Below are 45284 nucleotides of genomic sequence, written 5' to 3'. Positions count from 1 at the left end.
GCATCGAAGGTGTGGGACAGGGTCGCCACACCGGCGTTCACCGCAACCGGCCCACCGATGTTCGCGGCACCGTCCTTGAACTGCACCGTGCCACCCGCAGCAGCAGGAGCAACCGTCGCCTTCAACTCAACCGCCGCACCGACATTCGCCGTCGCCGGAACCGTCAGCGTCGTCGTGGTCGCCTCATCCGGAACCGAGACCGTCACCGTTGCCGCAGCAGAGGTCGAACCAGTGAAACCGGCACCACCCGAGTACACAGCGGTGATCGACTTCGCACCCGCCGCATCGAAGGTGTGGGACAGGGTCGCCACACCGGCGTTCACCGCAACCGGACCACCGATGTTCGCGGCGCCATCCTTGAACTGCACCGTGCCACCCGCAGCAGCAGGCGACACAGTCGCCTTCAACTCAACCGCGGCGCCGACATTCGCCGTCGCAGGCGCGGTGAGCGTCGTCGTCGTCGCGACGTCCGGCGGAGTCTGCACGTCGATCGTCACGCCGATCGGATTGAACGTCTGGGTCGAACCGAAGGTGTTCACGTCGAACGTCAGACCACTGTTGAACGTGCCTGCGGGCGCGTTGTCCGGAACCTTGTACGACAGCTCCAACGACACCTTGCGGTTGACGTTCTTCGACAGCATCCAGGCGCTCACCGAGTTCGATACCGACACCCGGTTGTTGGCCACATCCACGCTCGGCGTCGGCGAGGAGGTCGACGCCGCCGTCACCTTCGCGCTACCAGGCACATACTCGAACCCGGCCGGATGCACATCGGTGATCTTGTTCAGGTACCGATCGATGATGCTGTTCACCGAGAACTCGGTCCGGTACGTCACTACCTCACCCGGGAACACCGAACCATCACCCAGCAGCGTCTTCGTCGCCACGATGTTCGTGGTCGTCACCGTCGCCGACGTCTGCGCCGCCGACGCGACACCACCACCGACCCCGAGACCAAGGGCGACAACGGCGGCCGCGCTCACCGCCGCCACCGCGCGACGCATCACCGCATGAGACATTCTCGTTCCTCCATGCATCCAGGGACCGCGCGAATGCATAGCCAGAACCGGTTACAGATCGCACGAAATGCGGCAACCATAACCAACCGTCCAACACTAAGATGCCAAATTGAGATGATTGCCCATACGGACATTCGTCCAACAGGAAAGATGCAGTTCAGAGACTCATACCGCGAGACCGTTGGTGAGCAGCGTTGCGAGTTCGAGATACGCCTGGGCGTCCGGGAGTCCCGTTGACTCGGCGACCCGGCGCTGCTGGATGCGGACCATCATCGCCGCGGCCACGTCGGCGACGAAGGCGGCGTTGACGTCCCGGAACTCACCCTCCCGGACCCCGGCCGTGATCAGTTCCTGCACTCGGCGGGCGGCAAACCGCGTGTTGCGCTCATAGATCTCGCGGGCCGCCGCGTTGCTCGCGAGATCGTCCATGAAGCGGGTCGAGGCCGGCCGGAGTTGCTCGCCCACCGCCTCCAGATAGGTCCCGATTCGTTCGCGAGCGCCGACGACGCCGTCGAGCCTGGATTCGACGCGTTCGGTGGCGCCCCGAAAGAAGTGCACCGTCGCGGTGCGGACGAGCTGCTCCTTGCTGTCCGCGAGTGCGTACAGCGTCGACTTCGAACACCTCAACCTGCCCGCGATGTCGTCGAGCGTCAGATGGGCGAAGCCCTCCTGAAGGAGCAGGTCGACGAGCTGATCGAGCAGCTGTGCGCGCCGCGCGGCGCCACGCACAGCTGGGGCACTGGACCGGGTTGCCATACCTCTAACAGTACTGCAGTATCTTTTCTAGTACTACTCACGAAGGAGCCCGCCGTGCCCGTCGAACGCCTGCTGCCCAGCCAGGAAGCCCGCGACCTGATCGAACTGACCCGCGACGTCGCGGACAAGGTGCTGGCCCCCAAGGTGAACGAGCACGAGAAGACGGAGACCTTCCCCGAAGGCGTCTTCCCCGCCCTCGGCCAGGCCGGGCTGTTGAGCCTGCCGTATCCCGAGGAGTTCGGCGGCGGCAACCAGCCGTACGAGGTGTACCTGCAGGTGCTCGAGGAGCTCGCCGCGCGTTGGGCCGCCGTCGCCGTCGCGACCAGCGTGCACAGCCTCTCCTGCTTCGCGCTGGCCACCCATGGCACCGACGAACAGAAGTCCCGGTGGCTCCCGGACATGCTGGGCGGCAACACCATCGGCGCGTACAGCCTCTCCGAGCCGCAGGCCGGCTCCGACGCCGCCGCACTGAGCTGCAAGGCGACACCAGTGGACGGCGGCTTCCGGGTCAACGGAGCCAAGGCCTGGATCACCAACGGCGGCCGGGCCGACTTCTACACCCTGTTCGCGCGGACCAGCGACGACGGTCCGCGCGGCATCTCCTGCCTGCTGGTGGACAAGGACACAGCGGGTCTGACCTTCGGCAAGCCCGAGGAGAAGATGGGGCTGCGCGCCGTCCCCACCACGTCCGCCCACTACGACGACGCCTTCGTCCCGCAGGAACGGCTGATCGGAGCGCAGGGACAGGGCCTGCCCATCGCCTTCAGCGCGCTCGACTCGGGCCGCCTCGGCATCGCCGCGGTCGCGGTCGGGCTCGCCCAGGGCGCGCTCGACGACGCCGTCGCGTACGCCAAGGAGCGCAAGGCCTTCGGCAAGCGGATCATCGACCACCAGGGCCTCGGGTTCCTGCTCGCGGACATGGCCGCCGCGGTCGACTCGGCCCGCGCCACCTACCTGGACGCGGCACGCAGGCGCGACGCCGGTGTCCCCTACTCGCGCAACGCCAGCGTCGCGAAACTCGTCGCCACCGACGCCGCGATGAAGGTCACCACCGATGCCGTCCAGGTCTTCGGCGGGTACGGCTACACCCAGGATTTCCCGGTGGAGCGGTACATGCGCGAGGCCAAGATCACCCAGATCTTCGAGGGCACCAATCAAATTCAGCGCCTCGTGATCGCTCGATCCCTGGCGGGCTGACCGGACCAAAACCATTTCGGTGCTCTACACACAGAAAACCGATGTGTTGCCCATCACGTTGCACTTACACTTCCCCCGCTGTCACATTGGTTGAACGATCCACAACGTTGGATCGAGTGCTTGCGCAGACCAGTCGGGAGGTCGCGGGTGTCTTCGAGTTCCGTGAGTGCGATCAGTGGGGCCCACTATCGGGCACTCATCCACAACGTCAACATGCCGGTCATCGTGCACAAGAGCGACGATCACGTTGTCGACGTCAACCGGGCCTTCGCTGACCTCCTCGGGTACTCACTGCCCGAGGCGCGCGGCCTCGGTCCTCGCCAGTTCGTCCATCCGAGCCTCATCGAAGAACACGATCGCGGGCACACCCAGTTGATCAACGGCGAACAACTCGGCCTGTCCGCCGATGTCGACCTGGTGCGCAAGGACGGCGGCGTCATCCGGGTCAAGGTGAACAAATCGGTCGCCCGCCACAACGCCGAAACCGTCGTGATGACCGTGGTCGAGGGCGTCGCGCGGCAGGGCTGACCCGCAGCACCGCATGACTCAGCGCGCGGCGGCCTCCGCCCTGCGCGCCCGGTACGCCGCCACGTTCGCCCGGTTCCCACAGTTCCCCGTGTCGCAGTACCGGCGGGACCTGTTGCGGGACAAGTCGATCAGCACCGAATCGCAATCGGGTGCCACGCAGTGACGGAGCCGGTCCAGGTCGCCGACGCGGATCACGTCGACGATCGCCATCGCCGCCTCGGCTCCCATCCGGTGCACCAACGGATCGTCGTCCGCGGTCACGTGCAGATGCCAGCCCCAGTCGCCATGCTCGGTCAGCCGGGGCATGGCCTTCGCCTCACGGAGCAACGCGTTCACGATCTGCGCCGCGTCGCGGTCGCTGCCCGACTCCCACAACCGAGCGAGCCGTGGCCGCAGCGCCCGCACCGCGCGCAACTCAGACTCGGTGCCGTCCCGTCTGCCGCTCCAGTCGTGTTCGGTCAGGAACGCGTCGAGTGCGGCCACGTCGGGCAGCAGCTCACGGCCGCCGAGGCCGGTGTTGACCAATGCCGTCGCGCCGATCAGGGCCCTCTCGGTGTCATGGGCTATATACACTTTGACTCCTGACGACTCGCCTCATACCGTCATGAGTCTAATCAGATTTCACCCATGACAGGAGACGCCGACGTGCACAGCAGTGCGGCCGCTGCCATCCGGACCGGTACCGGCCTGAGCGTGCTCTCCGCCTTCACCTTCGGGCTGTCGGGTCCGTTCGCCAAGTCGCTGATGGGTGTCGGCTGGTCCCCCGGCGGCACGGTGCTGGCCCGGATCGCCGGTGCCGCCGTCGTGATGCTGCTCGTCGCCGCGATCGCCGATCCGGCCGGCCTGCGCACAGCACACCGGCACGCCAAGACGATCGTGCTGTACGGGCTGATGGCGGTGGCCGGCGTTCAGGCCAGCTTCTTCCTGGCGCTGCAGTACCTCTCGGTCGGCGTCGCCCTGATGATCCAGTTCCTCGCGCCGCTGCTGGTCATCGGCTGGGCATGGGCGACTCGCGGGGAACGTCCCGGCGCGGTGACCCTGCTCGGCACGGGACTGGCGCTGGCCGGCGCGGTTGGCGTGCTCGACATGTTCGGGTCAGTCGAGGTCAGCCTCGCCGGCGTCGCCTGGTCTGCGATCTCGATGGTCTGCCTGGCCTGCTTCTTCGTCATCTCGGACCGAACGTCCGAGACGTTCAGCCCGCTGGTACTGACTGCGACCGGGATGAGCGTCGGCGCCGTCGCGATCGGCTGCGTCGGACTGCTGGGGGTGCTGCCACTGAGCGTGTCGGCCGCGGAGACGACCCTCGGGTCGGTCGAGCTGGCGTGGTTCGTCCCGCTCGCCCTGCTGATCCTCGTGAGCACCGTCGTCGCCTACCTGTCGGGGAGCGCCGCGGTCGCCAGGATCGGGCCGACGTTGACCTCGTTGATCCTGCTGACCGAGGTGCTGTTCGCGGTCCTCGCCTCGTTGATCCTGCTCGGCGAATCGATGTCGCCCGTCCAGATCGTTGGTGGCGCCGGGGTGCTCGGCGGCATCGCGCTCGCCCGGCTCGGCGGCGCCGGCGGTCGACGCCCACCGCTGCCGGCGCCGCAGCCCGCCGAGTGTGCAGCTACCGACGCACCCTCACGGCCGACGCCCCGGTAACTGCACACTCGGCGACGGCAGTCAGTCGCCGCAGCAACCGCCGGGCACCGCCCGCACCTCACGGGTGACGGCGTTGCGCTCGGCGAGGTCCTCGTCGGCCGGGTAGTCGACCCGCACCAGGCTCAGCCCGTGCGCAGGCGCGACCAGCACCGAACTCGACCTCTCACGCTCCTCCAACAGCCCGACCGTCCACTCGACGCTGCGGCGGCCCTCGCCAACCGCCAGCATCGCGCCGACCAGGCTGCGAACCATCGACCAGCAGAAGGCATCCGCGCTGACGTGCGCGGTGACGATGTCATCGGACACGGTCCAGTCGAAGCGCTGCAACTCCCGAACCGTGGTGGCGCCGTCGCGCCGCCTGCAGAAGGCGGCGAAGTCGTGCAGGCCAAGCAGCCCGGCCGACGCCCTTCTCATCGCGTCCAGGTCGAGGTCCTTCGGCACCGACACCGTGTCGCGGGCCCGCAACGGCTCGACGCCGTACTTCGCCGTGCTGATGCGGTACTCGTAGTGCCTGCGGATCGCTGAGAAGCGGGCGTCGAACTCCGCGGGCACCGCGGTGATCGCCTTGATCCGGACGTCCGGCGGCAGGAACCGCGCGAATCGGCGAACCAGCCGGCTGGGATCGTCCAGCGGCGCCGTGAGGTCCATGTGCGCTACCTGTCCGGCCGCGTGCACGCCCGCGTCGGTGCGGCCGGCGACGGTCAGTTCGACAGGTTCGCGGAACACGGTCGACAGTGCCTGCTCGAGCACCCCGCACACGGTCCGGAGCCCGGGCTGGCGCGCCCAGCCGGAGAAGTCGGTGCCGTCGTAGGTCACATCGAGGCGATAGCGAACGAACCCGCCACCCCCGGAGGGGGCGACGGGTTCGTTGCGAGGTTCTGACGCGTTCAGCGTTAGTCCTTCTTGGCCTCGTCCGCGTCGGCGGCGGTGGCGGTCTCGTCCTCGACGGCCTCCACGACTGCGTCCGCGTTCTCGACCTCGGCCTCGGTCGCCTCGGCCTCGACGGCCTCCACGACGTTCTCGGCCGGGGCCTCCTGCGAAGCCTTCACGCGGCGCGCGCGGTTGGCCTCGGAGGTGACGGTCTGCTCCTTGACGAGCTCGATGATCGCCATCGGAGCGTTGTCACCCTTGCGGGGGACGGTCTTGATGATGCGGGTGTAGCCACCATCGCGCTCCGCGTAGAACGGACCGATCTCCGCGAACAGGGTGTGCACGACATCCTTGTTGCGGATGACCTTGAGCACCTCACGACGGTGGGCCAGCGTGCCGGCCTTCGCGTGCGTGACGAGCTTCTCGGCGTAGGGCCGCAGGGCCTTGGCCTTGGCCTCGGTGGTGGTGATGCGACCGTGCTCGAAGAGCGCGGTGGCCAGATTGGCGAAGATCGCCTTCTGGTGCGAAGCCGACCCGCCGAAGCGGGCACCCTTCTTGGGCTTGGGCATGATGAATCTCCTAGTAAGGAACCGGTGAGCTGACTACAGCTGTTCGGTCTCGGCGTAGTCCTGGTCGTTGCCGTCGGCATCGTTGAAGGCACCGGCGTCCGTGTCGCTCCAGGTTCCGGTGGCGGCGTCGTAGCCGGCAACGGTGGTCGGATCGAAGGAGGCCGGGCTGTCCTTGAGGGCAAGGCCGAGCGAATGCAGCTTGACCTTCACCTCGTCGATGGACTTCTGACCGAAGTTGCGGATGTCCAGCAGATCGGACTCGGTGCGACCAACCAGCTCGCCGACGGTGTGAACACCCTCGCGCTTGAGGCAGTTGTAGGAACGGACGGTGAGGTCCAGGTCCTCGATCGGCAGTCCGAAGGAAGCGATGTGATCGGCCTCGGCGGGCGAGGGTCCGATCTCGATGCCTTCTGCTTCGACGTTCAGCTCACGGGCCAGGCCGAAGAGCTCAACCAGGGTCTTGCCCGCCGAGGCGAGCGCATCCCGAGCAGTGATGGAGTTCTTGGTCTCCACGTCCAGCACGAGCCGATCGAAGTCGGTGCGCTGCTCGACGCGGGTGGCCTCCACCTTGTAGGTGACCTTGAGCACCGGCGAGTAGATCGAGTCGACCGGGATACGGCCGATCTCGGCGCCGGACGCCTTGTTCTGGACGGCGGGGACGTAGCCTCGACCGCGCTCGACGACGAGCTCGATCTCCAGCTTGCCCTTGTCGTTCAGGGTGGCGATGTGCAGATCCGGGTTGTTCACCGTGACGCCGGCCGGGGGCACGATGTCGCCTGCAGTCACGGCACCGGGGCCCTGCTTGCGGACGTACATGGTGACGGGCTCGTCCTCTTCGGAGCTCACGACCAGGCCCTTGAGGTTCAGGATGATGTCGGTGACATCTTCCTTCACGCCGGGAACGGTGGTGAACTCGTGCAGGACGCCGTCGATACGGATGCTGGTGACAGCAGCGCCGGGGATCGACGACAGCAGGGTGCGGCGAAGCGAGTTGCCGAGGGTGTACCCGAAGCCGGGCTCAAGGGGCTCGATGACGAACTTCGAGCGGTTGTCAGCGATGACCTCTTCGGTCAGCGTGGGTCGCTGAGAAATGAGCATGTGGTTTTCCTCCTGTACGGACGTCCGCTATTTGACGCCCACGATGGATGGCGCCTCCGGCCCCGTGCGCCCCCCGACAGCCGGAGCTGTCGGAGAGGCGCACGGGGCACAAGGCATTACTTCGAGTACAGCTCCACGATCAGCTGCTCCTGCAGCGGAACGTCGATCTGCGCGCGCTCGGGCACATTGTGGACCAGGACGCGGAGGCGACCCGGAACGACCTGCAGCCAGCCGGGAACCGGACGGTCGCCGACGGTCTCGCGGGCAACCTGGAACGGCAGCGTGCTCAGCGACTTCTCCTTGACATCGATGATGTCGTACTGAGAAACGCGGAAGCTCGGGATGTCGACCTTCTTGTTGTTCACGAGAAGGTGGCCGTGGCTGACGAGCTGACGGGCCTGACGACGGGTGCGGGCCAGTCCGGCGCGGTACACGACGTTGTCGAGACGGGTCTCGAGGATGCGCAGCAGGTTCTCGCCGGTCTTACCCGGGCGACGCACCGCTTCCTTGTAGTAGCGGACGAACTGCTTCTCCATGACGCCGTAGGTGAAGCGAGCCTTCTGCTTCTCCTGCAGCTGGAGCAGGTACTCGCTCTCCTTGATCCGCGCGCGGCCGTGCTGGCCGGGCGGGTAAGGGCGACGCTCGAACGCCTGGTCTCCTCCGACGAGGTCGACGCGCAGACGACGCGACTTGCGGGTGATGGGGCCGGTATAACGTGCCATTTTCTAAACCTTTCCTTCCCGCTAGACCCGACGCCGCTTGGGCGGACGGCAGCCGTTGTGCGGCTGAGGGGTGACATCGGAGATGGTGCCGACCTCGAGGCCAGCAGCCTGCAGCGAGCGGATCGCGGTCTCGCGTCCCGAGCCGGGGCCCTTGACGAAGACGTCGACCTTCTTCACGCCGTGCTCCTGCGCCTTGCGGGCAGCGCTCTCGGCGGCCAGCTGAGCGGCGAACGGGGTCGACTTACGCGAACCCTTGAAGCCCACGTGGCCCGAGGACGCCCAGGAGATGACGTTGCCGGACGGGTCCGTGATGGACACGATGGTGTTGTTGAAGGTGCTCTTGATGTGAGCTGCGCCGTGCGGGACGTTCTTCTTGTCCCTGCGACGTGCCTTCTGGGTCTTCTTCGGACCGGTGCGTGACTTAGGGGGCATTACTTCGCCTTCTTCTTGCCGGCAATGGTGCGCTTGGGGCCCTTACGGGTGCGCGCGTTGGTCTTGGTGCGCTGTCCACGCACGGGCAGACCACGACGGTGGCGCAGGCCCTGGTAGCAGCCGATCTCGATCTTGCGACGAATGTCCGCCTGAACCTCGCGGCGAAGGTCACCCTCGACCTTCAGCGACTCCTCGATGTACTCGCGGAGCTTGGTCAGATCCTCGTCACTGAGGTCCTTGCTGCGCAGATCCGGGTTGACACCCGTGGCCGCGAGGATCTCCTTGGAGCGGGTACGGCCGACGCCGTAGATGTAGGTCAGTGCGATCTCCATGCGCTTTTCGCGAGGAAGATCAACACCTGCGAGACGTGCCATGTTGGCATTTCCTATCGGTGTGCGGAGGTCTGCTCCCAGTCCGTCCCCTGTGTCCTCTGATCGCTCAGAGCGTCTTTCAACTAACTCAGTGGGGCCCCGGCCTCCGTGCCGGGGGTGCACCGGGATGTGCTGTTCGGGTCGAAACCCGTTGGCCGTCATCCCGGCTGGTGCTGAGAGGTCTTCTTTTCAGTTGCGTCGGACAAGCCGATCGCAAGTCGTGCAGGTGGTTATCCCTGACGCTGCTTGTGACGCAGGTTGTCGCAGATGACCATGACCCGGCCGTTACGACGGATCACCTTGCACTTCTCGCAGATCTTCTTGACGCTGGGCTGAACCTTCACGTCTGTCTAATCTCCTGTGTGTCGCCCACCGGTGGGTGGACATGGTTCCCCCAGGCCAGATGTGGCCCGGGAAGTGTGTGTTACTTGTACCGGTAGACGATGCGACCGCGAGAGAGGTCATAGGGCGACAGCTCTACGACGACACGGTCTTCCGGCAGGATGCGAATGTAGTGCTGACGCATCTTCCCGCTGATGTGCGCGAGGACCTTGTGGCCGTTCTCGAGCTCAATGCGGAACATTGCATTGGGCAGCGGTTCGACTACGCGTCCCTCGACCTCGATGGCCCCGTCTTTCTTAGCCATATCCTCCGCGATCCGTTGGTGGGCATCGTTCTCCGTTACGGTGATGCGCACGCGGTAGAGAACCGGCGAGCCGCACAGACGCACGAAACGACCGGCACGCAGGGCGCACCGTTGATCTAGCTTACCGGAGTTCGCTCACCAGGCCAAATGCGGGTTGTATCGCCCCGGACCCCCGAAGGGATGTGAAGAGTGCGCGCGGTGGTGCAACGGGTCACCGAGGCGGCCGTCGAGGTGGACGGTCACACCGTCGCCAGGATCGACCCGGCCGGCCAGGGGCTGCTGGTCCTGCTCGGCGTCGGCCACGGCGACGATCCCGCGGTCGCGGACGCCCTCGCCGCGAAGGTGTGGAAGCTCCGCATCCTGGACGACGAGCGCTCGGCCTCCGACATCGGCGCGCCGATCCTGGTGGTCAGCCAGTTCACGCTGCTCGCGGACACCCGCAAGAGCCGCCGCCCGTCCTGGTCCGCGGCCGCGCCGCGCGCCGTGGCCGAGCCACTGGTCGACGCGTTCGCCGACGCGCTGCGCGGGCTGGGCGCACGGGTCGAGACCGGCCACTTCGGCGCGCACATGCGCGTCAGTTCGGTCAACGACGGACCGGTCACCCTGCTGCTCGAGTCCTGAGCCTGCACGTCGCCACGATCCGCCAGATCCAGAAACCAAGAACGGGCACCCACGGTCGCAATCGACCGTGGGTGCCCGTTCTCCGATGGAGTGCGCCTACTCGGGGCGCAGGGTGAGGATCCGCGGGCCGTCCTCGGTGACCGCGACGGTGTGCTCCCAGTGCGCGGCCCGCGATCCGTCGGTGGTGACGACGGTCCACTCGTCGTCGAGCACCACGGTCTCGTGGGTTCCGAGCGTCAGCATCGGTTCGATGGCCAACACGGAGCCGATGACGAGCTCGGGCCCCTTGCCGGGCGCCCCCTCGTTCGGCAGGAACGGATCCATGTGCATCTCGCGGCCGATGGCGTGACCGCCGTACCCGTCGACGATGCCGTACTTGCGACCGTGCGCCTCCGCGGCGGCCAGGGTGCCCAGCTCGATCGCATGCGAGACGTCGGTGAGGCGATTGCCCGCGATCATGGCCGCGATGCCCGCCTCCATCGAGAGCCTGGTGGCCTCGCTGAGCAGCTCGTCGGCCTCGATGATCGTCCCGACACCGAAGGTCCAGGCGGAGTCGCCGTGCCAGCCGTCGAGGATCGCGCCGCAGTCGATGGACACCAGGTCACCCTCGACGAGAACGTCCTCGGCCGACGGGATCCCGTGCACCACACGGTCATTGACCGACGAGCAGATCGATCCGGTGAACCCGTGATAGCCGAGGAACGACGGCACGGCACCAGCGTCGCGGATGGTCTGCTCGGCCAGCTGATCGAGCTCGAGCGTGCTCACGCCGGGTTTCGCCGCATTGCGCACCGCGACGAGTGTCGCTCCGACGACGGCGCCTGCCGCCGCCATCGCGTCCAGCTCGCCCGCGGTGCGGAAGGGAACGACCTTCTTACGACGAAACCCCACGATGGCCTCTTACTTACCGAGCGCGGCGAGCGCGCGCGCGTTGACCTCGTCGACCTCGCCGACGGCGTCGACGGTGACGATCTGACCTGCGTAGTGGTCCAGCAGCGGAGCGGTCTCCTCGCGGTAGACACGCATCCGGTTGCGGATCACGTCTTCGGTGTCGTCCGCGCGACCGCGGGCGAGCATCCGCTCCACCACGACGTCGTCGTCGACCTCGAACGCGAGCACGCCGTCGAGCTTGGCGTTCAGCTCGCCGAGGATGCCCTCGAGCGCCTGTGCCTGATCGACCGTGCGGGGGAAACCGTCGAGCAGGAAACCGTTGACGGCATCCGGCTCGGAAACCCGGGCGCGAACCATGTTGTTGGTGATCTCGCTGGGCACCAGGTCGCCTGCGTCGAGGTACTTCTTCGCCTCGAGTCCGAGCGCCGTCTGCTGCCCGATGTTGGCGCGGAACAGGTCGCCCGTGGAGATGTGCGGAACGCCGAGCTTTTCCGACAGGATGGCGGCCTGAGTGCCCTTACCGGCACCGGGAGGACCAAGGAGGACAAGTCTCACTTGAGGAACCCTTCGTAGTTGCGCTGCATGAGTTGACTCTCGATCTGCTTGACGGTGTCGAGGCCGACGCTGACGAGAATCAGCACCGCCGCACCACCGAAGATGCTGGCCCCGGCGTTCCCCGAGAGGAAGAAGTTGGGCAGCGTCGCGATGAGACCGAGATAGATGGCGCCCGGCAGCGTGATGCGGCTGAGCACGTAGTTGAGGTAATCCGCCGTCGGGCGGCCCGGGCGGATGCCCGGGATGAAGCCACCGAACTTCTTCATCTCGTCCGCGCGCTCTTCGGGATTGAAGGTGATCGCGACATAGAAGTAGGTGAAGAAGACGATGAGCAGGAAGTAGATGAGGATGTAGACCGGGTTGCTGGGGTTCACCAGGTACTTCTGGATGATCTCCTGCCACCAGCTCGGATCGGTGGACGTGCTGGCACCGGTCAACTGCGCGATCAGGTTCGGCAGATACAGCAGCGAGGACGCGAAGATCACCGGGATGACGCCGGCCTGGTTGACCTTGAGCGGCAGGTACGTCGACGAACCGCCGTACATCTTCCGGCCGACCATCCGCTTGGCGTACTGCACCGGGATGCGCCGCTGGCCCTGCTCGACGAAGACGACGCCTGCGATGAGGGCAAGTGCCGCAAGGCAGACCATCGCGAAGACCAGACCGCCGCGGCTGTCGAGGACGGCCGAGCCCTGAGACGGCATGCGCGAGGCGATACCCGAGAAGATCAGCAGCGACATGCCGTTGCCGACACCGCGCTCGGTGATCAGCTCGCCGAACCACATCACCAGGGCCGCACCGGCCGTCATCACCAGGACGATGGTCACCAGGCCGAAGATGGACTGGTCGGCGATGATGTCTTCCTGGCAGCCCTGCAGCAGCTGGCCGCGCGCTGCGAGCGCGACGATGCCGGTGGACTGCAGGATGGCCAGCGCGATCGACAGGTACCGCGTGTACTGGGTCATCTTCGCCTGGCCCGACTGGCCCTCCTTGCGGAGTTCCTCGAACCTGGGGATGACCACCGTCAGCAGCTGCACGATGATGCTGGCCGTGATGTACGGCATGATGCCGATCGCGAACACCGACAGCTGCAGCAACGCGCCACCGGAGAACAGGTTGATCAGCGAGTAGATGCCCGCCGAGTCACCACCGGAGATCTGGTCGATACAGGTCTTGACGTTCGAGTAGTCGACACCGGGCGACGGCAGCGTCGCACCGAACCGGTACAACGCGATGATGCCGAGGGTGAAGAGGATCTTCCGCCTCAGGTCGGGAGTCCTGAGGGCCGAGACGAAGGCGGAAAGCAAAGATCCTCCTGGCACTGGCAGAAAGCGAGCGGGATCGCTCACGAGGCGAAATGAACTTTAGAACACTAGCAGTGGCACCCGTTCACCCAGCCCCGATAGGCCGTGTGAGTCAGGTTAGACGAATGGCCGCAGCACGCCCCTTCGGGATGCGCTGCGGCCATCGGTCTCGACCTACTGGTGGATCACAGCTCGGTGGTCGTCCCACCGGCAGCGGTGATCTTCTCCTTGGCGGCACCGGTGAACTTGTTCGCGGTGACCTGAACGGACACCGTGAGCTCTCCGTCGCCGAGGACCTTCACGAGCTGGTTCTTGCGAACCGCGCCGGCCTCGACGAGCTCGGCAACGCCGATGGTCCCACCATTGGGGAACAGCCGGGCGATATCGCCCACGTTGACGACCTGGTACTCGGTCCGGAACGGGTTCTTGAATCCCTTGAGCTTGGGCAGACGCATGTGCAGCGGCATCTGTCCACCCTCGAAGGCGGCGGGCACGTTCTTGCGGGCCTTGGTGCCCTTCGTGCCGCGACCTGCGGTCTTACCGCGCTTGCCGCCCTCGCCTCGACCGACGCGGATCTTGTCGGACTTGGCACCGGGAGCGGGGCGCAGGTGGTGCAACTTGATGGTCATGGTTAGACCTCCTCAACTGTGACGAGGTGGCGGACCACGTTGACCAGGCCACGGTTCTGCGCGTTGTCCTCACGGACGACGGTCTGACGGATGCCCTTCAGACCGAGGGTGCGCAGGCTGTCGCGCTGGTTCTTCTTGGTACCGATCGAGCTCTTTACCTGGGTGACCTTCAGTTCAGCCATCTCAGACTCCCTGTCCCGCACGTGCACGCAGCATGCCGGCCGGGGCCACGTCCTCGAGCGGCAGTCCGCGGCGAGCGGCCACCTCCTCGGGACGCTGGAGGCCCTTGAGGGCGGCAACGGTCGCGTGGACGACGTTGATTGCGTTGTCGCTACCGAGCGACTTCGACAGGATGTCGTGGATACCCGCGCACTCGAGCACGGCACGCACCGCGCCACCGGCGATGACACCGGTACCAGCGCTGGCCGGACGGAGCATGACCACACCGGCGGCCGCCTCACCCTGGACGGGGTGAGTGATGGTGCCGCCGATCATCGGAACGCGGAAGAAGCTCTTGCGAGCCTCCTCGACACCCTTCTGGATGGCCGCGGGAACTTCCTTGGCCTTGCCGTAGCCGACGCCAACGAGTCCGTTGCCGTCGCCCACGATCACGAGAGCGGTGAAGCTGAAGCGACGACCACCCTTGACGACCTTCGACACGCGGTTGATGGTGACAACGCGCTCGATGTGGTTCGACTTCTCGGCCGCCTGGCCGCCACGACGATCGTCACGACCGCCGCCACGACGATCGCCGCCGCCACGGTTGTCCCCGGTGTTGGGGCCACCCTGTCCGGCGGGTCCGCTGCCGCCGTCACGCCTCTGACGTCCCGGCATCAGACTGTCCTTCCATTCGTGAGCTTCATCATCAGAACTTCAACCCGCCTTCGCGAGCAGCGTCCGCCAGGGCCGCGATGCGACCGTGGTAGCCGTGGCCACCGTGGTCGAACACCACTGCCTCGACGCCTGCCGCCTTCGCGCGCTCGGCGATCAGCTGACCGACCTTCGCGCTGAGGGCCTTCTTGTCGCCCTCGGCAACACGCAGGTCCGCCTCGGTGGTCGACGCGGCGGCCAGGGTACGGCCGGCCAGGTCGTCCACGAGCTGGACGTGGATGTGGCGCGAGGACCGGTTCACGACCAGGCGCGGACGCTCGGGCGTGCCCGAGACCTTCTTGCGCAGACGGAAGTGACGACGCGTCTTCGAGAGACGACGCGTGGTGGACGCATCCTTGCCCAGCGGGATCCGCTTGGCTTTCTGGTTTGCAGTCTGGCTCATATCACTTACCCGTCTTTCCGACCTTGCGGCGGATCTGCTCACCCTCGTAACGCACGCCCTTGCCCTTGTACGGGTCCGGACGGCGAAGACGACGGATGTTGGCCGAGATCTGGCCGACCTTCTGCTTGTCGATACCCGAGACCGAGAACCGGGTGGGCGACTCGACGACGAAGGTGATGCCCTCGGGGGCCTCGATCGGCACCGGGTGGCTGTAACCCAGCGCGAACTCGAGGTCCTTGCCCTTGAGCGCGACGCGGTAACCCACGCCGTGGATCTCCATCTTCGTGGTGTAGCCCTCGGTGACACCGGTGATCAGGTTGGCGACCAGGGTGCGCGAGAGGCCGTGCAGCGCGCGGCTGCGACGCTCGTCGTCCGGACGGGTGACCAGAAGGGCACCGTCCTCGCTCTTGGCAACGCTGATCGGCTCGGAGATCGTCAGCGCCAGGGTGCCCTTCGGGCCCTTGACCGAGACGTTCTGTCCTTCGATGGTGACGTCAACGCCCGCGGGGACGGTGACCGGAATCTTTCCAATACGCGACATTGTGGTGGCCTCCCTTACCAGACGTAGGCGAGGACTTCGCCGCCGACGCCCTGCTTGGCCGCCTGACGATCCGTGAGCAGGCCGGAAGACGTGGAGATGATCGCCACGCCGAGGCCGCCCAGGACCTTGGGCAGGTTGGTGGACTTCGCGTAAACCCGGAGACCGGGCTTGGAAACGCGCCGGACACCCGCGAGGCTGCGCTCACGGCTGGGTCCGTACTTCAGGTCGACGACGAGGGTCTTGCCCACCTCGGCGTCCTCAGTACGGAAATCGGAGATGTAGCCTTCGCGCTTGAGGATCTCGGCGATGTTCGCCTTGATCTTCGAGTGGGGAAGCTTCACCTCGTCGTGGTACGCCGAGTTGGCGTTGCGCAGACGCGTCAAGAAGTCTGCGATCGGATCGGTCATGGTCATGGGGTTGACCTGTTCACCTTTCTCGCAGCGGTTCCCATGCAACACCGGGATCGGCACTCGAGGAGCACCGGCCGGCCGTGGGCCTACAGCGAAGGGGTTTTCCTTTGGACTGGCTCACGGATGCGAGCCAGAAGTATCTGACTACCAGGAGCTCTTGTGAACGCCGGGCAGCTCGCCCGCGTGCGCCATCTCGCGAACGCAGATTCGGCACAGGCCGAACTTGCGGAACACCGAGTGGGGACGGCCGCACCGCTGGCAGCGGGTGTAGGCGCGCACCGCGAACTTGGGCTTCTTGTTGGCCTTGTTGACCAGTGCCTTCTTCGCCATGGCTCAGTTCTCCTTGAACGGGAAGCCGAGGTGCTTGAGCAGGGCACGGCCTTCTTCGTTGTTGGTCGCGGTCGTCACGACGGTGATGTCCATACCGCGCGGGCGATCGATCTTGTCCACGTCGATCTCGTGGAACATCGACTGCTCGTTGAGACCGAAGGTGTAGTTGCCGTTGCCGTCGAACTGCTTGCCGGACAGGCCACGGAAGTCCCTGATACGGGGCAGCGCGATGCTGACCAGGCGATCGAGGAACTCCCACATGCGGTCGCCACGGAGGGTGACGCGCGCGCCGATGGGCATGCCCTCACGCAGCTTGAACTGCGCGATGGACTTGCGGGCCTTGCGGATCTCGGGCTTCTGGCCGGTGATCAGTTCGAGGTCGTGGACCGCTCCGTTGATCAGCTTCGCGTCGCGGGCGGCGTCGCCGACACCCATGTTGACGACGACCTTGACCACGCCGGGGATCTGCATGACGTTCGCGTACTCGAACTCCGCGTTCAGCGCGTCCTTGATCTCGGCGCGGTAGCGGGTCTTCAGACGGGGAACGATCTTGTTCTCAGTGCTAGTCATCTCAGATGTCCTTCCCGTTCTTACGGGAGATCCGAACCCGCTTGCCGTTCTCATCGGTGCGGTAGCCCACGCGAGTTGCGTTACCGTCCGAGTCCACGACCTGCACGTTCGACACGTGGATCGGGGCTTCCTGCGTCACGATGCCGCCGGAGGAGGCGCCACGCTCGTTCGCGGAGACCGCGGTGTGCTTCTTGATCCGGTTCACGCCCTCGACGAGGACCTTCTCGGTCGCCGGGAAGGCCTGGATGACCTTGCCCTTGGCGCCCTTGTCCTTGCCGGCGATGACCAGAACGGTGTCACCCTTGTGCACCTTCATCACAGCACCTCCGGGGCGAGCGAAACGATCTTCATGAACTTCTTGTCACGCAGCTCGCGACCGACGGGTCCGAAGATGCGGGTGCCACGGGGATCGTGATCAGGCTTGATGAGAACGGCAGCGTTCTCGTCGAACTTGATGTACGAGCCGTCCGGACGGCGGCGCTCCTTGGTGGTGCGGACGATGACGGCCTTGACGACCTCGCCCTTCTTGATGTTTCCACCCGGGATGGCGTCCTTGACGGTGGCGACGATGATGTCGCCGATCCCGGCGTAGCGACGAGACGAACCGCCGAGAACGCGGATGCAGAGAATCTCCTTGGCACCCGTGTTGTCGGCGACACGCAGTCGCGACTCCTGCTGAATCACTGATCTCTCCTAAGACCTGGATTTTCGTACGCACCGGATTACCGACCCGATGCGCGCGGTCTGTTACCCAGCCGTACCCGCATGCGGGCATGCGGAGGCACAGGCAACCGCTCTAGTGTAGGGAACACGCCGAGGGAATCCAAATCGCACGCGATCGGCCTCGATTGTGGTTGTGCGCTCCCCCGCTGGTGACACACGCAAAACGGCCCGCCCCCAACCGGGGACGGGCCGTTTCGGTTTAGTGCTCTTACTTGGCCTTCTCGAGCACCTCGACCAGACGCCAGCGCTTGGTCGCCGACAGCGGTCGGGTCTCCATGAGCTGGACGCGGTCGCCGATGCCGGCGATGCCGTTCTCGTCGTGCGCCTTCACCTTGGTGGTACGGCGGATGATCTTGCCGTACAGCGGGTGCTTCACACGATCCTCGAGCTCGACGACGATCGTCTTCTCCATCTTGTCGGAGACGACGTAGCCGATGCGGACCTTGCGGGTCCCACGCTCTTCAGTCACTGCGTTGTCCTTCTTCTCACTCATGCCGCGTCACCCGCATCCGGGCCGGCGGCGAGGCCGAGCTCACGCTCACGCATGACCGTGTAGACGCGCGCGATCTCGTGACGGACAGTGCGCAGGCGACGGTTGTTGTCCAACTGACCGGTCGCCATCTGGAAGCGAAGGTTGAACAGCTCTTCCTTCGACTCGCGGAGCTTGGTGACCAGCTCTTCTTCGCTGAGCTCGCGGAGCTCTGCGGCTGGGGTTCCAGTAGCCATCAGAACTGCTCCTCCCTCGTGACGATCCTGCACTTGCACGGGAGCTTGTGCATCGCGCGGCGCAGGGCCTCGCGAGCAATCTCCTCGTTCGGGTAAGTCATCTCGAACATGACCCGACCGGGCTTGATGTTCGCGACCCACCACTCGGGCGAACCCTTACCGGAACCCATTCGGGTCTCGGCGGGCTTCTTCGTGAGCGGACGATCCGGGAAGATGTTGATCCAGATCTTGCCGCCACGCTTGATGTGGCGCGTCATGGCGATACGAGCGGACTCGATCTGACGGTTGGTGATGTAGGCGGGCTCGAGAGCCTGGATGCCGTAGTCACCGAAGGTCACCTGGGTTCCACCCTTGGCGGCACCCGAACGGCTCGGGTGGTGCTGCTTGCGGTGCTTGACCCGACGGGGGATCAACATGCGTCAGCCCTCCTGATTCGGCTCGGTCGAAGCCGGAGCTTCGGCGGTGGCGGTCGCTGCGCGGCCCGCCTCGGTGCTGGTCGCCGTGGTGCCCGAGGCACCGGAGCGACGCGGACGGCTCGGACGCTCGCGACGGGGGCGATCGCCGGCCGGGGCAGCAGCGTTGGCGGTGAGCTCACGCTTGCCACCGACGATGTCGCCCTTGTAGATCCAGACCTTCACGCCGATGCGGCCGAAGGTGGTCTTGGCCTCGTAGAGCCCGTAGTCGATGTCCGCACGCAGCGTGTGCAGCGGAACCCGACCCTCGCGGTAGAACTCCGAGCGGGACATCTCGGCGCCGCCGAGACGGCCCGAGCACTGCACCCGGATGCCCTTGACGTTCGGCTGACGCATGGCCGACTGGATGGCCTTGCGCATGGCGCGACGGAACGCAACGCGGTTCGACAGCTGCTCCGCGACACCCTGGGCCACGAGCTGGGCCTCGGCCTCAGCGTTCTTGACCTCGAGGATGTTGAGCTGCACCTGCTTGCCGGTCAGCTTCTCCAGCTCGGCGCGGATGCGATCGGCCTCGGCGCCGCGGCGACCGATGACGATGCCCGGACGCGCGGTGTGGATGTCGACGCGGACCCGGTCACGGGTGCGCTCGATCTCCACCTTCGCGATGCCGGCCCGCTCCATGCCGGTGGCGAGGAGCTTGCGGATGGCGACGTCTTCCTTGACGTACTCCGCGTACTGCTTGTCTGCGTACCAGCGAGACTTCCAGTCGGTGGTGATGCCGAGGCGGAAGCCGTGCGGGTTGATTTTCTGGCCCACTACTGAGCACTTCCCTTCCGGCGATTGCGGGTCGAGGTGCCGGCCTTGGGCAGGCTCTCCACGATCACGGTGATGTGGCTAGTGCGCTTGCGGATCCGGAACGCACGGCCCTGTGCACGCGGCTGGAACCGCTTGAGGGTCGCACCCTCGTCCACGAACGCCGTGGCGACGACAAGCGTGCTCGGGTCCAGGTCGAGGTTGTTCTCGGCGTTGGCCGCTGCGGAGGCGATCACCTTGGCGACCGGCTCGCTCGCTGCCTGCGGCGCGAACTTCAGGATCGACAGCGCGTCCTCGACGGAGCGCCCGCGAACCAGATCCACGACACGACGCGCCTTCATCGGCGTCACACGCACGTGGCGCGCGACGGCCTTGGCGGTCGGGTTGGCGGTTTCGGTGTTACTCATCGCCTCTTCGCCTTCCGATCATCCTTGATGTGACCCTTGAACGTGCGGGTCGGTGCAAACTCTCCGAGCTTGTGTCCGACCATCGAGTCGGAGACGAACACGGGGACGTGCTTACGGCCGTCGTGGACCGCAAACGTGTGTCCGATGAAGTCCGGGATGATCGTGGAACGACGGGACCAGGTCTTGATGACCTGCTTGGTTCCCTTCTCGTTCTGCACATCCACCTTCGCGAGGAGGTGGTCATCGACGAACGGGCCCTTCTTCAGGCTGCGTGGCATTCTGAACTCCCTCCTAGCGCTTGTTCTTGCCGGTACGGCGGCGGCGGACGATGAGCTTGTCGCTCGGCTTGTTGGGCTTGCGGGTACGGCCCTCAGGCTGTCCCCACGGGCTGACCGGGTGGCGACCACCGGAGGTCTTGCCCTCGCCACCACCGTGCGGGTGGTCGACCGGGTTCATCACGACACCGCGGACGGTCGGGCGCTTGCCCTTCCAGCGCATACGGCCGGCCTTGCCCCAGTTGATGTTCGACTGCTCGGCGTTGCCGACCTCGCCGACCGATGCGCGGCAGCGCACGTCGACGCGACGGATCTCACCGGAGGGCATACGCAGGGTCGCGTAGGGGCCTTCCTTGCCCAGCAGCTGGATGCTGGCGCCGGCGGAGCGGGCCATCTTGGCACCGCCGCCCGGACGCAGCTCCACCGCGTGGATGGTGGTACCGGTCGGGATGTTGCGCAGCGGCAGGTTGTTACCCGGCTTGATGTCGGCCGCGGGGCCGGACTCCACGAGGGCACCCTGCTCGAGGCCCTTCGGCGCGATGATGTAGCGCTTCTCGCCGTCCCGGTAGTGCAGCAGGGCGATGCGTGCGGTGCGGTTGGGGTCGTACTCGATGTGAGCGACCTTGGCCGGCACGCCGTCCTTGTCGTTGCGACGGAAATCGATCAGCCGGTAGGCGCGCTTGTGACCGCCACCCTTGTGACGGGTGGTGATGCGACCGTGGGCGTTACGTCCACCGCGACCGTGCAGCGGGCGGATAAGCGACTTCTCGGGCGTCGACCGAGTGATCTCGGCGAAGTCCGAGACGCTCGAGCCGCGACGGCCCGGGGTAGTCGGCTTGTACTTACGGATTGCCATGAGTCTTCTCGTCCTCTATGTCTCGTCAAGTCCCGCCCGCTTACGCGACCGGTCCTCCGAAGATCTCGATGGGCTTGCTGTCGGCCGAGAGGGTCACGAGCGCGCGCTTGGTGTCCTTGCGCTTGCCGTAACCGAACCGGGTCCGCTTGCGCTTGCCCTGACGGTTGGCGGTGTTGACGCTGGTCACGGTGACGCCGAAGACCTTCTCGACGGCAATCTTGATCTGCGTCTTGTTCGAGTCCGGGTGCACCAGGAAGGTGTAGGTGCCTTCCTCGATCAGTCCGTAGGACTTCTCAGAGATGACCGGGGCCAGCAAGATGTCGCGGGGGTCAGCGATGGTGCTCACTTGCTCTCCTCCTTGCTGTCTGCCTGGGCGGACTCGGCCGGCCCGTGGATGAACGCGTTGAGCGCCTCGACGCTGAACACGACATCGTCGCTGTTGAGCACGTCGTAGGTGTTCAGCTGGTCGGGTGCGATGGGGTGCACGCCTTCCAGGTTCTGCACGCTCTTCCATGCCGCGATGTCCTCGCGACCGACGACGAGCAGAAGCTTCTTGCGATCCGAGATCTCACCGAGGAACGACTTCGCACCCTTGGTGGACGGGGTCTGACCCGACACCAGTTCGGTGATCACGTGGATGCGCTCGTTGCGCGCCCGGTCGGAGAGGGCACCGCGCAGGGCGGCTGCCTTCATCTTCTTGGGGGTGCGCTGGGAGTAGTCACGCGGCTGCGGGCCGTGGACGACGCCACCACCGGCGAACTGCGGGGCGCGGGTCGAGCCCTGACGGGCGCGGCCGGTGCCCTTCTGGCGGTACGGCTTCTTGCCACCACCGCGGACCTCGCCGCGGGTCTTGGTGGAGTGCGTGCCCTGGCGTGCCGCGGCGAGCTGAGCGACGACAACCTGGTGCATCAGCGCGATGTTGGCCGTGACGTCGAAGATCTCAGCGGGGAGATCGACGGTGCCGTTGGTCTTGCCACCGGCGGCCTTGACGTCGAGGGTCAGCTTGGTTGCGGTCTCGGTCATGCGGACGCACCACCCTTCACTGCGGTCTTGACGATCACGAGGCCACCCTTGCGGCCGGGGATCGCACCCTTGATGAGCAGCAGACCGTTCTCGGCGTCCACCTTGTGGACCGAGAGGTTCTGCGTCGTGATGCGGTCGCTACCCATGCGGCCCGACATGCGCATGCCCTTGAACACGCGGCCGGGGGTGGCGCAGCCACCGATCGAACCCGGGCGACGGTGCACGGCCTGCGCGCCGTGGGAGGCGCCCTGGCCGGCGAAGCCGTGCCGCTTCATGGTTCCGGCGAAGCCCTTGCCCTTGCTGGTTCCGGTGACGTCGACGTAGGCGCCGTCCTCGAAGACCTCGGCGGTGAGCTCCTGGCCGACCTCGTACTCGGAGGCGTCCGCAACGCGGAGCTCCACGACGTGGCGACGGGGGGTCACACCGGCCTTGGCGAACTGGCCGGAAACCGGCTTGTTGACCTTGCGCGGGTCGATCGCGCCGAAGGCGAGCTGCACGGCGCTGTAGCCGTCGCGCTCCTCGGTGCGGATCTGGGTGACGACGTTCGGTCCGGCCTTGACGACGGTGACCGGGACGACCCGGTTGTTCTCGTCGAAGACCTGGGTCATGCCGAGCTTGGTGCCCAGGATTCCCTTGATCTTGTTCTCAGTCATTGTTTTTGTCTCCGCCGCGCTCACTGGATGTTGACATCAACGCTGGCCGGCAGATCGATGCGCATGAGCGCGTCGACTGTCTTGGGCGTCGGGTCGAGGATGTCAATCAGCCGCTTGTGGGTACGCATCTCGAAGTGCTCGCGCGAGTCCTTGTACTTGTGCGGCGAGCGGATGACGCAGTACACGTTCTTTTCAGTCGGCAACGGCACCGGTCCAACGACACGGGCCCCGGTACGGGTCACCGTCTCGACGATCTTGCGCGCTGACGCATCGATCGCCTCATGGTCGTAGGCCTTGAGCCTGATGCGGATCTTCTGTCCCGCCACGCTTGTGTCCTCTTCCTTGCCCGTTATGAATTAGGCCCTTGTAGACCCTGGGGGGCTACCTCGTTCGTGTAGACCCGTCATGGGCTACCTCGTTTGCACAGTTCCTGCCTTGCCCATGACTGTCCGAACGTTGGCGACCGGGCAAGTACCCGATCCGCTGCCGCTGTTCATCTGTCATGGTTCTCCGGTACACGCGGTCGGGCGTGTCGCCCTACCTCTCATACTCAAGGCACAATTGTCCCCTGAACATGAATACCGAATGCGCTCGCAAGTGAGCGCAGGTACTGCTTCCGTCCTGCATTGGCCTCGGCCCCGCACTGACTGCCGGAGCTTCGGTCATCTCTCGCCAGGCGCCGGACGCAGTGGAACACGACCGGGGTCTAGGCAACCCGAACAGTATGCCGCAGACCGGCCGGGAGTTCAAATCCGATCCGGGGCGGCACCGCGCACCAGAACTTACTCCAAAGTAAGATAGCGCCATGACGACTCAGACACCCACCTATCGCGGATGGCTCAAGCTCCCCCGCAACCGCGTCGGTTCGACACTGTTCTCGCTGGGCATGTGCCTGCGGGTCCCCTACTTCGCGACAGTGCTCCCCCACGTCACCCGCCTCGAACCGGGACTCTGCGAGGCGAGGGCACCCAAGTGGTGGGGCGTGCACAACCACATCGGCACCTTCCACGCCATCGCCGCGTGCAACCTCGCCGAGGCGGCGATGGGCATGCTCGCGGAGGCCACGGTGCCCACCTCGCACCGCTGGATCCCGAAGTCGATGAACACCCGGTACCTCACCAAGGCCGACACCGGGCTGCGCGCCGTGGCGACGGTTCCCGACCTGCCGGACTTCGCCGAGATCACCTCGGGCACGGACCTCGTGGTGTCCGTCGCGCTCTATGACAAGGCCGGCACCGAGGTGGTGCACGCGGACATCACCATCTGGGTGACCCCCAAGTAGCCACCGGCGGCTGCGCCGTCAGGCCGAGAGCGAGCCCCGCGAGCGCAGCCGCCTTCGCATGTCCCAGAGGTAGACGGACCTGGGTGCGTGCCGGATGACCCTCGGGATCCTCGGGTACACCCAGGACGCGAGCGTCATCACCCGATCGAACCTGCGCTGATCCCTCTCGTTCCACGGCAGCTCGAACTGCTGGCGCAGCCGCTCGGGCAGCAGCCCTGTCGTCAGCCACCGATACGCGGGCAGATTCGCGCGGATGAGCAAGGGCGCACGGACCGGATGGAAGAGGTCCCTCGAGACGGCCCGGACCTTCGCGTCCACCTCGACACCGTCTATCTCCTGCTTCCAGTACGCGGCGAACTCGGCGCGATCGCGCGGCCAGAGCCCCTCCGGCACCTGGAGCGCGGTGCCGAGGATGGCGTACTCGCGATACAGGGCGTCGGCAGCGGCGTCGTCGAGCGCGCCGAAGACGCGTTCGTACAGGGTGACCGCGCTCTCGTAGAGGGTGGCGGCCACCCACAGCTGGAGCTGCGGGTCGAAGGCGTTGTAGTCATCCGAACGCACCTTGGCGTGCGCCTTGTTGACCATCTTGATGACGGCCGTGCGCTCCTCGTCGGTGCCGTAGACGACGGCATATATATAGGTCATCGTCGTCCGCAGGCGGTCGACCGCCCGATAGGCGAAATCACTGTGGTCCGCGACCCCGTGACCGACGCCACGATTCGCCACCTGGAGCAGGATCGCCCTCCCGCCCGCGGCGAGCATGATCCCCTCGCCCGCCAGATCCTGGATTGTCACTGCCGCCCGTCGACTCATGCTCGCCATGCAATCACACTGCGGCTCGGTTCACCAGACCTTTCGAAATCTCACTCAAAAGTAGTGCTCAGAGGCAACAAACGAAATCTTCCGAGTGCCTGTGCGGCACAGATTTGCTGTTAACTTAATCGTCGAACCGCCAGGTGACGGACGGTCCGATCACCGGGACGGACGAACTGGTCGCGACATCGAGTCCGCGAGAAGGCGAACCGGACCCCAACATGTGACGAATCCAGCGCTGTCGACCACCCACGAAGTGGACGCATGACATACTCGCGTGCATGCCTTCACCCCACTCTGCCGTCCTGGTCGAGGGAATCAAGAAGTCGTTCGGCGACGTGCACGCACTGCGCGGAGTCAGCTTCGAGGTTCCCCGAGGGACCGTGCTCGGCATCCTGGGCCCGAACGGCGCAGGCAAGACCACCACGGTCAATGTGCTCTCGACGCTGCTGCGCCCCGACTCGGGCCGCGCGTTCGTGGCCGGCCATGACGTGGTGACGCAGGCCGCCTCGGTGCGACGCAGCATCATGACGACGGGCCAGTACGCGGCACTGGACGAATCACTCACCGCCCGTGAGAATCTCGTGCTCTTCGGGCGACTCCTTGGCTTGACCAAGCAGTCCGCGAAGGGCCGCGCCGAGGAACTGCTCCGACAGTTCGATCTGGGGTACGCCGCCGACCGCAAGGTGTCCGGCTTCTCGGGCGGCATGCGGCGGCGCGTCGACATCGCCTGCGGCCTCGTCACCCGGCCCGAGGTGGTCTTCCTGGACGAGCCGTCCACCGGCCTCGACCCCCGCAGCCGTCAGGGCGTGTGGTCGCTGGTGTCCGAGCTCAAGCAGCAGGGCATCACCATCTTGTTGACGACGCAGTACCTCGAAGAGGCCGACGTCCTCAGCGACAACATCGTGGTCATCGACAAGGGCACCGTGATCGCCGAGGGCACCGCCGACCAGCTCAAGGAGCGCACCGGAGGCAGCTACTGCGAGGTGGTGCCCGTGCAGCTCGCGGACCTGCCGCGGGTCTTCAACGTGCTGATGAGCCTGGTTCCGCCCGAGTACATCACCGAGACCGGACACGACCGGCTCTCGATTCCCGCGCAGTACGGCGCGCAGACCCTCGCCGAGGTGCTGCGCCGCCTCGACATCGCGCGGATCCCGCTCGCCGACATCGCGCTGCGCCGCCCGTCCCTCGATGACGTGTTCCTGGCACTGACGGGAACGAGGGCCGAGGACGAGGAATCCGAACAAGCGAGCGTTGCGTCGTGACCGCGGTCGCAGCCAGCCCGGTCGTGATCGCACGCACCGGGCGGCACCGCAAGCCGCAGTTGTCCAGCGTGCAGCAGTGGCTGGCGTTGTCGGGACGCAACGTGCACACCATGTGGTCGCACGGACAGATCTTCGTCGCGGTCCTGGCACCGCTGATCTTCACGCTCGGTTTCTACCTGCCGCTGAAGTTCGTCATGAAGGTCCAGGGCATCGACTACGCACAGTTCGTGATGCCGATCATCGTGCTGCAGGCCATGGCGTTCACGGCCATCTCCGCGGCAGGCCGCGCCGCGTCCGAAGCGTCGAACGGGATGAACGCGCGGTTCCAGACGATGCCGATCTTCCCCGCGGTCCCGCTGGCCTCGCGGGTGACCGCGATGTTCATCCACGCGGTGATCTCGCTGGCCGCCGCGGTCACCTACGGCCACGTCATCGGGTTCCGCTTCATCGGCGGCACATCCCTCGCCGTGGTTTTCTGCGCGATGGCGCTCGGCGTCGGCATGACCCTCGCGATGGCGGGCGACGCCCTCGGCACCCTGACCAAGAGTCCCGAGATCACCAGCCAGTCGCTGACCCTGCCGCAGCTCATCCTCGGCATGTTCTCGAGCGGATTCGTTCCGGAGTCCCAGTTCCCCGAGTGGTCTCAGGGCTTCGTCCGTAACCAGCCGATCTCGCAGTTCTCGGTCTCGATGCGGTCGATGGCCGAGGGCGGCATCACCCTGCACCAGCTGACACCGTCGCTGCTGTGGTGCGCGGGTCTGCTACTCCTGGCGGTCCCGCTGTCGATCTGGGCGAACGTGAGGCGAGGATGACCGACCTTCAGACCAGGGTGGCCACCCCGGCCACCCAAGGCTTCCCGGTCGTCACCGACCCACCGTCCGAGACGTCCTGGCCTGCCCTCTACGAGCACAGCCTGCTGCAGGCGGGCAGGCTGCTCCGCGGCTGGCTCCGCGACCCGTTCACCATCCTGCAGGCGGTCATCTACCCCGCCGTCACCATGCTCATGTTCTGGGCCGTGCTTGGCATCTCGATCACCAAGGCGACCGGGGTGAACAGCATCTTCGGCACCGCCCCGATGATGACCCTGGTGGGCGCCATGTTCGGCTGCATCGCCAGTGGCCTGTCACTCAAGAAGGAGTGGAAGACCGGGCTGCTCGCGCGCTTCTGGATCCTCCCGATGCACCGGGCCGCCGGCCTGGTGAGCCGCCTGATCGCCGAGTCGGTGCGCATCATGATCACGACCGTGCTGATCGTGCTGGTGGCGATCCCGCTCGGTTTCCGGTTCACACAGGGCTTCCTCGCGGCCGTCGGCATGCTGTTCGTCCCGCTCCTGCTGGGACTGGGCTTCGCGACACTCGTCACCATGTTGTCGGTGATGGCGGCCAAGGCGCCGCTGGTGGAGCTCCTCTCGCTGCTGTGCACCCTGATGATGTTCTTCAACTCCGGGTTCGTGCCGACCGCGGCCTACCCGACGTGGCTGCAGAACTTCGTCGAGAACCAGCCCATGTCGTGCGCGATCGACACCATGAAGGGCCTGACCCTTGGCGGACCGGTCGCGGAGCCGTTGATCAAGACTGCGCTGTGGTCGATCGGGGCCGTGCTGCTGTTCACCTACCCCGCCATCAAGGGCTACCAGAGGGCGGCACACAACCCGTTCTCTTAGGCCCCGCCCCTGCCCCCGATCGACGAGAAAGGCCCCGCCCTCACGGGCGGGGCCTTTCTCGTGCGGTTGGCTACTCGACCGGGCCTGCCAACAGTTCCCGAAGCACCGGCCCCATCTCCTCGAGCGCGGCGGGGCTCATCATCGCCCAGTGCGTGGCGCGTACGGACCGGTGCCGGACCGTGCCCGACACCGCCGGGGACCAGGACCGCGCCGCAATGGTGTCGTCCTCCCGCCCGTGGCCCGCGGTGAACAGCACCAGGTCGCCTTCGAAGCGGCCGGGGACGTAGCGGCGCATCAACTCCACCGAGTTCGTGGCCGACGCGACCATCTGTCGCAGCCAGTCCTCGGACACCGCGGACAGCGGACCGCCGGTCGACGCCCGGATCAGTTCCAGCACCTCGTCGATGCCGGCCTCCGCCGGATCGAGGTCTGCCGTCGCCGCGATGCCGAAGCCGCCGAGGATCTCCTCCGCCGTCACCGCCGCGCCCTCGCCGAGTGCGTCCGCCGCGTCGCCGGTGAAGCTGTCGAGCATGATCAGCCGCTCGACCGACTCCCCCGCGGCCTGGAGCTCGACGGCCATGGCGTGCGCGATCACGCCACCGAGCGACCAGCCCAGCAGCCGGTACGGCCCGCTCGGCTGCACGGCTCGGATCTCCGTCACGTACCGGTGCGCGATCTCCTCGATCGAGTCCGGCAGCGTGGCATCGCCGGACGCAGCGGGCGACTGCAGACCGTAGACGGGCGTCTGCCCGTCCAGCACCGGCGACAGCGCCGTGTACGCCCAGGACAGCCCCAGCACCGGGTGCACGGCGAAGACCGGCGACCGCTCACCGGCCGCGCGGATCGGGAGCAGGACGTCGAACATGTCCGCCCCGGACTCGCCCGACTCGGCGTCGATCGCCGCGGCGATGCCCTCGGCCGTCGGATCGAGGAACACGGCCCGCAGCGGCACCGTGACCCCGAGCTCTTCGGCGAGCCGCGCCATCACCCGGGTCGCGGTCAGCGAGTTGCCGCCCAGGTCGAAGAAGGACGCGTCCACGGACACCTTCTCGATCTCGAGTACCTCCGCGAGCACCTCCGCGACGGTGGCCTCGGTGGCCGTGCTCGGGGCCCGGTACTCGCCGGTGTCCGCGAACTCCGGCACCGGCAGCAGTTTGCGGTCGAGCTTGCCGCTGGCGTTCAGCGGGAACTCGTCGAGCACGACGACCGCATTCGGCACCATGTACACCGGCAGGACCGTCGCCACGTGCCGCTTCAGCTCGTCCGCATGCACGGTGACGCCGTCCTCCGCGACCACGTAGGCCACCAGATGGTCGCCGCGCTCGTCGGACTGCACCAGGACCGCGGTCTGCCGCACCCCGTCGAAGCCCCGCACGGCCGACTCGATCTCCTCGAGCTCGATCCGCTGACCGCGCAGCTTCACCTGGAAGTCGGTGCGCCCGATGTACTCGAGCACCCCGTCCGCCCGTCGCCGGACCAGGTCACCGGTGCGGTACATCCGCTCGCCTGCATCGCCGTACGGGTTCGCCACGAAGCGATCCGAGGTGATACCCGGCCGGGTCAGGTACCCACGGGCCAGCTGCGGGCCCGCCAGGTACAGCTCGCCCGCCACCCCGGCCGGGGTGGGCCGCAAACCGGCGTCCAGCACGTGCACCTGGACGTTCCACTGCGGCAACCCGATCGGCGTCGTGACCGTGTCCTCCGGGCGGGCCTTCCAGTTGGTCACCGAGACGGCCGCCTCGGTGGGCCCGTACATGTTGTGCAGGCCGGCCGGGGTGAGCTCGCGCCACCGTGCCGCGGTCTCGGGCGGCAACGCCTCACCGATCACGAACGCCCGCCGCAGGGTGCGCAGCGACAGCGCGTCGGCGACCGCGACGAACACGCCGAGCGGGGACGGCACGAAGGTCGCCGTGGTGACACCGTGCCCGGCGATCAGCCCGGCCAGGTACTCCATGTCCTTGTGGCCGTCCGGCTTGGCGATCACCAGGCGGGCACCGTTCTGCAAGGCCCAGAAGAACTCCCACACCGAGACGTCGAACGTCATCGCGATCTGCTGCAACACCACATCATCGGCGCCCAGACCGTACTCGGACTGCTTCCACACCAACTGGTTCACGATCGCCCGATGCGTGACCACCACGCCCTTCGGCTTGCCGGTCGAACCCGACGTGAACATCACGTACGCCGAGTTGTCCAGTTGCAGCGGGGCGCGACGGTCCGCATCGGTCACCGGGGCGTCGTCGTACGCCGAGGTGTCGAGCAGGTCGATCTCGAGGACCTCGAAACGTGGATCGACATCGATCCGGTCACGCCGTGTGCTCAGCACACACACCGGGTCGGCCGTCTCCAGCACGTAGGTGGTGCGCTCGGCCGGGTGATCCGGATCGATCGGCACGTAGGCGCCGCCCGCCTTGACGATCGCGTACATGCCGATCATCAGGTCGAGCGAACGCCGGATACCAAGGCCCACCATCGATTCCGGGCCGACGCCCTTGTCGATCAGGTGGCGGGCGAGGCGGTTGGCGCGCGCATCGAACTCGGCGTACGTGAGCTCCTGGCCCTCGAACACCAGTGCCACCGCATCCGGCGTCCGCGCCACCTGGGCATCGAAGAGATCGGCCAGCGTCGCCGCCGGGATCTCGTGATCGGTCGCGTTCCAGCGCTCGAGTTCGGCGTACTCCGTGTCGGAGAGCACGTCGAGGACCCCGACCCTGGCGCCCGGATCCGCGACCACCGCGGCGAGGATCCGGTCGACCCGGTCCAGGATCGCCTCGATCTCCTCTGGTGCGAAGAGGTCCGTGAGGAACTTCGCGTCCAACTGCAGGCGATCACCCGCCTCGATGTACAGCGACAGCGGGAAGGTGTTCGCATCCGCGCCACCCACGCCGAGCAGGCGCATGCCGTCGATGTCCGCGTCCGCGGTCGCGGCGGCGGCATCGACCGGGTACGACTCGAACACGGTGATGGTGTCGAACACGGAACCCACCCCCGTGCGCTGCTGGATCGTCTGCAGGCCCACGTGATGGTGTTCGAGCAGATCCGACTGCTCACCCTGGATGCGGCGCAGCAGCTCGGTCACCGTCTCGGCGCGATCCACGCGGATGTGCACGGGCAGCGTATTGATGAACATGCCGACCATCGACTCCACGCCAGACAGCTCGGGCGGGCGACCCGAGACCGTGGCACCGAACACGACGTCGTCGCGGCCGACCAGGCGCGAGAGCACCAGGCCCCACGCCATCTGTACCACCGTGTTCAGGGTGACGCCCAGTTCGCGCGCGAGCCCGGCAAGCAGGTCGGTCCGTTCGGCCGACAGGTGCAGGCTGACCTGCCCGGGAAGCGAGGACTGTTCGCGACCACGGTCGGCGGGCGCCAGCAGCGTCGGCTCCTCCGCACCCACAAGGGACGCGCTCCACTGCTCGAGCGAGGCCGCCGCGTCGCGCGTGGACAGCCATTCGAGGAAGTCCCGGTACGAGCGGACCGGCGGGAGCACCGATCCGTCGCCGCGGACCGCGTACAGCACGATCAGATCCTTGAGCAGCAACGGCATCGACCAACCGTCGACCAGGATGTGGTGGCTCGTCATCGCGAGCGAGTACGTACCGTCCGCTCGCGTGATGAGACTGAACCGGACCAGCGGGGGCTCGGACATCTCGAACCGCTGCCTCCGGTCCTCGTCCAGGATCCGCTGGCGGTCGCCGTCGTCGCCGTTGCGGCCGAGGTCCACCTCGCGGAACGGAACGCTCGCCCCGTCCACGATCACCTGGATCGCGTTGCCCTCGTCGTCATGCCGGAAACCGGCCCGCAGGTTCGGGTGCCGGTCCACCAGCGCCTGTGCCGCCGCGCGCAGGCGGGCGACGTCGACGGCTCCGCCGAGTTCGATCACCACCTGCGAGGTGTAGACGTCGAGCGAGGTCGAGCTCTCCGCCAGCACCGCATGGAAGAACATGCCCTCCTGCAGCGGCGTCAGCGACCAGACATCCGCCAGTGACGGGTACTCGGCCTCGACCCTCTCGATCTCGTGCTGCGACAACGACACCAGCGGCAGATCGGCAGGAGTGAACGCCGCTCTCGGCGTCGCCTCGGCCCAGCGCCCGATGGCCTCGAGCGCCCGCGACCACAGCTCGGCCAGTGCACGCACCTCGGACTCGTCGATCAGTCCCGGGGGGTACGCGAAGGTGGCGCTCAGCCGGGCCCCGGTGACCTCGGCGTTGATGTCCACGACCGCCGCGGCGGGCAGGTCCGCGTCCGGCGCCGCCGACACCGACAGCTCGCCCTTCGGAGCGGGCAGCCAGCCGATCGGCGCAGAATCCGACGGCTCCTCGCCGCCGAGCTGGCCGAGGTAGTTGAAGCCGATCTGCGGCAGCGGCAGTGCGGCCAGTTCGGCCGACGTCCGCTCGTTCAGGTACCGCAGCAGGCCGTACCCGATGCCCTTGTCTGGCAGCGCGAGCAGCTGTTCCTTCACTGCCTTGACCGCCGAACCGACGGCGGCACCGCCGGCCAGTGCGTCGTCGAGATCGATCCCGGGCAGGTCGAGCCGGAGCGGGAACATACTGGTGAACCAGCCGACGGTCCTGGTCAGGTCCGCACCGGGCACGGTGTCTTCCTCGCGGCCGTGGCCCTCGAGCTTGATCAGCGTCGAGGACTCGTCCACGCCGCGATCGCGACGCCATGCCGAGACGGCGAGGGCCAGCGCAGCGAGCAGGCCGTCGTTCACGCCGCCCCGGACGGCCGCGGGCACCGCCGTCAACAGCGCGTCGGTGACCTGGTCGGACAGTTCGACCTTCACCTCGGCGATGGACGCGAACACGTCGACCGCCGGGTCGAGCGGGCGTGACGCCAGCAACGGGTCGTCCCCGCCCTGCACCGTTCGCCAGTACGACATCTCGGCTTCCCTGGCCGCGCTGTTCGCCTCGTCGGCGAGACCGTGCGCCCAGCGGCGCATGGAGGTCCCGACCGGCGGCAGCTCCGGAGTGGCGCCCCCGGCAACGAACTGCCAGGCGGCCAGCAGGTCCGCGACCAGGATGCGCCAGGAGACGCCGTCGACGATGAGGTGGTGGGCGACGATGAGCAGTCGGCCTGCGCCCTCCGTGCCGGGGGCCAAGTCGAACCACACGAACCGCACGACCGAACCCGTGGCGAGGTCGAGGAGACCGGCCGCCTCCTCGAAGGCGGGAGCCGCGAGGGCCTCGAATTCTGGGCTGCCCGGCAGCGACCCGGCATCGAACTCGACCCGGCTGATCAACGCGTCCACGTCGACGGAGCCCGCGGCACCGATCGACAGGATCGGGTCGGCACCGCGGATCGACGAACGGAGCATGTCGTGTCGCTCGAAGATTGCACCAAGGGTGGCCAGGAGGCCGGCTCGGTCGATGCCCTCGGGCAGCGCGAGATAGGCCGGCATGAGCAGCCGGTTGTGGCCACCGGGGCGTTCGGTCATCCATCGCATGATCGGGGTCAGCGGCATGTCGCCGACTCCCCCGCCCTCGAGCTCGGCGAGAACCACCGCGCCGCCGGACTCCGAGGTGAGCGTGGCGACCTGCGCCAATCCGGCGACGGTCTTGCGCTCGAACACATCCCGTGCCCGGATCAGCACGCCGGCCGCCTTGGCCCGGGTGACCAGCTGGATCGAGACGATGCTGTCGCCGCCCAGCGCGAAGAACGAGTCGACCACGCTGACGCGGTCCACGCCGAGAACCTCGGCGAACAGTCCGGCCAGGATCTCCTCCACCGGGTTCGTGGGAGCCACGAACGATTCGAGCGAGGAACCGAAGTCGGGCTCGGGCAGCGCCTTGCGGTCCACCTTGCCGTTGACGGTCAACGGGATCGCATCGAGGACCACGATCGCCGACGGCACCATGTGCGCGAGCAGCGAGCGGCCGACGAACTCGGTCAGGGCGGCGACGTCGACCGTCGCGGATGCGACCGGCACGACGTACGCCACGAGCACCGTGGCCCCCGATGGTCCCTGCCTGCCGACGGTGACCGCGAAGTCCACCGTCTCGTGCGCGGACAGCGCCGCGTCGATCTCGCCGAGCTCGATGCGGAAACCACGGACCTTCACCTGGAAGTCGCTGCGGCCGACGTACTCGATCTCGAGTCCGTCGGCAGGGACATCCCCCGTCGCTCCGCTCGCCCCACGTCGGACCCAGCGCACCACGTCGCCGCTTCGGTACATGCGGGCACCGGGATCACCGAAGGGGTTGGCCACGAATCGATCCGCGGTCAATGCCGGGCGGGCATGGTAACCGCGGGCCATCTGGACGCCGCCGATGTACAGCTCGCCGGCCACCCCGACCGGGACCGGCCGCAGCCGCGAGTCGAGGACCACGGCAGTCATGTTCCGGATGGGTCCGCCGATCGTGAGCAGCTCGCCGGGGGTCAGGGCGTTGCTGATCGCCGCCATGATGATCGTCTCGGTCGGGCCGTAGCCGTTGTAGAAGTTGCGGCCCGGCGCCCAGATGTCGACCAGGTTGTCCGGTACCGCCTCACCGCCCGCGACCAGATGCTGCAGGCAGTCCAGGCCCTCGGGCGAGAGCGAGGCCAGCGCGCCCGGGGTGATGAACGCGTGCGTCGCGCCGCCCGTGGCGATCACCTCGGCCAGCTCCGACCCGCCGTAGACGGCCGGCGGCACGATCACCAGGGCCGCACCCGACCCGATCGCCAGCAACAGCTCCAGCATCGACGCGTCGAAGCTCGGCGACGAGAAGTGCAGCGCCCGCGACCCCGAGGTCACCGAATAGCGCTCGCGCTGCTCAGCCGCGAAGTTCGCCAGGCCCACATGGGAGACGACGACGCCCTTCGGCAGTCCGGTCGACCCGGACGTGTAGATCACGTACGCGGCATCGGTTTCACGCACCGGCGCCGTGCGATCGGCGTCGGTCAGCGGTGTGGTCGAGGCGGCCGCCAACCGGTCCGCGAACCGCGGGTCGTCGAGGACCAGCCACGAGAGGGCCGCGGCGGATCCTCCGCCCGGCAGGTCCGCCGCGTGCTCGGTGTCGGTGAGCCCGAGTACCGCTCCGGAGTCGGTGACCATGTGCTCGATGCGGTCCGACGGGTACGCCGGGTCCATCGGCACGAACGCGGCACCGGTCTTCGCGATCGCCCACAGCGACACCTGCGACTCGATCGAGCGCGGCAACGCGAGGGCCACGAACGACTCCGGTCCGACTCCGGCCTCGACGAGAACCCGTGCGAGCGCGTTCGAGCGATCGTCGAGTTCCCCGTAGGACACGGTCCGGTCGCCGAGGATCAGGGCGGTCGCAGCCCGGTCCGCGGCCGCGGCTGCCAACAGTTCGGGCAGCGTCCGGGCCGGCTCCGGTCGGACCGGTCCCCGCACCGGGGACAGCGCCGCGCGCTCGGCCGCGTCGGTGACGGCCACGTCGCCCACCGCCGTCGACGGCTCGGCGACCACCGTGGTGAGTACGCGGATGAATCGCTCGGACAGGGTCCGCACCGCCGCCTCGTCGACCAGTTCGGTGGCGTGGATGAACTTCAGGTGCAGCGCGCTGTCCAGGCTGGCAGTCATCGCGACCGGGTAGTGCGCGGCATCGATGCCGTCCATGCCGAGCACCCGCATCCCGGCGATGTCGGTCTGCGAGGTCGCGCCCGCCATGTCGACGGGGAACGACTCGAACACCGCGAGGGTGTCGAACATCGCGGCTTCGCCTGCGGCGCGCTGGATCTCGGCCAGGCCGACGTAGTGATGGTCGAGCAGGTCGGCCTGCTCGGCCTGCACACGGGTGAGCAGGTGTGTCACCGACTCCGACGGATCCAGGTGCACGCGCAGCGGCACCGTGTTGATGAACAGGCCGATCATCGACTCCACGCCGGGGATCTCCGGCGGCCGGCCCGAGACGGTGGCTCCGAACACGGTGTCCTCGCGACCGGTGAGCGCGCCGAGCAGGATCGCCCAGGAGACCTGCACGAAGGTGTTCGGCGTGACGCCGAGTTCGCGTGCACGGGAGACGAGTTCCGCGGTCTCGGCCTCACCCAGCTGGGTGAGGTACTGGCCGGAGGTGTTGTCCTGCTGGCGGCCCCGGTCGCCGGAGACGAGCAGCGTCGGCCCCTCCACACCGGCGAGCGAGTCCTCCCACGCGCGCAACGAACGCGCGTGGTCGCGCTCGGCCAGCCACGCCAGGAAGTCGCGGTACGAGCGCGCCTGCGGGAGCACCGAGGCGTCGCCGTCCGCCGCGTACAGCACCAGCAGTTCCTTGAGCACCAACGGCGTGGACCAACCGTCGATCGCGATGTGATGGTTCATCACCACCAGCTCGTACTCACCCTCGCCGAGGGTGAGCAGCGTCAACCGCATCAGCGGCGGCTCGCCCAGGTCGAACTTGGCCAGTCGGTCCTGTTCGACGATCCGGGTCCGCTCGGCGCCCCGGTCGGCCTCGTCCAGGCCGGACAGATCGACGGTGACGAACGGGATCTCGGTGTCCTCGAGCACCACCTGCGCCGCGATGCCCGTGTCGTCGGTGACGAAGGCGGTCCGGAAGCTGGGGTGCCGATCGATCAGGGCCTGGGCGGCCCGGCGCATCCGGTCGGCGTCGACGACGCCGCCGAGCCGCAGACACAGCTGTGCCGTGTAGACGTCGACGGCGGACTCTGCCAGCGCCGCATGGAAGTACATGCCGTACTGCAGCGGCGAGAGCGACCAGATGTCCGACATCGTCGGGAAGCGCGCCTCGTACCCTTCGATTTGCGACTGCGTCAGCGAGACCAACGGAAGGTCGGAGGGGGTGAACCCACCCGCGCCCTCGCTGCCCGCATGGCTCGCGACCGCGTCGAGCGCCGCGGTCCACAGCTCCGCCAATTCGGCGACGTCCTCGGCCGACAGCACGCCGGTCGCGAAGTCGAACGCCGTCGAGAGTGTCTCGACGCCTTCGGAGTTCGAGACAACCGCGTTGATGTCGAGCGCGGACACCGGCATGTCCGGGTCGAGGGCCGACCCGAGGACGCCGCCGTCGCCGACGGGCACCCAGCCCATCTCGCGCATCTCGTCGGTGACCTCGAACGCGCCGGTCCTGCCGAGGTAGTTGAAGCCGATCTGAGGGGCAGCGAAGCCGCTCAGGTCCGGGGCCGTGTCCGCGTTCAGGTACCGCAAGAGTCCGTATCCGATGCCCCGGTCCGGGACGGCGAGGAGCTGTTCTTTGACCATCTTGATCGCCTGACCCGCGGCCGGGCCGCCCGCGAAGGCGTCGTCGAGGTCCACCCCCGACACGTCGATCCGAACCGGGAACAGCGAGGTGAACCAGCCGACGGTGCGGGACAGGTCCGCACCCTCGACCGCCTCCTCCTCGCGGCCGTGTCCCTCCAGGCCCAGCAGGGTCGCCGACGCGGCGACGCCGCGCCGCTCACGCCAGCGCGCCACCGCGAGCGCAAGGGCGGCGAGCAGTCCGTCGTTGACACCGCCGCCGAAGGCCCGCGGCACCGCGGTCAGCAGCCCCTCGGTGGTCTCGGCGGACGCCTCGACCCGGACCCCCGCAGTCGTCGACACCACGTCGATCGCGGGATCGACCGGCCTCGACCCGAGGGTCGGGTCGGTGCCCTCGAGCACGCTCCGCCAGTAGCCGAGCTCCCCGGCGCGCCGCTCGGACACCGCGGCCTCGGCGAGCCCGTGAGCCCACCGGCGCAGCGAGGTACCCACCTCGGGCAGCTCGGGCTGCGCACCCGAGTGCACCTGGCCCCACGCAGACGCGAAGTCCGGCAACAGGATCCGCCAGGACACACCGTCGACCGCGAGGTGGTGGATCACCATCAACAGGCGACCGTTGGTGGCACCGGCCCCGGCCGCCGGGTCGAACCAGACGAACTGGGCCACGACCCCCGCAGCGGGATCGAGCCGGTCTGCGGCCGCCTCGAACTCGCCACGGACCAGCGCGGTGAACTCCTCCGCACCGGGCCGCGACGCGAACTCGACGCGGTGGACCAGCCGTGCCGCCGGGACCGACCCGGTCTCGGTGACGGTGAGCCCGGAGCCGTCGGCGTTCCATCGCAGACGCAGCGCGTCGTGCCGATCGAGCACGGACTGGATCGTCGATTCCACCGTGGCACGGTCGATTCCGTGCGGCAACGTCACGAAGCTCGACTGCGAGAACCGGCGCAGCAGTCCGCCACGCTCGGCGGTGGCCCGCATGATCGGCGTGAGCGGCATCTCGCCCACTCCGCCGCCCGGCAGCTCCGCCAGGGTGATGGCGGCCGCGGTGGCCTCCCCGGCGACCGCGGCGAGCCCCGCGACCGTGCGGTGCTCGAAGACCTGCCGGGCCGTGAAGGCAAGGCCCGCTGCCTTGGCCCTCGTGACCAGCTGGATGGACATGATGCTGTCACCGCCGAGCGCGAAGAACGACTCCTCCACGCTGACCCGGTCCACGCCGAGAACCTCCGCGAACACCGCGGCGAGAGCCTCCTCCGCCGGGGTCCGCGGCGCCACATACGCACGCTCATCGCCACCGAAGTCCGGTGCCGGCAACGCCTTGCGATCGAGCTTGCCGTTGCCGGTCACCGGCATGGCCTCGAGCACCACGATGGCGTCCGGGACCATGTAGCCGGGCAGGGTCGCGGACAGTGCAGCGCCCAGGTCCGTGGTGTCGACATCCGATCCGACGACATAGCCGACGAGCCGTTTGCCGCGTTCGGTGTCCGTGGCGACCACGACGGCTTGCTCGACCGACGGCTGCTCGAGCAGTGCCGACTCGATCTCCCCGAGCTCGATGCGCTGACCACGGAGCTTGACCTGGAAGTCCGTGCGGCCCAGGTATTCCAGCTGCCCGTCGGCACCCCAACGTGCGACGTCACCGGTGCGGTACATGACCGCACCCGCAGCCAGGGAGTACGGGTTCGCGACGAACCGCTCCGCCGTCAGAGCAGGCCGGTCGTGATAACCGCGAGCTACCTGACCGCCCGACAGATACAGCTCACCCCTGACACCCGGCGCGACCGGGTGCAGACGCTCATCGAGCACATACGCCTGCGAGTTCCACACCGGGACACCGATCGGCATCGCGGTGGTCTCCGACCCGTCGGCCCAGTAATGCACCGACGTCAGCGTGGTCTCGGCCGGACCGTAGGCATTGTTGATCCGCACGTCCGACGCCCGCATCGTGCGTGCCGCCAGGTCCGGGCTCAACGCCTCACCGGCCAGCTGGAGCGCACGCACCGACGGCGGGAAGGCCAGCTCCGGACCGCCGAGGAACGCCGCCAACATGGACGGCACGAACCCGAGCACCGTGGCGCCATACCGGCGCGACAGCTCAATCAGATACTCCGCGTCACGATGCCCCTCGGGCTTCGCGATCACCAGATGCCCGCCGACGATGAACGGGACGAACAACTCCCACACCGACGGATCGAACACCGTCGGCGTCTTCTGGATCACCACATCCGCAGCGGTCATCTCGTACTCGCCGACAAACCAGCTGAGCTGGTTGACGATCGCCGCATGGCTGACCGACACGCCCTTGGGCACACCCGTCGAACCCGACGTGAAAATCACATAGGCCGGGTTGCCGCGGTGCAGCGGGCGTACCCGCTCGGCATCGGTGATCGGCGTGGCCGCCAGGTGCGCCACGTCGACCCTGTCGATCTCGACGACCTGCACATCGGCAGGCAGTGCCGCCTGGTCCCAGGAGGTGGTCAGCACACACACCGGCTGGGCCAGCGACAGGACCCGCTCCACACGGTCGGCCGGCTGATCCGGATCCACCGGCACATACGCACCACCGGCCTTCATCACCGCGTACATCCCGACCAGCATCTCCATCGAGCGCCGCGCCGCCAGGACCACCCGATCCTCGGCACCCACACCCAACGAGATCAGATGCCGCGCAAGACGATTCACCCGCGCATCGAACTCCGCGAACGACAGCGTCACACCCTCGAACGTCATCGCCGGCGCATCAGGGTTACGCAACACGGAGCGGTCCAGCAGCTCGACCAGCGTGGTCGGCTCCACCGGCGACTCGGTCCGGTTGAACTCCACCAACATCCGCTCACGCTCGGCCGCGTCGAGCAGATCCAGATCGCCCACCACCACACCCGGATCAGCGACCACGGCCTCGAGAATCCGGACATACCGCCGAGCCATCCGCTCGACCGTGACACGGTCGAACAGCGCGGTCGCGAACCCGAAGGTGCCCTCGAAGCCCGAGCCGATCTCGGAGAACGACAGCTCGAGGTCGTACTTGGCCTGCCCGAGGTCGGTCTCGAGGCCGGTGACCCGCAGGCCAGGCAGCTCGAAGACCGGGAAGTCGATGTTCTCGAACCCGAACGAAGCCTGCACCAGCGGCGCGTGCGCCGTCGACCGCGGCGGATCCAGGATCTCCACCAACCGCTCGAACGGCAGATCCGCATGCGAGAACGCCCGCAGGTCACCCTCGCGAACCGACTCGAGCACACCGGCGAACGTCGCACCCGGCTCGACTCGCGTCCGCAGCACCAACGTATTGACGAACATGCCCACGATCGGGTCGAGGGCCTCCTCACCGCGACCGGCCACCGCCGTACCCACCGCGATGTCACCGGTCCCGGACAGGTGCGCCAACAGCACCGCATAGGCGGCCCGCATCACCATGAACGAGGTCGCACCCGACCGCCGTGCCAGGGCCTCGACGCCGGTAGTGACGTCCGCGGGCACGGGGAAGCTCACCCGTTCGCCTGCCATTGACTGCACGGCCGGGCGCGGCCGATCCGTCGGCAGTTCCAGCAGGTCCGGCAGGCCGTCCAGCGCGGTGCGCCAGTGTTCGATCTGCGTCGCGATCACGGACTCCGGGTCGTCCTCCGAGCCCAGCGCCTCCCGCTGCCACAGCGCGAAGTCCGCGTACTGCACCGCGAGCGGCTCCCACTGCGGCGCCTCGCCCTGCGAACGAGCGACATACGCGAGCATCACGTCCCGGGCCAGGGGCGCCATCGAGGAGCCGTCGGCACTGATGTGATGCACCACCACGAGCAGGACGTGGTCGTCAGGAGCAACCTCGAACAGCGCCGCGCGCAACGGGATCGAGTCCGTCACATCGAAACCACGGCCGGCGAACTCGGCCGCCCGCGCCATCAGGTCCGCCTCGCCGACGGTGCTCCGGGTCAGGTCGACGTGCGCCGACTCGACCGGGATCACCCGCTGCTCGGGACCATGGGGGCCGGACGGGAACACGGTACGCAGCGACTCGTGCCGCGCCAGCACATCGCGCATGGCCGCCTCGAGCGCCACGACATCGAGGTCGCCGGTCAGCCGGACCCCCAGCGGGATGTTGTAGGCGGCCGAGGCGGTGTCGAACTGGTTGAGGAACCAGATCCGCTTCTGCGCCATCGACAGCGGCACCCGATCGGGGCGCGGCCCGGCCACCAGCGCGGGCCGGTCGCCGTCGCGGCCTGCCGAGGCCGCCGCCACCGCGAGAGACGCCGCCGTCGGCGCGTCGAACAGCTCACGCACACCCATTCGGATTCCGAGCGCCGCATTCACCCGGGCAACCACCCGGGTCGCGACCAACGAGTTGCCGCCTGCGTCGAAGAAGTCCTCGTCCACCGACACCCGGTCGACGCCGAGCACGTCGGCGAAGACCCCGGCGACGACCTCCTCGATCGGGTTACGCGGGGCGACGAACTCACCGGACTGCTCGAACACCGGTTCCGGCAGGCCACTGCGGTCGAACTTGCCATTGGGGGTCAGCGGGATCGCGTCGATCTCCATGAACGCCGACGGCACCATGTGGGCCGGCATCTCGACGCCCGCGTACTCGGTCAGTGCGGACCTGTCGATCGAGTGGCCGTCGGCCGCGAGGACGTAGGCGACCAGGACGGTGTTCCCCGAGGCCGTCTTGTGTCCGACGGTGGCAGCGAACTCGACGCTCTCGTGCCGCGAGAGGGCGGCATCGATCTCTCCGAGCTCGATGCGGAATCCGCGCACCTTGAGCTGGAAGTCGCTGCGGCCGACGTACTCGATGGCCAGTTCGCCGTCGGCCTCGACCCAGCGGACGACGTCGCCGGTGCGATACATCCGAGAGCCGTCCTCCGCGAACGGGTTCGCCACGAACCGGTCCGCGGTCAGCGCGAACCGCTCGTGGTAGCCGCGGGCCAGCGCCGGACCGGCGAAGTACAGCTCACCGGGCACGCCGACCGGGACCGGCCGGAGGCGGTCGTCGAGCACGAGGGCGTCCGTTCCCCGGATCGGGCCACCGATGGTGATCCGCTCGCCCGGCACCATCGGCGCGCTCATCGTGACGACGACGGTGGTCTCCGTCGGACCGTAGATGTCGAACATCCGACGGCCGGGGGCCCACTTGGCCACCAGCTCGGCGTGCACCGCCTCGCCACCGACTGCGACATGGGTGAGCGCGTCGAGCCCGGTCGGCTCGACCGTCGCGAGCGCCGCGGTGGTCACGAAGGCGTGGGTGATCCTCCGCTCGCGCAGGAAGTCGCCGAGCTCGGCGCCACCATAGATTCCCTGCGGCACGATCACCATCGTCGCGCCCGCGCCGAACGCGAGCAGGAGTTCGAGGACCGCACCGTCGAAGCTCGGCGACGCGAAGTGCATCGTCCGCGACTGCGGGGTCACCGAGAAGTGCTCGCGCTCCTGTGCGGCGAGGTTGGCCAGACCGGTGTGGGTGACCAGGACGCCCTTCGGCCGACCCGTCGAGCCGGAGGTGTAGACCATGTAGGCACCGGACTCGAGGGACAGCGGGCGGATCCGGTCCACGTCGCCGATCGGGGCCGCGGACTCGGCCTCGACCTCCGCGGCGAGCTCGGCGCTGTCGAGCGGCAGCCACGTCACGGTGGTGGGCAGCGTCGCGATGCCTGCGCCCGTCGCCAGCCCGACCCGAACACCGGAGTCGGCGATCAGGTACTCGATCCGCTCCCGCGGGTACGACAGGTCGAGCGGGACATAGGCGGCGCCGGTCTTCGCGATCGCCCAGACCGCGAGCACCGACTCGATCGAGCGCGACAGCGCCACCGCGACGAAGTCCTCCGGCCCGACACCCAGCCTGATCAGTGTGCGCGCCAGCTTGTTCGAGCGCTCGTCGAGTTCGCGATAGGTCACTGCGAGGTCGCCGTACTCCACCGCGTTGGCGTCCGGATTCAGCGTGACCGCCGCGGTCAGCAGCTCCGGCAGGGTCGCGGGCGCGACGCAAGGGGCGCCCGACACCGGCGCGAGCCGTGCCAGCTCGTCGCGGTCGAGCAGCCTCACATCGGAGACCGCGCGCGACGGCGCCTCGACGACCGATTCCAGGACCCGCAGGAAGCGAGTGGCGAAGTCCGCGACCGTCGATTCGTCGAACAGATCGGCGGCATAGGTGAACTCGGCGGTCAGCGCGCCGCCACCGGCGGGATCACTCTCCATCATCATCAGCTGCAGGTCGAACTTCGCGACCTGCAGGCCGCTCTCCAGCGCGCTCACCGTGAGACCCGGCAGTTCCAGCGCGGCCTGTTCGAGGTTCTGGAATCCGAGGATCACCTGGGCGAACGGCGAATGTGCACGCGAGCGGGTCGGGTTGAGGGCCTCGACGAGCTGCTCGAACGGCACGTCGGCATTGCCGAACGCGCCGAGGTCGGTCTCCCGGACCTGGTCGAGGAGCTCGGCGAACGAGGCGTTCGCGTCGATGGCCGTGCGCAGCACCAGCGTGTTGACGAACATGCCGACGAGATCGTCGAGCTGACGCTCGCCGCGACCGGCGACAGGGGTCGCGATTGCGATATCGTCGGTGTTGCCGAGCCTCGAGAGGAGCACCGCGAGTGCCGCGTGGACGGCCATGAACAGGGTGGCACCGTGCTCGCGGGCGAGCGCGTCGAGGCGCCTCCGCAGCTCGGGGTCGACGGTGAAGGCGACGCTGCCCGCCCTGAAGGACTGCTGCGGGGGCCGCGGCCGGTCGCCCGGGAGTTCGAGGACCTCCGGGATCCCGTCCAGCGCGGACTTCCAGTACTCGATCTGCTTCGCCGCCAACGACTTCGGGTCGTCGGGGGTGCCGAGGACCTCGCGCTGCCAGATGCTGAAGTCGGCGTACTGGACCTCGAGCGGGGACCACCGCGGCGCCTCGCCTGCGACGCGTGCCAGGTAGGCCGTGACGAGGTCCCTGGCCAGCGGCGCGGTCGAGGCGCCGTCGGACGAGATGTGATGGATCGACATCGCGAGCACGTGCTCGGCGGCATCCGCATCGGCGATCTCGACGATCGTGACCCGCAACGGGATCGCGGTGGTCACGTCGAATCCCTGGGAGAAGAACGCGATCAGCTCGGCCGGCAGCTCGGACTCCGCGACGGTCGCGGTGCGCACGTCGAGGTCGACGTCCGCCGCGGGCACGATCACCTGATGCGGACCGTCGTCCGCGTTCGGGAACATCGTCCGGAGGGACTCGTGACGTTCGAGAACGTCACCGAGCGCGGCCCGGAGGATGTCGGTGTCGAGGGCGCCGCTGAGCCTGATCGCCATCGGGATGTTGTAGACCGGCGAGGTGGTGTCGTACTGGTTCAGGAACCACATCCGAGACTGTGCCAGCGACAGCGGGATCCGGCCGGAGCGCGGCCGGACCGACAGCTCGGTGTGTGTCCCTGCGCGGCCTTCCCCACTTTCGATCCGGGCGGCCAGCTCGGACACCGTCGGCGCCTCGAAGAGGTCGCGCAGCCTCAGTGCCGCCCCGGTCCCCGCATTGACCCGGGCCACGACCTTGGTCGCGACGAGCGAGTCGCCGCCGAGGTCGAAGAAGCTGTCGGTCGCGGACACCCGGCGCACCGACAGCAGCTCGCCGTACACGGCCGCGACGATCTCCTCGACGACAGTCGCCGGCGCCACGTAGGCCTCAGCCGCGGAGCCGAAATCGGGATCCGGCAGCACCTTCCGATCGACCTTGCCGCTGGGGGTCAGCTCGAACTCGTCGAGGACCACGACCGCCGAGGGCACCATGTAGTCGGGCAGGGCACCCCGGGCGATCTCGGTGACCGCCTCTTCGAGTCCGTCCGGGGAGTCGGAGGGAACCACGTAGGCGACCAACCGGTCGATCCCGGTCTCGGTGGTCTTCACCACCACGGCGACCTGACCCACCCGCGGGTCGGCCAGCAGTGCCATCTCGATCTCGCCGAGCTCGACCCGCAGACCGCGGATCTTGACCTGGAAGTCGGTGCGGCCGACGTACTCCAGCTCGCCGTCCGCATTCCAGTACACGACGTCGCCGGACTGATACATCCGCTCACCGACGCCGCGGAACGGGTTGGCCACGAACCTGGACGCGGTGAGCGCCACCCGGTTGCCATAGCCGCGGGCGAGCACCAGCGGACCACCGATGTACAGCTCGCCGGGTACACCAGGGGGCACCAGGCGCAGGTGCTGATCGAGCACGTACAGCTCGTAGTTCGGCAGCGCGGGCCCGATCGGGACCCGACCGTCCGGGTAGCCGGTCAGCACCGAGTGCAGCCGG

44 protein-coding genes and 1 pseudogene are annotated in these 45284 nt (G+C 67.6%); 8 read left to right on the top strand and 37 right to left on the bottom strand.

Going from position 1 to position 45284, the window contains the following annotated elements; genetic code table 11:
• Both BR31_RS29860 and BR31_RS0123815 read right to left on the bottom strand, forming a co-directional pair.
• On the bottom strand, positions 1-1019 hold a 1019-nt coding region (locus BR31_RS29860), incomplete at its 3' end, for an Ig-like domain-containing protein (RefSeq protein WP_037178065.1).
• 165 nt (positions 1020-1184) lie between these two features.
• Positions 1185-1775: a TetR/AcrR family transcriptional regulator gene (locus BR31_RS0123815; RefSeq protein ID WP_051637692.1), complete on the bottom strand. Its 591-nt coding sequence runs from the start codon at positions 1773-1775 to the stop codon at positions 1185-1187.
• Between the two features lie 54 nt (positions 1776-1829).
• On the opposite strand from BR31_RS0123815, the gene BR31_RS0123810 reads away from it, so the two are divergent.
• Positions 1830-2972 (top strand): acyl-CoA dehydrogenase family protein, encoded by a 1143-nt coding sequence (locus BR31_RS0123810; protein WP_027503179.1) that lies wholly within the window; start codon positions 1830-1832, stop codon positions 2970-2972.
• Positions 2973-3119: 147 nt separating this feature from the next.
• Entirely contained in the window at positions 3120-3500 is a 381-nt protein-coding gene (locus BR31_RS0123805; RefSeq protein WP_143069400.1) for a PAS domain S-box protein, read from the top strand.
• Positions 3501-3518: 18 nt separating this feature from the next.
• Here the strand turns inward: BR31_RS0123805 and BR31_RS0123800 are convergent, their stop codons facing one another.
• On the bottom strand, positions 3519-4073 hold the full coding sequence (locus BR31_RS0123800) for a CGNR zinc finger domain-containing protein (RefSeq protein WP_027503177.1): 555 nt from the start codon (positions 4071-4073) through the stop codon (positions 3519-3521).
• Between the two features lie 54 nt (positions 4074-4127).
• Between BR31_RS0123800 and BR31_RS29855 the strand changes: the two genes are divergently transcribed.
• The gene (locus BR31_RS29855; RefSeq protein ID WP_081830654.1) at positions 4128-5141 is read left to right on the top strand and encodes an EamA family transporter; all 1014 of its coding nucleotides are present in this window, start codon (positions 4128-4130) and stop codon (positions 5139-5141) included.
• Between the two features lie 21 nt (positions 5142-5162).
• On the opposite strand, the gene truA is transcribed toward BR31_RS29855, so the two are convergent.
• From truA to infA, 8 genes are all read right to left on the bottom strand, one after another.
• The gene (gene truA, locus BR31_RS0123790) at positions 5163-6032 is read right to left on the bottom strand and encodes a tRNA pseudouridine(38-40) synthase TruA (protein ID WP_027503176.1); all 870 of its coding nucleotides are present in this window, start codon (positions 6030-6032) and stop codon (positions 5163-5165) included.
• A gap of 2 nt (positions 6033-6034) precedes the next feature.
• Complete coding sequence (gene rplQ, locus BR31_RS0123785) at positions 6035-6580, bottom strand: 50S ribosomal protein L17 (protein ID WP_027503175.1); 546 nt, start codon at positions 6578-6580, stop codon at positions 6035-6037.
• A gap of 33 nt (positions 6581-6613) precedes the next feature.
• A complete protein-coding gene (locus BR31_RS0123780; protein WP_027503174.1) occupies positions 6614-7678 on the bottom strand; it encodes a DNA-directed RNA polymerase subunit alpha in 1065 nt (354 codons plus the stop codon).
• A 116-nt stretch (positions 7679-7794) separates the two neighbouring features.
• Positions 7795-8400 (bottom strand): 30S ribosomal protein S4, encoded by a 606-nt coding sequence (rpsD, locus tag BR31_RS0123775; RefSeq protein ID WP_027503173.1) that lies wholly within the window; start codon positions 8398-8400, stop codon positions 7795-7797.
• Positions 8401-8421: 21 nt separating this feature from the next.
• Positions 8422-8832 carry a 30S ribosomal protein S11 gene (gene rpsK, locus BR31_RS0123770; RefSeq protein WP_027503172.1) on the bottom strand — a complete coding sequence of 137 codons (411 nt, stop codon included), beginning with the start codon at positions 8830-8832 and terminating at the stop codon, positions 8422-8424.
• Positions 8832-9206 carry a 30S ribosomal protein S13 gene (rpsM, locus tag BR31_RS0123765; protein WP_027503171.1) on the bottom strand — a complete coding sequence of 125 codons (375 nt, stop codon included), beginning with the start codon at positions 9204-9206 and terminating at the stop codon, positions 8832-8834. Before rpsM ends, rpsK begins: the two co-directional genes overlap by 1 nt.
• A gap of 227 nt (positions 9207-9433) precedes the next feature.
• The gene (gene rpmJ, locus BR31_RS0123760) at positions 9434-9547 is read right to left on the bottom strand and encodes a 50S ribosomal protein L36 (RefSeq protein ID WP_025347279.1); all 114 of its coding nucleotides are present in this window, start codon (positions 9545-9547) and stop codon (positions 9434-9436) included.
• A gap of 80 nt (positions 9548-9627) precedes the next feature.
• Positions 9628-9849, bottom strand: a complete 222-nt coding sequence (gene infA / locus BR31_RS0123755) for a translation initiation factor IF-1 (RefSeq protein WP_003418601.1) — start codon at positions 9847-9849, stop codon at positions 9628-9630.
• A gap of 189 nt (positions 9850-10038) precedes the next feature.
• On the opposite strand from infA, the gene dtd reads away from it, so the two are divergent.
• Positions 10039-10470 (top strand): D-aminoacyl-tRNA deacylase, encoded by a 432-nt coding sequence (dtd, locus tag BR31_RS0123750; protein WP_027503170.1) that lies wholly within the window; start codon positions 10039-10041, stop codon positions 10468-10470.
• A 96-nt stretch (positions 10471-10566) separates the two neighbouring features.
• Here the strand turns inward: dtd and map are convergent, their stop codons facing one another.
• The 24 genes from map to rpsJ all read right to left on the bottom strand — a co-directional run bounded on the left by map (position 10567) and on the right by rpsJ (position 23188).
• Positions 10567-11361, bottom strand: a complete 795-nt coding sequence (map, locus tag BR31_RS0123745; protein WP_027503169.1) for a type I methionyl aminopeptidase — start codon at positions 11359-11361, stop codon at positions 10567-10569.
• A 9-nt stretch (positions 11362-11370) separates the two neighbouring features.
• The gene (locus BR31_RS0123740; protein ID WP_027503168.1) at positions 11371-11916 is read right to left on the bottom strand and encodes an adenylate kinase; all 546 of its coding nucleotides are present in this window, start codon (positions 11914-11916) and stop codon (positions 11371-11373) included.
• Positions 11913-13223, bottom strand: a complete 1311-nt coding sequence (gene secY, locus BR31_RS0123735) for a preprotein translocase subunit SecY (protein WP_027503167.1) — start codon at positions 13221-13223, stop codon at positions 11913-11915. The genes BR31_RS0123740 and secY overlap by 4 nt, the downstream gene beginning before the upstream one ends.
• Before the next feature lie 182 nt (positions 13224-13405).
• Positions 13406-13849: a 50S ribosomal protein L15 gene (gene rplO / locus BR31_RS0123730; RefSeq protein ID WP_027503166.1), complete on the bottom strand. Its 444-nt coding sequence runs from the start codon at positions 13847-13849 to the stop codon at positions 13406-13408.
• A gap of 2 nt (positions 13850-13851) precedes the next feature.
• On the bottom strand, positions 13852-14031 hold the full coding sequence (gene rpmD, locus BR31_RS0123725; RefSeq protein WP_027503165.1) for a 50S ribosomal protein L30: 180 nt from the start codon (positions 14029-14031) through the stop codon (positions 13852-13854).
• 1 nt (position 14032) lies between these two features.
• Positions 14033-14683 carry a 30S ribosomal protein S5 gene (rpsE, locus tag BR31_RS0123720; protein ID WP_027503164.1) on the bottom strand — a complete coding sequence of 217 codons (651 nt, stop codon included), beginning with the start codon at positions 14681-14683 and terminating at the stop codon, positions 14033-14035.
• Positions 14684-14714: 31 nt separating this feature from the next.
• Positions 14715-15122: a 50S ribosomal protein L18 gene (gene rplR / locus BR31_RS0123715; protein WP_037178049.1), complete on the bottom strand. Its 408-nt coding sequence runs from the start codon at positions 15120-15122 to the stop codon at positions 14715-14717.
• A 1-nt stretch (position 15123) separates the two neighbouring features.
• A complete protein-coding gene (gene rplF / locus BR31_RS0123710) occupies positions 15124-15663 on the bottom strand; it encodes a 50S ribosomal protein L6 (RefSeq protein ID WP_027503162.1) in 540 nt (179 codons plus the stop codon).
• Between the two features lie 14 nt (positions 15664-15677).
• The gene (rpsH, locus tag BR31_RS0123705; RefSeq protein WP_007531931.1) at positions 15678-16076 is read right to left on the bottom strand and encodes a 30S ribosomal protein S8; all 399 of its coding nucleotides are present in this window, start codon (positions 16074-16076) and stop codon (positions 15678-15680) included.
• 141 nt (positions 16077-16217) lie between these two features.
• Positions 16218-16403 (bottom strand): type Z 30S ribosomal protein S14, encoded by a 186-nt coding sequence (locus BR31_RS0123700; RefSeq protein ID WP_005239644.1) that lies wholly within the window; start codon positions 16401-16403, stop codon positions 16218-16220.
• Positions 16404-16406: 3 nt separating this feature from the next.
• Positions 16407-16973: a 50S ribosomal protein L5 gene (gene rplE, locus BR31_RS0123695; RefSeq protein WP_027503161.1), complete on the bottom strand. Its 567-nt coding sequence runs from the start codon at positions 16971-16973 to the stop codon at positions 16407-16409.
• A 1-nt stretch (position 16974) separates the two neighbouring features.
• Positions 16975-17289 carry a 50S ribosomal protein L24 gene (rplX, locus tag BR31_RS0123690; RefSeq protein WP_027503160.1) on the bottom strand — a complete coding sequence of 105 codons (315 nt, stop codon included), beginning with the start codon at positions 17287-17289 and terminating at the stop codon, positions 16975-16977.
• Complete coding sequence (rplN, locus tag BR31_RS0123685; protein WP_027503159.1) at positions 17289-17657, bottom strand: 50S ribosomal protein L14; 369 nt, start codon at positions 17655-17657, stop codon at positions 17289-17291. The genes rplX and rplN overlap by 1 nt, the downstream gene beginning before the upstream one ends.
• A 247-nt stretch (positions 17658-17904) precedes the next feature.
• On the bottom strand, positions 17905-18189 hold the full coding sequence (gene rpsQ / locus BR31_RS0123680; protein WP_027503158.1) for a 30S ribosomal protein S17: 285 nt from the start codon (positions 18187-18189) through the stop codon (positions 17905-17907).
• A complete protein-coding gene (gene rpmC, locus BR31_RS0123675) occupies positions 18186-18422 on the bottom strand; it encodes a 50S ribosomal protein L29 (protein ID WP_027503157.1) in 237 nt (78 codons plus the stop codon). The genes rpsQ and rpmC overlap by 4 nt, the downstream gene beginning before the upstream one ends.
• Entirely contained in the window at positions 18422-18838 is a 417-nt protein-coding gene (gene rplP, locus BR31_RS0123670) for a 50S ribosomal protein L16 (RefSeq protein ID WP_027503156.1), read from the bottom strand. The genes rpmC and rplP overlap by 1 nt, the downstream gene beginning before the upstream one ends.
• Positions 18839-18841: 3 nt before the next feature.
• A complete protein-coding gene (gene rpsC / locus BR31_RS0123665; RefSeq protein ID WP_027503155.1) occupies positions 18842-19651 on the bottom strand; it encodes a 30S ribosomal protein S3 in 810 nt (269 codons plus the stop codon).
• Positions 19651-20055 carry a 50S ribosomal protein L22 gene (gene rplV / locus BR31_RS0123660; protein ID WP_027503154.1) on the bottom strand — a complete coding sequence of 135 codons (405 nt, stop codon included), beginning with the start codon at positions 20053-20055 and terminating at the stop codon, positions 19651-19653. Before rplV ends, rpsC begins: the two co-directional genes overlap by 1 nt.
• A complete protein-coding gene (gene rpsS / locus BR31_RS0123655; RefSeq protein ID WP_003940820.1) occupies positions 20052-20333 on the bottom strand; it encodes a 30S ribosomal protein S19 in 282 nt (93 codons plus the stop codon). Before rpsS ends, rplV begins: the two co-directional genes overlap by 4 nt.
• A 13-nt stretch (positions 20334-20346) precedes the next feature.
• Positions 20347-21186 carry a 50S ribosomal protein L2 gene (rplB, locus tag BR31_RS0123650; protein ID WP_027503153.1) on the bottom strand — a complete coding sequence of 280 codons (840 nt, stop codon included), beginning with the start codon at positions 21184-21186 and terminating at the stop codon, positions 20347-20349.
• 40 nt (positions 21187-21226) lie between these two features.
• The gene (rplW, locus tag BR31_RS0123645; RefSeq protein ID WP_027503152.1) at positions 21227-21532 is read right to left on the bottom strand and encodes a 50S ribosomal protein L23; all 306 of its coding nucleotides are present in this window, start codon (positions 21530-21532) and stop codon (positions 21227-21229) included.
• Positions 21529-22209, bottom strand: a complete 681-nt coding sequence (gene rplD / locus BR31_RS0123640) for a 50S ribosomal protein L4 (protein ID WP_027503151.1) — start codon at positions 22207-22209, stop codon at positions 21529-21531. The genes rplW and rplD overlap by 4 nt, the downstream gene beginning before the upstream one ends.
• A complete protein-coding gene (gene rplC, locus BR31_RS0123635) occupies positions 22206-22862 on the bottom strand; it encodes a 50S ribosomal protein L3 (protein WP_027503150.1) in 657 nt (218 codons plus the stop codon). The genes rplD and rplC overlap by 4 nt, the downstream gene beginning before the upstream one ends.
• A 20-nt stretch (positions 22863-22882) precedes the next feature.
• Positions 22883-23188, bottom strand: coding sequence for a 30S ribosomal protein S10 (gene rpsJ, locus BR31_RS0123630; RefSeq protein ID WP_003938093.1), 306 nt, complete (start codon positions 23186-23188; stop codon positions 22883-22885).
• A 479-nt stretch (positions 23189-23667) separates the two neighbouring features.
• Between rpsJ and BR31_RS0123625 the strand changes: the two genes are divergently transcribed.
• Positions 23668-24144 carry a hotdog fold domain-containing protein gene (locus BR31_RS0123625; protein WP_027503149.1) on the top strand — a complete coding sequence of 159 codons (477 nt, stop codon included), beginning with the start codon at positions 23668-23670 and terminating at the stop codon, positions 24142-24144.
• Positions 24145-24162: 18 nt separating this feature from the next.
• Here the strand turns inward: BR31_RS0123625 and BR31_RS29850 are convergent, their stop codons facing one another.
• Positions 24163-24966 carry an oxygenase MpaB family protein gene (locus BR31_RS29850; RefSeq protein WP_231496682.1) on the bottom strand — a complete coding sequence of 268 codons (804 nt, stop codon included), beginning with the start codon at positions 24964-24966 and terminating at the stop codon, positions 24163-24165.
• Positions 24967-25238: 272 nt separating this feature from the next.
• On the opposite strand from BR31_RS29850, the gene BR31_RS0123610 reads away from it, so the two are divergent.
• From BR31_RS0123610 to BR31_RS0123600, 3 genes are read left to right on the top strand one after another with little or no spacing between them, the layout of a single operon-like run.
• Positions 25239-26222 carry a daunorubicin resistance protein DrrA family ABC transporter ATP-binding protein gene (locus BR31_RS0123610; RefSeq protein WP_027503148.1) on the top strand — a complete coding sequence of 328 codons (984 nt, stop codon included), beginning with the start codon at positions 25239-25241 and terminating at the stop codon, positions 26220-26222.
• On the top strand, positions 26219-27034 hold the full coding sequence (locus BR31_RS0123605) for an ABC transporter permease (RefSeq protein ID WP_051637691.1): 816 nt from the start codon (positions 26219-26221) through the stop codon (positions 27032-27034). Before BR31_RS0123610 ends, BR31_RS0123605 begins: the two co-directional genes overlap by 4 nt.
• Positions 27031-27885, top strand: coding sequence for an ABC transporter permease (locus BR31_RS0123600; RefSeq protein WP_027503146.1), 855 nt, complete (start codon positions 27031-27033; stop codon positions 27883-27885). The genes BR31_RS0123605 and BR31_RS0123600 overlap by 4 nt, the downstream gene beginning before the upstream one ends.
• Positions 27886-27955: 70 nt before the next feature.
• On the opposite strand, the pseudogene BR31_RS29845 reads toward BR31_RS0123600, so the two are convergent.
• A pseudogene (locus BR31_RS29845) lies at positions 27956-45250 on the bottom strand (non-ribosomal peptide synthase/polyketide synthase); the annotation flags it as partial.
• Between the last annotated feature and the right edge of the window lie 34 nt (positions 45251-45284).

Source organism: Rhodococcus sp. UNC363MFTsu5.1 (assembly GCF_000686785.1).
GTDB classification, from domain to species: Bacteria; Actinomycetota; Actinomycetes; order Mycobacteriales; family Mycobacteriaceae; genus Rhodococcus_G; species Rhodococcus_G maanshanensis.
The sequence above is the reverse complement of the archived record's forward strand: the minus strand, read 5'-3'. Positions and strand labels throughout refer to the sequence as shown.

What these genes read in the sequence shown, in the direction of transcription:
- BR31_RS0123815 (WP_051637692.1), bottom strand. Translation starts at nt 1,775, where the DNA reads ATGGCAACCCGGTCCAGTGCCCCAGCTGTGCGTGGCGCCGCGCGGCGC.
- BR31_RS29855 (WP_081830654.1), top strand. Translation starts at nt 4,128, where the DNA reads ATGACAGGAGACGCCGACGTGCACAGCAGTGCGGCCGCTGCCATCCGG.
- rplQ (WP_027503175.1), bottom strand. Translation starts at nt 6,580, where the DNA reads ATGCCCAAGCCCAAGAAGGGTGCCCGCTTCGGCGGGTCGGCTTCGCAC.
- BR31_RS0123780 (WP_027503174.1), bottom strand. Translation starts at nt 7,678, where the DNA reads ATGCTCATTTCTCAGCGACCCACGCTGACCGAAGAGGTCATCGCTGAC.
- rpsD (WP_027503173.1), bottom strand. Translation starts at nt 8,400, where the DNA reads ATGGCACGTTATACCGGCCCCATCACCCGCAAGTCGCGTCGTCTGCGC.
- rpsK (WP_027503172.1), bottom strand. Translation starts at nt 8,832, where the DNA reads ATGCCCCCTAAGTCACGCACCGGTCCGAAGAAGACCCAGAAGGCACGT.
- rpsM (WP_027503171.1), bottom strand. Translation starts at nt 9,206, where the DNA reads ATGGCACGTCTCGCAGGTGTTGATCTTCCTCGCGAAAAGCGCATGGAG.
- infA (WP_003418601.1), bottom strand. Translation starts at nt 9,849, where the DNA reads ATGGCTAAGAAAGACGGGGCCATCGAGGTCGAGGGACGCGTAGTCGAA.
- rplO (WP_027503166.1), bottom strand. Translation starts at nt 13,849, where the DNA reads ATGACCATCAAGTTGCACCACCTGCGCCCCGCTCCCGGTGCCAAGTCC.
- rpmD (WP_027503165.1), bottom strand. Translation starts at nt 14,031, where the DNA reads ATGGCTGAACTGAAGGTCACCCAGGTAAAGAGCTCGATCGGTACCAAG.
- rpsE (WP_027503164.1), bottom strand. Translation starts at nt 14,683, where the DNA reads ATGCCGGGACGTCAGAGGCGTGACGGCGGCAGCGGACCCGCCGGACAG.
- rplR (WP_037178049.1), bottom strand. Translation starts at nt 15,122, where the DNA reads ATGAGCCAGACTGCAAACCAGAAAGCCAAGCGGATCCCGCTGGGCAAG.
- rplF (WP_027503162.1), bottom strand. Translation starts at nt 15,663, where the DNA reads ATGTCGCGTATTGGAAAGATTCCGGTCACCGTCCCCGCGGGCGTTGAC.
- rpsH (WP_007531931.1), bottom strand. Translation starts at nt 16,076, where the DNA reads ATGACCATGACCGATCCGATCGCAGACTTCTTGACGCGTCTGCGCAAC.
- BR31_RS0123700 (WP_005239644.1), bottom strand. Translation starts at nt 16,403, where the DNA reads ATGGCGAAGAAGGCACTGGTCAACAAGGCCAACAAGAAGCCCAAGTTC.
- rplE (WP_027503161.1), bottom strand. Translation starts at nt 16,973, where the DNA reads ATGACTAGCACTGAGAACAAGATCGTTCCCCGTCTGAAGACCCGCTAC.
- rplX (WP_027503160.1), bottom strand. Translation starts at nt 17,289, where the DNA reads ATGAAGGTGCACAAGGGTGACACCGTTCTGGTCATCGCCGGCAAGGAC.
- rpsQ (WP_027503158.1), bottom strand. Translation starts at nt 18,189, where the DNA reads ATGAGTGAGAAGAAGGACAACGCAGTGACTGAAGAGCGTGGGACCCGC.
- rpmC (WP_027503157.1), bottom strand. Translation starts at nt 18,422, where the DNA reads ATGGCTACTGGAACCCCAGCCGCAGAGCTCCGCGAGCTCAGCGAAGAA.
- rplP (WP_027503156.1), bottom strand. Translation starts at nt 18,838, where the DNA reads ATGTTGATCCCCCGTCGGGTCAAGCACCGCAAGCAGCACCACCCGAGC.
- rplV (WP_027503154.1), bottom strand. Translation starts at nt 20,055, where the DNA reads ATGAGTAACACCGAAACCGCCAACCCGACCGCCAAGGCCGTCGCGCGC.
- rpsS (WP_003940820.1), bottom strand. Translation starts at nt 20,333, where the DNA reads ATGCCACGCAGCCTGAAGAAGGGCCCGTTCGTCGATGACCACCTCCTC.
- rplB (WP_027503153.1), bottom strand. Translation starts at nt 21,186, where the DNA reads ATGGCAATCCGTAAGTACAAGCCGACTACCCCGGGCCGTCGCGGCTCG.
- rplD (WP_027503151.1), bottom strand. Translation starts at nt 22,209, where the DNA reads ATGACCGAGACCGCAACCAAGCTGACCCTCGACGTCAAGGCCGCCGGT.
- rplC (WP_027503150.1), bottom strand. Translation starts at nt 22,862, where the DNA reads ATGACTGAGAACAAGATCAAGGGAATCCTGGGCACCAAGCTCGGCATG.
- BR31_RS0123625 (WP_027503149.1), top strand. Translation starts at nt 23,668, where the DNA reads ATGACGACTCAGACACCCACCTATCGCGGATGGCTCAAGCTCCCCCGC.
- BR31_RS29850 (WP_231496682.1), bottom strand. Translation starts at nt 24,966, where the DNA reads ATGGCGAGCATGAGTCGACGGGCGGCAGTGACAATCCAGGATCTGGCG.
- BR31_RS0123610 (WP_027503148.1), top strand. Translation starts at nt 25,239, where the DNA reads ATGCCTTCACCCCACTCTGCCGTCCTGGTCGAGGGAATCAAGAAGTCG.
- BR31_RS0123600 (WP_027503146.1), top strand. Translation starts at nt 27,031, where the DNA reads ATGACCGACCTTCAGACCAGGGTGGCCACCCCGGCCACCCAAGGCTTC.